We start from the raw sequence: 57,671 nt of genomic DNA, 5'->3' as shown, positions 1-57,671 counted from the left end.
GTGGTGCCGATGGTGCCGGTCTCGGTGCCGACCCAGCTGCGGCCGGTGTTCAGCACCGTGGTGCCGTCGGTGGACAGCTTGCGGCCGATCAGCGCGGTGTTCGGATGGGCGTAGCGGGTCTGCTCGCGGTTGGCGATCACCACGTAGTCGGCGCCGGTGGAGTGCTGGACGCTCACCGCGAGCGGCTGGAGCACCGTCTCGGGGTTCTTCAGGTCGAACGCGTCGCGCACCTGCGGGAGCGCGGCGACGGACTGGGCGATGGCCAGGGCCCGCTGTTCGTGCAGCGCGTCGAGCTGGTCGCGCGTGTGCTCCGCCCACACGCCGGCGGTGCCCCCGACGGCGAGCAGCACGATCACCATCTGGAGCACGAAGAGCTGCGTCCCGAGGGACGCGTCGCGTACTCGTCTCACCCCACTCATGGAAACATCCGCAGGTCACAGCGGGGTAGCGACCAAAAAGACCTAAAAGACTACTACCAGATAAAGCTCGACTCCTCGCGTGACGGACTTCACCATCCAGGTTTCATACCGTGAAATCCCCCCCTTGGAGTTCTCATGCGGATGCGTATACTCGCCGCCCTCGCGGCGATCTCCATCGCCGCGCTGACCGGCTGCGGCGAGAACGCCGGTGGCGGCGGCACTTCGGGCGCCGCCGGCACGCTGCGGATCATGGCGCCGGCCTCGCCCGGCGGCGGCTGGGACCAGACCTCGCGCGTGGCCGAGCAGGCGCTCAAGGCCGCCGACCCCAAGCGCAGGGTCGAGGTCTACAACGTCCCGGGCGCGGGCGGCACCATCGGCCTGTCCCAGCTCGCCGGCGAGAAGGGCAACGGCAACCTGCTGATGACCATGGGCCTGGTCATGCTCGGCGCGGTCGAGCAGAACAAGTCCAAGGTCACCCTCGCCGAGACCACGCCCATCGCCAAGCTGACCGAGGAGTACGAGATCGTCGTGGTCCCGGCCGACTCCCCGCTCAAGCAGCTCTCCGACCTGGTCGCGGCCTGGAAGGCGGACCCGGCCAAGGTGTCCGTCGCCGGCGGCTCGGCGGGCGGCACCGACCACATCGTGGCCGGCCTCATGGCCAAGGCCGCGGGCGTCGACCCCAAGAAGGTCAACTACATCGCCCACTCCGGCGGCGGTGAGGCGCTCAACGCGCTGCTCGGCGGCAAGGTCACGATCGGCATCTCGGGTGTCGGCGAGTTCGCCGAGCACGTCAAGTCCGGCAAGCTGCGCGCCCTGGGCATCACCTCGGCGCAGCGGATCTCCGGCCTCGACGCGCCCACCCTCAAGGAGGGCGGCCTGGACGTCGAGCTGGCCAACTGGCGCGGCTTCGTGGCGCCCGGCGGCGTCAGCGAGGGCGACAAGAAGGCCCTGACCGACCTGGTCACCAAGATGCACGACTCGCAGCCGTGGAAGGACGCCGTCGCCAAGAACGGCTGGATCGACTCCTTCCAGACCGGCCAGCAGTTCGCCGACTACCTCACCTCCGAGCAGGCCCGGGTCAAGGGCATCATCGCCGAGATGGGGCTCGTGTCCTGATGTCCACACCGGACACACCCGTGCGCGTCCCCTCGGGGGAGCCCTCGGCCGGGGAGGAGCCGCGCCGCCGGTGGCGGCCCGAGCTGGTGCTCGCCCTCGTGGTGCTGGCGCTGGGCGTGCTGGTCATCGTCGGCACGCTCGACGTGTCGGCGGCGGCCTCCCAGCTCGGCATCGGCCCGCGCTTCTTCCCCACCCTGGTCGGCGGCGCGATGATCGTCGTAGGCGTTTTCTACGTCATCGACGTGCTGCGCGGCGGCCAGGGCGACCCGGAGGAGAGCGAGGACGTCGACGCCGACGCCCCCGCCGACTGGCGCAGCGTCGCCCTGGTGAGCGGGATCTTCCTGGCGTTCGTCACCGTGCTCAACGTCGTCGGCTGGATCATCGGCTCGGCCCTGCTGTTCTTCGGGCTGTCCGTGGTCCTCGGCGCCGGGCACAAGGTGCGCGCGGCGGTCGTCGGGGTGGTCCTGGGGCTCGTGACGTACCTGCTGTTCGTCAAGGGGCTGGGCGTGACGCTGCCGGCCGGCTGGTTGAGGGGGGTGCTGTAGGTGGACTCGCTCCAGCTCCTGATCGACGGGTTCGGCGCCGCGCTGACCCCCGTCAACCTGCTGTACGCGCTGGTCGGCGTCACGCTCGGCACGCTCGTCGGCGTCCTGCCCGGCATCGGGCCGGCCATGACCGTGGCGCTGCTGCTGCCGATCACGTTCACGGTGCCGCCCGCGAGCGCGTTCATCATGTTCGCCGGCATCTACTACGGCGGCATGTACGGCGGCTCGACCACGTCGATCCTGCTCAACACGCCCGGCGAGTCGTCGTCGATGATCACCGCGCTGGAGGGCAACAAGATGGCCCGGCGCGGGCGGGCCGCCCAGGCCCTGGCCACGGCCGCCATCGGCTCGTTCGTGGCCGGCACGATCGCGACCGCGCTGCTCGTGGTCGCCGCCCCGGCGGTGGTGGCCTTCGCGATCGCGTTCGGGCCGGAGGACTACTTCGCGCTGGCGATCCTCGCCTTCACCGCGGTCTCGGCCGTGCTGTCGCGCTCGCTCGTGCGCGGCCTGGCCTCGCTCGGGCTCGGCCTGGTCATCGGGCTCATCGGCATCGACCAGCAGACCGGGCAGGCGCGCCTGACCATGGGCGTCCCGCAGCTCCTCGACGGCATCGACGTGGTGATCGTCGCGGTCGGGCTGTTCGCGCTCGGCGAGGCGCTGTACGTGGCCTCCCGGCTGCGCCACTCCACGCCCGAGGTGGTGCCCGTGGGCCGGGCCTGGATGGGCCGCTCCGACTGGGCCCGCTCGTGGAAGCCGTGGCTGCGCGGCACCGCGCTCGGCTTCCCGTTCGGCGCGCTGCCGGGCGGCGGCGCCGAGATCCCCACCTTCCTGTCGTACGCGGCCGAGAAGCGCCTGGCCCGCGGCACGGCCCGCGAGGAGTACGGCAAGGGCGCCATCGAGGGCGTGGCGGGGCCGGAGGCGGCCAACAACGCCTCCGCCGCGGGCACGCTCGTGCCGCTGCTGACGCTGGGCCTGCCCACGTCCGCGACGGCCGCGATCCTGCTGGCCGCCTTCCAGCAGTACGGCCTGCAGCCCGGACCGCAGCTGTTCGACCACAACCCGGCGCTGGTGTGGGGCATGATCGCGTCGCTGTTCATCGGCAACACGATGCTGCTGGTGCTGAACCTGCCGCTCGCCCCGCTGTGGGCGCGGGTGCTGCGCATCCCCCGGCCCTACCTGTACGCCGGGATCGTGGTGTTCGCCGCCCTGGGCGTCTACGCGCTGAACGGGACCGTGGTGGACCTGGTCGTGCTCTACGTGCTCGGCCTGCTCGGGTTCGCGATGCGCCGCTTCGGGCTGCCGGTGGCCCCGGCCGTCATCGGCATGATCCTCGGCCCGATGGCGGAGATCCAGCTCCGCCGGGCCCTGGCCATCGGCGCCGGCGACGTGACCGTGCTGGTCAAGAGCCCGGTCGCCGTGGTGCTGCTGCTGCTCGCCCTGGGGGCGCTGCTCACGCCGCTCGTGCGCAGGCTGGCCGTGCGCAGGGAGCTCGCCCCGACCGTGATCCACGAGGAGGACTGACACCGGCCGCAGAAGATCACGCGGTCGAGGATTGACGCGCCGTCTCTGGGGCACTGCGATCAGTGCTTCAAGGGAGCGTCCAGGGATGTGCCAAGGCCCCGCCGATCATCCGCCGGCGGGGCCTTTCGCACGTTCTGAGCTCTTGAGCCACTCGGACCGGGCTCTTGAGCCACTCGGACCGAGCTCTTGAGCCACTCGGACCGAGCTCTCGGGTTACTCGGAGACGCCCAGCTTCTCCAGGATCAGCACCCGCGCCCGGGCCGCGTCGGCCTTGCCGCGGCTGGCCTTCATCACGCCGCCGACCAGCGCGCCCACAGCGGCGATCTTGCCGGAGCGGACCTTCTCGGCCGCGTCGGCGTTGGCCGCGAGGACCTCGTCGATGATCGCGGACAGCTCGCCCTCGTCGTTGACGATCTTGAGGCCGCGCTTGTCGACCACCTCGTCCGGCGTGCCCTCGCCGTTCAGCACGCCCTCCAGCACCTCGCGGGCGAGCTTGTCGTTGAGCGCGCCGGAGGCCACCAGCTCGGTGACGCGGGCGATGTGGGCCGGCGTGATCGGCAGCTCGGCGAGCGCGGTGCCGCTCTCGTTGGCGCGGCGCGCCAGCTCGCCCATCCACCACTTGCGCGCGTCGGCCGCCGGGGCGCCCGCCGCGACCGTCGCCTCGACCAGGTCGATGGCGTCGGCGTTGTGCATGGCCTGCATGTCCAGGTCGGACAGCCCCCACTCGGCCTGCAGCCGCTTGCGCTTGACCGACGGCAGCTCGGGCAGCGCCGCCTTCAGCTCGGCCACCCACGCCGGGTCGGGCGCGATCGGCACCAGGTCGGGCTCGGGGAAGTAGCGGTAGTCCTGCGCCTCCTCCTTGGACCGGCCGGACGTGGTGGTGCCGGTGTCCTCGTGGAAGTGCCGGGTCTCCTGCACGATCCGGCCGCCGTCGGCCAGGACCGCGCCCTGCCGCTCGATCTCGCTGCGCACGGCGCGCTCGACGCTGCGCAGGGAGTTGACGTTCTTGGTCTCGGTGCGGGTGCCCCACTCCGACGAGCCGCGCGGCATGAGCGAGACGTTGACGTCGCAGCGCAGCGACCCCTCCTCCATGCGCACGTCGGAGACGCCGAGCGAACGCATGATCTCGCGCAGCTCGGTGACGTACGCGCGGGCCACCTCCGGCGCCAGCCGGTCGGCGCCCGGGATGGGCTTGGTCACGATCTCGACCAGCGGGATGCCGGCGCGGTTGTAGTCGACGATCGAGTAGTCGGCCCCGTGGATGCGGCCGGTCGCGCCGCCCACGTGGGTGGACTTGCCGGTGTCCTCCTCCAGGTGGACCCGCTCGATCTCGATGCGCACGGTCTCGCCGTCGACCTCGACGTCGATGTAGCCGTCGAAGCAGAGCGGCTCGTCGTACTGCGAGATCTGGTAGTTCTTCGGCATGTCCGGATAGAAGTAGTTCTTCCGGGCGAAGCGGCACCATTCGGCGATGGAGCAGTTCAGCGCCAGGCCGATGCGGATCGTCGACTCGATCGCCTGGGCGTTGGCCACCGGCAGCGAGCCGGGCAGCGCCAGGCAGGTCGGGCAGACCTGCGTGTTCGGCGGCGCGCCGAACATCGTGCGGCAGCCGCAGAACATCTTCGAGGCGGTGCCCAGCTCGACGTGCGTCTCCAGGCCCAGCACCGGCTCGAACCGGTCGAGCGCCTCGTCGTAGGACATCTTCGTGGTCGTCACAGGGCCGGAGCCTCCTTCAGCAGCGGGCCGCCCCAGCGGCTCTCCAGGGCCTTCTCGACCGCGGCGGCGACGCGGTAGCAGCGGTCGTCGCCCAGCACCGGCGCCATGATCTGCAGACCGACCGGCAGGCCGTCCTCGTCGGCCAGGCCGCACGGCACGGAGATCGCCGCGTTGCCCGCCAGGTTGGACGGGATCGTGCACAGGTCGGCGAGGTACATCGCCATCGGGTCGTCGGCCCGCTCGCCGATCGGGAACGCCGTCGTCGGCGTCGTCGGCGAGATCAGCACGTCCACCTGGTGGTAGGCGGCCTCGAACTCCCGCGCGATGACCGTGCGCACCTTCTGCGCCTGGCCGTAGTAGGCGTCGTAGTAGCCGCTCGACAGGGCGTACGTGCCGAGCATGATGCGCCGCTTGACCTCGGGGCCGAAGCCGGCGGCCCGGGTCAGCGCCATGACCTCCTCGGCGCTGCGGGTGCCGTCGTCGCCGACGCGCAGGCCGTAGCGCATGGCGTCGAAGCGCGCCAGGTTGGACGAGCACTCCGACGGCGCGATCAGGTAGTAGGCGGGCAGCGCCGTCGCGAACGACGGGCAGGAGATCTCGACGACCTTGGCGCCGAGCGACTCCAGCAGCGCCACCGCCTCGTTGAAGCGGGCCTGCACGCCCGGCTGGAAGCCCTCGCCGCCGAACTCCTTGACCACGCCGACCCGCAGGCCCGCCACGTCGCCCTGCCGGGCCGCCTCCACCACGGAGGGCACCGGCGCGTCGATGGAGGTCGAGTCGAGCGGGTCGTGCCCGGAGAACGCCTCGTGCAGCAGCGCCGCGTCGAGCACGTTGCGGGCGAACGGGCCCGGCGTGTCGAGCGAGCTGGCGAAGGCGATCAGGCCGTACCGGGACGAGCCGCCGTAGGTCGGCTTCATGCCGACGATGCCGGTGACGGCTGCGGGCTGCCGGATCGAGCCGCCCGTGTCGGTGCCGGTGGACAGCGGCGCCTGGTACGCGGCGACGGCCGCGCTCGAACCACCCGACGAGCCGCCGGGGATCTTGTCCAGGTCCCACGGGTTGCGGGTCGGGCCGTAGGCGGAGTTCTCCGTGGAGGAGCCCATCGCGAACTCGTCCAGGTTGGTCTTGCCCAGGATGACCAGCCCGGCCTCGCGCAGGCGGCGCGTCACGGTCGCGTCGTACGGCGGGCGCCAGCCTTCGAGGATCCTGGACGCGGCCGTGGTCGGCATGTCACGGGTGGTGAAGATGTCCTTGTGCGCGATCGGCACGCCGGCCAGCGGGCCGAGCCGCTCACCGGAGCGCAGCCGCTCGTCGACGGCGCGCGCCTGGCCGAGCGTCACCTCCCGGTCGACGTGCAGGAACGCGTTGATCTTGGGCTCGACCTCGGCGATGCGGTCGAGGTGCGCCTCGGCCACCTCGACGGCCGACACCTCACCGGCCGCGACCAGCGCGCCGAGCTCGGCGGCGCTCTTCTGGATCAAGCTCATGCCTCCTCCCCGAGGATGCGCGGCACCCGGAAGCGGTCGTCCTCGACGGCGGGGGCGCCGGAGAGCGCCTGCTCGGGCGTCAGGGACTGTCGCACCTCGTCGGCACGGAAGACATTGGTCAGCGGGAGCGCGTGCGACGACGGCGGCACGTCCTCGGCGGCGACCTCGGCGACCTTCGCGACCGACTCGATGATGGCATCGAGCTGCGTGGCGTAGTGGTCGAGCTCGTCGTCGGTGAGCGCCAGCCTGGACAACCGGGCCAGGTGCGCGACCTCGTCGCGGGTTATGGCGGACATGAGTCGTTGAACCCGTTTCGTGGATGGAGTTTGGACACTCACATCCTAGGGGCCGTGACGGAACGCCTCCGAACCATTGACACCCTGGCAACAGACCCGGACCGGGTGCATGATCCACGTAGCGGGTCTACATGTCCGGGAGCGCCGATGGATCGCAGGACTCGGAAGTGGTTCGTGCTCACCCTGCTCGGCATGGTGGCCCTGTTGGCGGCCGGCGTCCTGACGGCCTTCCTGACCGTCTCCACCATCTCCTTCGAGGCCCGCGCCGCCAGGAACGAGGGCGTCCCGGGGACATTCACCGCGAAGGAGCAGCATTGCCGGCACGGCTCCTGCTCCTGGCACGGAGCCTTCGCGTCGGCCGACGGCCGGGAGACCAGGGACTACACCATCATGCGCGACCTCAGCTTCTCGGTCGTCCCGGGAGACCGGGTGCCGGCGATCGACGTCGGCGATGGGGCGGAGGTGTACCACCCTGGCAGTTTCGACTACAGGTTCGCCGTCATGGTGGTGCTCACCACTCTCGGGTGGCCGGCGCTGGCCATCTGGCCGGCCCGGCGGGCGCTGGAGATCTGGCGCGCCCGCTCGCTCACGCCGTCTGGGTGACCTCGGGCCGGTATCCGTACTCGATGGCCGACGAGGGCTCGAAGCGGTCGCGCAGCCACGTCGTGGCGTCGGCCGGGGACATCGGCTTGCCGAACAGCCAGCCCTGACCCAGGTCGCACCCCATCTCGGCCAGCCGCAGCGCCGCCGCGTCCGTCTCGACGCCCTCGGCGACCGAGCGCAGCCCGAGCGAGCGGACCAGGTCGACGATGGAGCGGACGATCCGCGCGTCGTCCTCGGACTCGGCGATGCGCCGCACGAACGACGCGTCGATCTTGACCTCGGAGATGGCCAGCCGCTGGAGCCGGATGAGCGAGGAGTAGCCGGTGCCGAAGTCGTCGAGCGCGAGCGGCACTCCCAGCGCGGCCAGTGCCTTGATCGCCTCGTGCTGGTAGGCCTGGTCGCCCATGAGGATGCGCTCGGTGACCTCCAGCTGGATGGCCGCCGGCGGGAGCTGGTACTTGGCCAGCCCCAGCTCCAGTTGCTCCGGCAGCGCCGAGTCGAGCAGGTCGCGGGCGGAGATGTTGACCGAGACCCGTACCGGCAGGCCCGTGTGCCACCATCGGGCGGCCTGCTCCAGCGCGCTGTCGATGACGTACGCGGTGAGCTGGCGCATCAGGTACGACTGCTCGGCCAGCGGGATGAACTCCGACGGCGCGATCGGCCCGTGCACCGGGTGCCGCCAGCGCAGCAGCGCCTCGACCCCGTGGACCGCGCCGTCGGCCAGGCTGACCTTGGGCTGGTAGTGCAGCCGCAGCTCGCCGTTGTCGACGGCGCGGCGCAGGTCGCCGAGCAGGTTGAGGCGCTCGGGCGAGTTGCGGTCCTTGTTGGGCTGGTAGAGCTCCACGCCCGTACGGCCCTCCTTGGCGAGGTACATGGCCACGTCGGCGCGTTGCAGCAGCAGCTCGAAGTCGGGGGCGTGGTCGGGGTAGAGGGCGATGCCGACCGAGCCGTCGAGGTCGAACGTCATCCCCTCCAGGCGGACGGGCTCGGTCAGGGCCGCCCGCAGCCGGGACGCCACCTCGCGCGCCGCGTGGGCGTCTCGGATCGAGGGCAGGAGCACGGCGAACTCGTCGCCGCCCAGCCTGGCCACCACGTCGCCGGGCCGTACGGAGTGGGTCAGCCGGTGGGCCACCATCTGGAGCAGCCGGTCGCCCACCGGGTGCCCCATGGTGTCGTTGACCTCCTTGAACCGGTCGAGGTCCAGCAGGAACAGGCCGACCCGCTCGTCCTGGCGGGCCTCGGCCAGCGCCTCCTCGGTGCTGACGATGAGCATCTTGCGGTTGGGCAGCCCGGTCAGCTCGTCGTGCAGCGCCTGGTGGTCGCGCCGCATCGACAGCGTCGCGGTGAAGTAGACGGCGGCCAGCGGCGCCACGAACAGCGGCACCATCTCGGGCGCCTGGCTCATGACGACCACGACCAGCGGCGCGAGGCCGAGCAGCCCCGCGTACACCAGGCTCTGCGGGCCGATCGAGGCCCTGATCACGCGCACGATCGACCGGCGCTCGTGCAGGGCGACGGCGCCGCTGACCAGCGCGGCCCGCACGGCGAAGTAGGCGACGCCCGCGATGCCGATGGCGGGCAGGTCGGCCCCTTCCGGCACCCACGGCTGAGCCGGGCTCGGCACGATCCCGAACACGCCCAGCACCACGGCGGCGGCGGTCAGCGCGAGCGTCGACTGCGCGGTGTTGAACATCACCCGATGCCAGGCCCGGCGCGTCACCACCCCGTTGATCGCGACGGCCACGCACTGCGTGATCACCGCCACGGGCAGACCGAAGTGCAGCAGCACGGCGAAGGTGAACATCGTCGAGGGATACGTGCCGCCGACCAGGGCCGCCGAGGACACCATCACGGGCCGCAGCTCCCCCAGGATGACCAGCACGGCCAGCACCCAGAACAGGGACGTGCGGGCGAGCTCCACCATCGGCCCCACGTCCAGCCGGAGCAGGGACACGGCGAGGGCGGTGAAGCCGATCACGGTGACGCCCGCGAGGTACGCCCACAGGGGCGTGCCGACGCGTGGTCCTGTGTCGCGGGTGTCGGTTGGGTCAGTCATCGGTAAACAGAACCCCCATCAGGTCACTATGGGAGGGTACGACCTTTACCCCACTTCGCGAAACCAACCGCGTACGTTCCGTCACTTCTCCTATCGGACATATGCCCGGAAAGCACACTGTGTAGACAGCATATCGACGCTCTGTACCTGCGCGGCGACTTTCAGCCCTTTTGCTACCCCTAGATGTGATCTGTTCTTCCGCCGGGCGTGTCGCGCCCACCGCAACCCGGCACCGCGCGGGGTCGAGAGGCACGCGGGGAGGAACTCTGGGCGGCGGAGCCTGCGGGAGCGGTCCTGGCCCACGGAACTCCTGGGAGCGGTGATCCACGCGCGGAACGCGTGGGACGATGCCGGGGCGCGAAGCCGGGGGCCCGAACGGACCTCGGACCCGAACGCCCAGGCCAGACCCGCCGCCCCCAGTGGACCTCAAAGGCGGGTGTGGCGCCTATGCCTCCGGCTGGACCGCCACCTTGGCCGCCTCCTCCGGGCCGTCCTTGAGGAGGGTCTCGAAGCCCGCCTCGTCCAGGATCGGCACCCCCAGGCTGACCGCCTTGTCGTACTTCGACCCGGCGTTCTCCCCCACGACGACGAACGCGGTCTTCTTGGAGACCGAGCCCGCCACCTTGCCGCCCCGGCTGGTGATCGCCTCGGCCGCCGTGTCGCGGGTGTAGCCCTCCAGCGTGCCCGTCACCACGAACGTGAGCCCGTCGAGGATCTGCGGCCCCTTCTCCGGCGCCGGCTCGTCCTCCATGCGGACCCCCGCCGCGCGCCAGCGCTCGACGATCTCGCGGTGCCAGTCGACCTGGAACCACTCCCGGATCACCGCGGCCGTGCGCGGCCCGATGTCCTTGACCGCGGCCAGCTCCTCCTCCGAGGCGTTCATGATGGCGTCCATCGAGCGCATCTCGCGGGCGAGGAGCTGGGCGGTGGGCGGGCCGATGTGGCGGATCGACAGCGCCACGAGCACCCGCCACAGCGGCACCTGCTTGGCCTGCTCCAGCGACTCCATGAGCTTGACCGCGTTCTGGCTGGCCTCGCCGCTGAGGTTGGAGAAGAACGAGACGACCTTCTCCTCGCCCGTCTTCGGGTCGATCTTGGGCAGGCCGCTGTCCATGTCGCGGACCACGGAGCGGATCGGGATGAGCTGGTCGAGCGTCAGGTCGAACAGGTCGGCCTCGGTGCGCACCACCGGCTCCTGCGGCGGCAGCGGCTGGCTGAGCGCGGTGGCCGCGACGTAGCCGAGGCCGTCGATGTCGAGGGCGTTGCGCCCGGCCGCGAAGTAGAGGCGCTCGCGGATCTGCGCGGGACAGCTTCGCGCGTTGGGGCAGCGCAGGTCGGCGTCGCCCTCGCGCTCGTAGGCCAGCTCGGTGCCGCACTCGGGGCAGTGCGTGGGCATGACGAACTCCCGCTCGGAGCCGTCGCGCAGCGCCGTCACCGGCCCGACGATCTCGGGGATGACGTCGCCCGCCTTGCGCAGCACCACGGTGTCGCCGATGAGCACGCCCTTCTTGACCACGATCGCGGCGTTGTGCAGGGTGGCCCGCTCGACCGTGGACCCGGCCACGGACACCGGCTCCATCACCGCGAACGGCGTGACCCGGCCCGTGCGGCCGACGCCGACCTGGATGTCGAGGAGCTTGGTGTTGACCTCCTCCGGCGGGTACTTGTAGGCGATGGCCCAGCGCGGCGCCCGCGAGGTGGAGCCCAGCTCCCGCTGGAGCCGGAAGTCGTCGACCTTGACGACCACGCCGTCGATCTCGTACGCGGGGTCGTGCCGGTGCACGTGGTAGTGCTCGATGAACTCGTCGACCTCGGCCGGGCTGCCCACGACCCGGTACAGGTCGCTCACCGGCAGCCCCAGCTCGCGCAGCCGCTCGTACATCTCGGACTGCGTGCGCGGCGGGGTGGCGCCCTCCCAGACGCCGACCCCGTGGACGATCATGCGCAGCGGGCGCTGGGCGGTGATGCGCGGGTCCTTCTGCCGCAGGGTGCCGGCCGCCGAGTTGCGCGGGTTGGCGAACGGCGGCTTGCCCTGCTCGACGAGCTGCTCGTTGAGCGTCTTGAAGTCGGCGACCGGGATGTAGACCTCGCCGCGCACCTCGACCAGGCTGGGCACGTCGTCGCCCTTGAGCCGGTGGGGCACGCCCTTGATGGTGCGGACGTTGGCCGTCACGTCGTCGCCGGTGCGGCCGTCGCCGCGCGTCGCGCCGCGCTCCAGCTTGCCGTCACGGTAGATCAGCGCCACCGCGAGCCCGTCGATCTTGAGCTCCACGAGGTAGGGAGCGGGGTCGCGCTCGGCGAGCCGCTCGGCGCGCGCCTGCCAGGCCGCCATGTCCTCGGCGTCGAAGGCGTTGTCGAGGCTCTCCATGCGGGCGAGGTGCTGCACCTTGGCGAAGTCGCCCGAGACCGGCGCACCCACCTTCTGGGTCGGCGAGTCGGGCGTCTGGAGCGAGGGATGCGCCTCCTCCAGCGCCAGCAGCTCGTTGAACCAGGCGTCGAACTGGGCGTCGCTGACCGTGGGCTGGTCGAGCACGTAGTAGCGCCAGCGCGCCTCCTCCACCAGCTCCGACAGCTCCGCATGGCGCTTCAGCGCCTCCACCGGCACGCCCCCGGCTTCGGTGTTCGGCTCGCTCACGCCGGACTCCTTCCTCTTACGACCCCTGGGAGAACGCTATCGCCGGGCACCGACAAGATTGGCCAGGTGAGAGGTCATCCGGCGGCCCCCGCCTCCGGATCCTCGCTGAGCACGCGGGCCGCCTTGCGGCAGGCCGCCAGGGCCACCCTCGCGTACGCCGGGGAGGCGCCGGCCAGCCCGCACGACGGCGTCAGCACGACCTGCTCCGCCAGCCGCTCGGCCGCGAACCCGAGGCGGCGCCACAGCTCCAGCGCGGGCTTGGCGACGACGCCCACGTCCGGCAGCCGTGTGTCGGTGCCGGGCACCACGCCGAGGAACAGCAGCAGCCCCGCCTCCACGGCCTCGCCGACCGCGTCCTCGTCGCGCCGCCGGACGAGGGAGGCGTCCACGGAGACGCCGCGCACGCCCGCTCTGCGCAGCACGTCGTACGGCACGGACGGCGCGCAGCAGTGGACGATCGGCGACGGGAACGCGCGCAGCGACTCCTCCACCCGCCACTCCTCCACGGCGGGCAGCCGCCCGAAGCCCGAGGCGGTCGGCACGGTGCCGGCCAGCACCCCCGGCAGGCCCGGCTCGTCGAGCTGGAGCACCACCTCGGTGACGCCGGGCAGCCGCCGTCGCACCTCCGCGACGTGGTCGGCCACCCCCTGCGCGAGGGACTCGGCCAGGTCGCGCACCGCGCCGTGGTCGGACAGCACCTTGTCGCCGTGGCGCAGCTCCAGCGCCCCGGCCAGCGTCCACGGGCCGCACACCTGCACCTTCAGCGGCCCCTCGTAGGCGTGCCCGACCTCCTCCAGGCCGTCGAGGTCACGCCTGAGGTGGTCGACGGCCCGCTGGTGGTCGCGCCCCGGCCGCCCGGTCAGCCGCCATCCGGACGGCTGCACCTCCACCGGCAGGTCGATCAGCAGGCCCGCCGTACGGCCGATCATGTCGGCGCCCACGCCCCGCCCGGGCAGCTCCGGCAGGTACGGCAGCCCCGGCACTTCGCCGAACACGACCCGCGCCGCCTCAAGGTGATCCTGGCCGGGATGCGACCCGACCCCGGTGGCTTCCCACGTCAACATGGGACAAGCGTAGGCTCTCCAAGATGAGGCTCATCAAGTACGGCCACGCGTGCTGGCGGCTGGAGAAGGACGGCAAGGTCCTCGTCATCGACCCGGGGATCTTCAGCGAGGCCGAGGCTCTGGACGGCGCCGACGCGGTGCTCATCACGCACCAGCACGCCGACCACCTCGACCCCGACCGCTTGCGGTCCGCGCCCGCCGACCTGGAGGTCTGGACGTGCGAGGCGGTCGCCGGTGAGCTGGCGGAGGTGCCGGTCAAGGTGCAGACGGTGCGCCACGGCGACGCGTTCGAGGTGGCGGGGTTCGGGGTGCGGGCGTTCGGCGAGTGGCACGCGGCGAACCATCCCGACATGTCGGTCGTGGAGAACGTCGGGTTCCTGATCGACGACGAGGTGTTCTACCCGGGTGACGCGCTGACGGTGCCCGGGGTGGAGGTGCCGACGCTGCTGGTGCCCACCACGGCGCCGTGGCTGAGGCTGCCGGACATGGTCGAGTACCTGCGCACGATCCGGCCGGCGCGGGCGTACTCGACGCATGACGCGCTGTACAGCGAGGTGGGGCTGGGGCTGCTGGACACCTGGCTCAAGCTGGAGGCCGACAAGCAGGGCGCCGACATCCGGCGCGTCCCCGCCGGCGGGTCGGTCGACCTGGCCTGACGCGCCGCGCTCCTGACGCTTCTCCCAGCTCCTCCGGGCCGTCCGTCCGCGAAGGGCGGGCGGGTCCGGAGGAGAACGGAAGGGACCTGGGAGTGGTCAGGCCGCGTGGGTGATCGTGGCGCTGCCGACGACGGTCGCGCCCGAGTAGAGCACCGCGGCCTGCCCCGCGGCGACGCCCGTGGCCGGCCGGTCGAGCTCGATGCGCAGCCCCTCGCCGGTCTCCTCGAAGCGGCACCCGTACACCTCGCCGTGCGCGCGCAGCTGGACGGTCAGGTCGTCGAGGCTCGACGGGCCGTTCCAGACCGGACGGCCGCACGTGATCGTCGTGACCTCCAGCGCCGAGCGCGGCCCCACGGTGACGGTGTTGGACACCGGCTCGATGGACAGCACGTAACGCGGCCTGCCGTCGGCGGCCGGCCGGTCGATGCGCAGGCCCTTGCGCTGGCCCACCGTGAACCCGTGGGCCCCCTGGTGGCTGCCCACGACCTCGCCCGACTGGTCGACGATCGGCCCCTCGGCGGCGCCGAGCCGCTCGGCCAGGAAGCCCCGGGTGTCGCCGTCGGCGATGAAGCAGATGTCGTGGCTGTCGGGCTTGTCGGCGACGGTCAGGCCGCGCCGGGCCGCCTCCTCGCGCACCTCGGCCTTGGTGGAGTCGCCCAGCGGGAAGATCGCGTGGCTGAGCTGCTCGCGGGTGAGCACGCCCAGCACGTACGACTGGTCCTTGGCCTGGTCGACGCTGCGCGAGAGCACGCCGTCGACGAGCCTGGCGTGGTGGCCGGTCGCCACGGCGTCGAACCCGAGCGCCAGCGCCCGGTCGAGCACCGCCGCGAACTTGATCTTCTCGTTGCACCGTAGGCACGGGTTGGGCGTGCGGCCCGCGGCGTACTCGGCGACGAAGTCCTCGACCACGTCGCGCTGGAAGCGCTCGGCCATGTCCCAGATGTAGAACGGGATGCCGATCACGTCGGCGGCGCGGCGCGCGTCACGCGAGTCCTCGATCGTGCAGCAGCCCCGGGCGCCCGTGCGGTGGGATTGGGGGTTGGCCGACAGGGCGAGATGGACACCGGTGACATCGTGACCGGCCTCGGCGATCCGCGCGGCGGCCACGGCTGAGTCGACGCCGCCCGACATGGCGGCAAGCACACGCAATCCCATGACGTTCCAAGCGTACTGTCCGATGGAGAGTGGGCCTCGCGCCCGGTGCGGCCCGGAGGGCTCGGCGGCATGCCGCGGCACGGCCACATCCTGGGGCCCCGGGCCGGGGTGAGGGCGCGAGCACGCGCGCGGTCTGGAAGGATTCACGGCTATGCGACTGTTCGGGCGCCAGAACGGCGAGGACGGCACCGGCGGGCACGGGACGGGCGGGCCGGGTGACCGCGTGTCCGCGTTCTGGGCGTGGTGGCAGCAGGCGCGGCCCCGCGTCGACTCCCTGGTCGCCGCCGACGACATCCTCGGCTTCGGGCAACTGGTCGACGGCGCCGTGCTGGCGCTCCACCCCGACCTGAAGTGGGAGCTCGCCCCCGGCAAGGAGGCGGCGCACGCCCTGGTGGTGACCGCCGCGGGCGACGCCGAGCTGCGGCCGCTGGCCCACCGCTGGGCCGCGGCGGCGCCGGAGGGCGACCTGCTGTGGGAGTTCCACCCGTCGCGGCAGGCCGACCCGCGGGCGACGGAGCGCACGGTCAACGTGGACGGGGAAACGTTCAAGCTGGACAAGCTGACGCTCGGGCTGCGTGTGCCGCGCGACGGCTCGCGCGTCGACGTGTCGGCCTACCATCCCGCCTTCGCCGACCTCGACGAGGACGACCGGCTGGAGGGGACTCTGATCGCCCTCGACTGGCTGCTGGGCGAGGACGAGGTGGCCCGCTGGGTGGGTGAGATCACCCCGGTGACGTTCGAGCCGATCGACGCGGTGGCCGCCGCGCACCTGCCGGCCGTGGTGGCCGACCTGGCCGCGGACCTCGCGCCCGGCGCGGGCGAGGAGCAGTGGGCGCTGCTGGAGGGCCGGACGGGCCGCGGCGCGCCGCTGACGGCGACCGCCCGCCATCCGCTGCGGCCGGTGGACCATCCGCTGTTCGACCGGCACGTGGAGATCACGCTGCCGTACCGGCACCGCGACGAGGGCGGCCTGCCCGCGGGCGACTCGCTCGCCGCGCTGCGCGCCTTCGAGGAGCGGCTGTCGGCCGGGCTGCTCGACCGGCGGGAGACGGCCCTGCTGGCCGCCCACGTGAGCGCCGAGGGCCTACGGGTCTTCCACGTGTACGCCGACCCGGAAGGCGACGCCGCCGCCTGGGCCAAGGAGCTGGCCAAGGGGTGGAACGAGGGCAAGGCGCGGGTGGCGGTGACGGAGGACCCGGCCTGGACCGCGGTCGCCCCCTTCCTCACCTGACCGCCCAAAGCCCGGGAAGCGCAGGGAGGCGCCGGAGGGTCGGCGGTCAGCTCAAGCCGGCGCGGCGGGCACGTTCGACGGCCGCCGGCAGCACCTCGACGAGCCGGTCCACGTCGTCGCGCGTCGAGGTGTGTCCCAGCGAGAACCTGAGGGAGCCGCGCGCCGACACCGCGTCGGCGCCCATGGCCAGCAGCACGTGGGACGGCTGCGCCACACCCGCCGAGCAGGCCGAACCGGTCGAGCACTCCACGCCCTTGGCGTCGAGCAGCATGAGCAGCGCGTCGCCCTCGCAGCCGGGGAACGAGAAGTGGGCGTTGCCCGGCAGCCGTTCGGCGGGGTCGCCGTTGAGCACCACGTCGGGCACCGCCTGGCGGACCCGCCGGATGAGGTCGTCGCGCAGCTCCGCCAGCCGTAGCCGCTGGCTCTCCTGCTCCTTGACCGCGATCCGCACCGCGGCGGCGAAGCCCGCGATGGCGGGCGCGTCGAGCGTGCCGGAGCGCACGTCGCGCTCCTGCCCGCCGCCGTGCTGGACGGGAACCGGGGTCAGGCCGCGCGCCAGCAGCAGCGCGCCCACCCCGACGGGGCCGCCGGTCTTGTGGCCGCTGACGGTGACCGCGTCGGCCCCCGACGCGGCGAACGACACGGGGAGCTGGCCGACCGCCTGCACCGCGTCGGTGTGGAAGGGGATGCCGTGGTCGCGTGCCGCCGCGGCGAGCACGTGGATCGGCTGGACGGTGCCGACCTCGTTGTTGGCCCACATCACGCTGACCAGGGCGACGTCGTCCGGGTCGCGGTCGATCGCGGCGCGCAGCGCGTCGGGCCGGACGCGGCCGAGCTCGTCGACGGGCAGGAGCTCCACCTGGGCGCCCTGCGTGTCGGCCAGCCAGTGGGCCGGGTCGAGCACGCCGTGGTGCTCCACCGAGCTGACCAGGACGCGGCGGCGCGGGGCGCGCACCCAGTAGAGGCCCTTGACCGCGAGGTTGTCGGCCTCGGTGCCGCCGGAGGTGAAGACCACCTCGCTCGGCCGGGCGCCCAGCGCGTCGGCGATGCTCTCGCGCGCCTCCTCGACGACCCGGCGTGCCCGCCGGCCCGCCGCGTGCAGCGACGAGGCGTTGCCGACCTGACCGAGCTGCTCGGTCATGGCCTCGATCGCCTCGGGAAGCATCGGCGTGGTCGCAGCGTGATCAAGGTAGGCCGACGGTCTGCTCACCCGCCTAGGGTATCTCGTTTGCTACTGTACCGTCCGGACGGTACAGTAGAGGCATGAGACGGGACGAGTTGCTGGACGCCGCGGAGGATCTGCTCTGCGATCAGGGCTCGGCCGCGCTCACGCTCTCCGCCGTCGCCGACCGCGCGGGGGTGAGCAAAGGTGGCCTCCTCTACCACTTCGGCAGCAAGGAGGCCCTGATCAAGGGCATGGTCGAGCGTCTCATCGACGAGTTCGACCAGCTCATGGCCGCCCAGCCGGACGACACCTACACCGAGCGCTACATCGCCGCCACGCTGGCGGCCGTCCGCTCGGGCCGGCTGCGACGATGGGCCGTGGTCACCGGGGCGTCGGGCAACCTGTTCCTGCTGGCGCCGCTGCGCGAGGCCATGGCCCGCTGGCACCGCGAGGGGCTGGACGTAGAGCCCGACCCGCTCGCCTCCCAGGTGGTGCGCCTCGCGTGCGAGGGGCTCTGGGACGTGGCCAGCCACGACCCGGAGCTCAACACCGAGAGCGACCTGCGGGCCCTGGAGGCCCGCCTGCGCGCGCTGCTGAAACCTCCTCCGGCGCCGTAGATCCGCCCGAGGAGACCCGGCGGCGGCCCGAGGAATCGGGCGAGCCGTAAAGGCGGCGCCGGATGGAAATAAGGCGACCGACAGCGGTGTTGGAGGCTCTGGCCCGGGGATCAGCCCGGGCCGCGGCGGCCGGTGCGGGGACGCACGGCGCTCACCTCGCGTGGGCCCGTTTCCCCCGCGTTCCGGCCCATGGCCCCCTCACGGAGACAGGGCCCGCCGCGCCCACCAGGCGATCTCCGTGACCAGGCCGCGGCACCCCGCCGCGCCCCCCCCCCCCGGACGCCGGCCACGACCCGGCGGGCGTCCGCATGCCCCAGGACGCCGGCCCCCGCCGGCGCCCGTCCCCCTCCCCGAGGGCCGCGGCATCCCCGCCGCGCCCCACCGAGCCCCCAAGGGCGCCGGCCCCCGCCGCGCCCGACCCTCCCCCCAAGGGCGCCGGCCCCCGCCGGTGCCCGAACCCCCGAGAGGGTGCCGGCACCCCCGCCGGCGCCCCTCCCCCGACTTTTCGAATGACGTTCGTGACGCTCTGAGAGGTGCGCTGTGATGATGGCGAAGGACCTGCGGACGGCCCGGTACGGGGCCGTCCTGACGTTCGTGATGGCCGGCCTGATGGTGGGCACGATGACCGTGCGCATCCCGGCGTTGACCGACAAGCTGGGCCTGTCGGAGTCCGTCGTGGGCGCCATCCTGCTCGTCTGGGGCCTCGGCGCCCTGGTCACCATGCAGTCCATGCGCCGCGTCATGGCCCGCTTCGGGAGCAGGAGCGTCCTGCGCGTCGGCGGGCCGCTCACGGCGCTCGGCCTGGTGGGCGTGGCGTTCGCGCCGAACCTGCCGGTCCTCCTGGGCGCCGCCGCGTTCTTCGGCCTCGCGTTCGGCATGGTGGACATCGCGATGAACGCGCAGGGCTCCACCGTCGAGCGCGCCTACGGGCGTCCCCTGATGAACGGCATGCACGCGGGCTGGTGCGTCGGCGCCATCTCCGCGGGCGCGCTGGGCAGCCTGGCCATCGCGCTGGGCCTGTCCTTCACCGCGAACCTGGCGCTCGTCGGCCTGGTCTCCCTACCGGTGATGATCCTGGCCGGCCGCGCGTACCTCGCCGAGGCCCCCGCCCGCGAGGCCGGGACGGCCGCACGGCGCCGCATGCCGCCGATCGTCTACCTGCTGGGCGCGCTGATGTTCTTCGCGTTCATGGTCGAGGGCACGGTCGCCGACTGGAACGGCCTGTTCATGCGTGACACGCTGGGCGCGCCGGAGGCGGTGGCGGCGCTCGGCTATCCGGTGTTCGAGGTGGGCATGCTGATCGCCCGGCTGACCGGCGACCGGCTGCGGTCGCGGTTCGGAGTACGCGGCATGCTGACCGTGTCGGGGCTGGCAACGGCCGGGTTCTTCACGGTCGTGCTGGCGGCGCCCGCGCCGCTGATGGCGGTGCTCGCGATGTTCTTCGTCGGGCTCGGCGTGGCGACGATCTCGCCGATGACCCTGTCCCTCGCCGGCACCGCCACGGACAACCCCGGGCCGGCGATCGCCCAGGCCGGCGCCATGGGCTACGCGGGGCTGCTGCTCGGCCCGGTCGTGATCGGGTTCCTGTCGGACGCCACCTCGCTGCGTACCGCGCTCGGGCTCGCGGTGGTGCTCGGCCTGCTGATCACGCTGGCCGCACGCCTGCTGCCGCGCGAGGAGCCGGAGGCGGTCCGGGTACTGCCGGCGCGCGAGCGCGAGCGCGTCGAGGTCGCCGCCTGAGCCATCACGCCCTGGGCGTCACGCTCGGGGTGCCACGCGAACGGCGCCGCACGGATGACTCCGTGCGGCGCCGTTCCACGTCATCCGGGACGCCCTCGCGCCACTGGTGACGACTCCCCTGCCGACCGGCGGTCTTTCAGAGCGGACCGGACGCGACCGGCGACGATGACCGAATGACGTCCACCCCGACGACGCCATCAGCCGCTCTGGTCGAACAACTCCTTAAGAGACTGGACGGTCACCGCGCGAGTAGCCCAGCCCTCCAGCTGAGCGAGATCAGCACACGAAGAGATCCGTGCGCGCATGTCCTCCGGAACATGGAAGCCACGCGCGCCCAGCACAAGCATCAGCATCCTGGCCGCCTCTTCGGCTGCGCCCTCGGCTCGGCCTTCGTCGAGGCCACGGCCGTAGTGTTCGCGGGCGAAGGGGCTGTAGACGGGCCAGTCTGTGGACGTCATGATCTCCTCCAGGAGGTGCCGCACTTCGGGCGCCGACTTCTCACCCCGCCTGACACACGACCCGGCTGGCGTTCACCCTGACGACGCCGTCAGCCGCTCTGGTCGAACAACTCCTGAAGAGACTGGACGGTCACCGCGCGAGTAGCCCAGCCCTCCAGCTGAGCGAGATCAGCACACGAAGAGATCCGTGCGCGCATGTCCTCCGGAACCTCGAAGCCACGCGCTCCCAGCACAAGCATCAGCATCCTGGCCGCCTCTTCGGCTGCGCCCTCAGTCTTGCCCTCGGCTCGGCCTTCGTCGAGGCCACGGCCGTAGTGTTCGCGGGCGAAGGGGCTGTAGACGGGCCAGTCTGTGGACGTCATGATCTCCTCCAGGAGGTGCCGCACTTCGGGCGCCGACATGCTGTAGGCGTATTCATAGTACTTCGGAGCGTGTTCATCACGCAGCGTGCTCAACGCTGTGGTGAAAGCCTCCACCACCTTGCGGTCACGACCGTGGACCATGACCGCCATCGCCGACAACCCCAGGTTGGCAGCAGCCTCCTGAGGATCGATGATGGCCGGTATGCCGTCCGGCCCCAGCACCTGAGCCTGGAAGCGATAGCCGGCCAGCCCGGAATCGATCGGCAACGCATAGTGGGCGGCAACCCCACGATCGGGACAGACGATCAGGACCGTGACATCGCAGCCCAGCATCAACCACAACGCGGCGGCATAGCGTGCCAGTTGCTGGGGGTTCTTGGACTTGTCCTGCTGGATCTCGACGATGATGGCGTGCGCCGGCGTCCGCGGAGGCCCCAGGACGAGGACCAGGTCGGCCTCGATGTCGTCGGACGGCCGAGTGTTGAAGGTGGAATCCTCAAGCCGGATCAGCGGCGTGGCAGGCAGTTCCATACCCAGAAGATCACGCAGAACCTCGACCGCCAGTTGCGGACGGTTGCTGAACAGCCGAGTGAGGGCGTCATGGCGGGGGGACGGCATGACACTTATTGTCACATGACAAACACATGGAGTTATGGGAAACGGCCATCGAGACCCGCCGTTTCGGGGGTGCCTCCGGCCGGCCCGACGTGACTGGCCACCGAATCGGCGAAGCGGCTCTTGAGCAGGGGTTTGGGGGGCCGGGGCCCCCCAATGTCACAGCCTGAGCCCTGTGCGCGAAGCGCCGTCAAGCGAAGACCGTGCTCTCCCCCTGCCGCTACTTCCGCTTGGCGACCTCTTCGGTGAGCTGCGGAACGACCTGGTGCAGGTCGCCCACGACGCCGTAGTCGGCGAGCTCGAAGATCGGCGCCTCCGGGTCCTTGTTGATCGCCACGATCGTCTTCGCGGTCTGCATGCCGGCCCGGTGCTGGATGGCGCCGGAGATGCCGGCCGCGATGTAGAGCTGCGGCGAGACGGTCTTGCCGGTCTGGCCGACCTGGAACTGGTGCGGGTACCAGCCGGCGTCCGTGGCGGCGCGCGAGGCGCCCACGGCCGCGCCGAGCGCGTCGGCCAGGCCCTCGATGACCGAGAAGTTCTCGGCCGAGCCGACGCCGCGCCCACCGGAGACCACGATCGCGGCCTCGGTCAGCTCGGGACGGGCACCCTTCTCCTGCTTGACCCGCTCGACGATGCGGGCCGCCCTGGCGGCCTCGCTCAGGGTGAGCGACACCTCCTCCTCCGCGCCGGCGCCCGCGGCGGGCTCGGGAGCGGTGGAGTTGGGGCGTACGGCGACGATGGGCGTGCCCTTGCGCACCCGGGAGCGGACGTTGACCCCGCCACCGAAGATGGACTGGTCGGCGACGAAGCCCTCGCCGAGGCCCACGGCGTCGGTGATGACGCCCGAGTCGGTCTTGACCGCGAGGCGGCCGGCGACCTCCTTGCCCTCGGCCGTGGCCGCCACCAGCACGGCGGCGGGCGACTTGTCGGCCACGAGCTGGGCGAGCAGCTCGGCCTTGGGGGCCACCACGTGGTCGACCACGTCGGCGGAGGAGGCGACGTAGATCTTCTCGGCGCCGTACTCGGCCAGCTTGGCCTTGGCGCCGTCGGTGAGGCCGGGGCCGGCCCAGACGGCGGCCGGCGTGCCGAGGCCGCGCGCCAGGGTCAGCAGCTCCAGCGTGACCTTCTTGACCTCGCCGTCGAGCTGCTCGACGAGAACGAGAATCTCCGACATATCAGCAAAACCCCCGTTCTCAGATGAACTTCTTGGAGGCGAGGAACTCGGCGGCCTTCACGCCGCCGTCGCCCTCGTCCTTGACGATCGTGCCGGCCGCGCGCGGCGGGGCCGCGGCGAAGTCGACGACCTCGGACCAGGCGGCGTCGAGGCCCACCTGGTCGGCCGCGATCTCGGCGTCGGCGATGCCGAGCGTCTCGACCGGCTTCTTCTTGGCCGCCATGATGCCCTTGAAGGACGGGTAGCGCGGCTCGTTGATCTTCTCCACCACGGAGACGACGGCGGGCAGGGTGGCCTCGACCCGGTCGAACCCGTAGTCGGTCAGCCGCTGGATCGCGATGGACGACCCGTCGACCTCGACCTTGTTGGCGAGCGTGAGCTGCGGGGTGCCGAGCCGCTCGGCCAGCATCGCGGCGAGCACGCCGGTGCGGGCGTCGGTGGACTCGGAGCCGAGGATGACCAGGTCGAAACCGATCTTCTTCAGCGCCTGCGCCATCGCGTAGGAGGTCGACAGCGCGTCGGAGCCGTGCAGGGCGTCGTCGCTGAGGTGGACCGCCTTGTCGGCGCCCATGGCCAGGGCCTTGCGGATGGTCTCGGTGGCCTTGCCCGGGCCCATGGAGAGGACGGTGACCTCACCGCCATGGGCCTCCTTGAGCTTCAGTGCCTCCTCGACCGCGTACTCGTCCAGCTCGTTGACCACGCCGTCTACGGCGTCACGGTCGAGCGTCTTGTCATCGGACCGCAGCTTGCGCTCGGTCGCCGTGTCGGGGACCTGCTTCACGCAGACGACGATGTTCATGGCCGGTGGCCGACCTCCCGTGTTCGCGTGCGCCACCGCGTCGGTGCGGCGGGCGCTGGATGCATGCTGTCCAGACTGCCAGGTGTCCCGTGGGCTCCGTGACAGCGGGTGGCACGGGTCGCTCCCGTGCTTCCCGCCGCCATGTTACCCACGGGTAGCTTCGGCGCAAACACGACCTCCCGGGTCCGCGCCGCGGCGTCACCGTTCCCCACACTACCGAACTTTGTTCGGTACGCTGCGAGGTGACGCCGGTCAGGCGGACAGCAGGAACACGATCCCCGTCACCAGCGCCGTCCCCGCGAACAGCGCCAGCGTGAACGTGCTGAACGCCATGCTCAGCCCCAGGCTCAGCCCCACGGCGCCCACGATGCTCGCGAAGTCCACCACGATCCGGCTCGTCCGGTACGGCCGGTGCGCCAGCAGGGCCACGCCGGCGTCGGCCACCACCCCCAGCGTGTACCCGGCCAGCAGGAACAGGGTCACCTCCGGCAGCGGCTCCCGCGCCGCGGCCGCCAGCAGCGCCACGAACAGGGCCGATCCGATCACCCACCGCCTGCGCACCTTCTCCCGGTGCCGCTCCCTGGCCTCCTCGGGTGAGCGCCGGCGCCGGTCGTCGCCGGGCCGCCACTCGCGGGTCTCCAGGTCGTGCAGGCCCTCGTGCCGCCGCTCCGCCCGGGAGCGCCGCCGGTCCCGGCGCAGGTCGTGGCGCAGGTCCGGCTCGCGTCCGCCGGATATGTCAGGCATGTCGAGACGGGACGGGTCCACGCCCGGCAGCCCCGTCCAGGACCCCTGGGCGGCGGTCGCATCGGTGCCGGGCGACCCTGTCCAGGACGCCGGGGAGGGATTACCGGGCGCACCGGCCCGTCCCGTCCAGGGCCCCTGGGCGGGGGGCGCGGCCGCGTCGGGGGAGCCTGTCGAGGACGCCTGGGCGGCCGTCACGTCCGGCGGCCGGGCGGCGGCCCCACCAGGCGGGGTGCCGCCCAGCGGCGGGACATCCGCCGCCGGACCACCGGCCCCGCCACCGCCCGCCTCGACACGTCCCGGCCCGGCGCCCCGGGACGAAGCGCCGTCAGGCCCGGCGCCTCGGGACGAAGCGCCGTCCGGCCAGGCGCCCCGGGATGAAACACCGTTCGGCCCTGTGCCAGGGGCTGTCCCGCCATTGGCTGCGGGGGCATGAGGCGGCGGGCGATCCGGTGACCCGGGGACAGCGGACGGCCACGGTGTGCCGGGAGCCGGAGACATGGACGATCCCGGGGTGCCCGCCGGTTCGGACGGCGGGGGCCCGGCGAGGGCCCCCAGCTTCGCGTGCAGTTCGGCGGCCGTGGGCCGGGCGGCGGGGTCCGTGGACAGGCACCGCCGCAGCAGCGGCTCCAGCCACTCCGGGGCGCCCTCCAGGTCGGGCTCGTGGTGGACGACCCGGTAGGCCACCGCCGACGCGGGGCCCTGCCCGTACGGCTGGCGTCCCGTGGCCGCGTACGCGAGCGTGGCCCCGAAGGAGAACACGTCGGCCGCCATGCCCGCCTCGCGGCCTTCCAGCACCTCGGGGGCCAGGTAGCCGGGCGTGCCCACCACCGCGCCCGAGGCCGTCACCGACAGCGAGTCGAGCGCGCTGGCGATGCCGAAGTCGATGACCACGGCCCGCCCCTCGGCCATCATCACGTTGGCCGGCTTGAGGTCGCGGTGGATGACGCCCGCCTCGTGCATGGCCAGCAGCGCCGCCGCCAGCCCCGCCGCCAGGCGCGGCAGGTCGGCCACCGGCACGGTCACCGCGCTGAGCGGCCTGCCCTGCACGTAACGGGTGACCAGGTACGGCCGCGCCCCGTCACCCGACCGGCCGTCCAGCGAGGCGTCCAGCACCTCCGCCACGTACGGCCCGCCGACCCGGCGCATCGTCTCGACCTCGCGGGCCAGCCGCGCCAGCGCGACGGCGTCGGCCGCGACGTGCGGATGCAGCACCTTGACCGCGACCGTGCGCCCCTCGGGGTCGAGCGCGAGGTGCACCTCGCCGAAACCGCCGGAACCGAGCCGGGAGAGCAGGTGGTACGGACCGAGGTGCTCGCTCATACCCCTTCCTTCCCCTCAGGGGCGGATCAGGACACGCGGGACGCTCAGGACCAGGGTGACAGGAAGCCTAGCCCGACCTGACGCAGGAGGTCGTCGATGAGGCCCGTGATGAGACCCGTCGCGCTGTCCCGCGCGCTGCGGGTCAGCTCCCTGATCACGGTCTCGGGGGCGCGCCACGGGCTCCAGACCGTCTCCTGGCCCAGCGCGAACATCACCACGACCATCGTCACGGTGCCCACCGCCAGCAGCGCCACCGTGGCCGCGCCGGGGCTGCGCAGCATGCCGGTGATGGCCCGGGTGACCGTCCGGCGGGGCGGGCCGCCGCCCGGCAGCACGAACAGGCCGGCCGAGAACGCCCCCGCCGCCCACGCGGCGCCCTCGTTGACGCCCATGCCGCCGCCCCAGCGCAGCACGCCGTACACGCAGAGGCCGAACAGGATCGACAGCGGCACGTGGACCAGCGACACGAGCGCGGCCTTGACCAGCGCCCACGGGGTGCCGACGAGCACGAGCAGCGGGTCGGCGGCGCTGGAGCCGCGGATCTGGCGGCGCTTGACCATGTCGCCGAACAGGTAGTCGCCCACCCGCAGCACCACGGCGAGCGCGATGGCCACCGCGCCCACGGCCACGGGCATCATGACCGTCAGCGCGACCAGCATGACGAGCAGCAGACCGCCGACGAGCTGGCTGCCCACGAGGTAGCGCTTGCGCTCGGCGGGCGGCGTGTACGGGGGCGGGGCGGCCGGACGGCGGCTGTCCTGGGTCGCGGGCGGCGTGTACCGGGGCGGCTGGGTGGCCGGGCGGTAGCGGTCCTGCGTGGCGGGGTAGCCGGGGGCCGGAGCGCCGGCGACCCGCTGGTCGGGCCGGGGCGCGCGGGCCGGCATGGGCGCCGGCACGTAGGGCGGCGGGCGCTCCTCCTGCCGGGGGCGCTCCTGCCGGGGCTTCGGCTCGTGGCGGGGCGTCGGCTCGTGGCGGGGCTGCGGCGGGCCGTACTCGACGGGCGGCAGCAGGTCGGCGTAGGAGTCCTGGGCGTCGAGGACGCGGGTGCGGGTGGACAGCTTCTTCGTGCCGCCCGTCTGGGCCTGCGGCGCGGCCTCGTGGAACGTCGTCACCGACGGGTCGAGCGCCCTGGCCATGCGCAGGAGCTCTTGGGCGCTGGGCCGGGCGGACGGGTCCACGTCCAGGGCGCGCGAGAGCCAGCCGCGCAGCCACGCGGGCGCCTTGTCGAGTTGGGCGCGCCCCTCCATGATGTTGAAGCAGACCGCCTCGAACGTGCCCGTGCCGAACGGCGGCGCGCCCGTCGCGGCGAAGAACACCGTGGAGGCCAGCGCGTGGACGTCGGCCGCCTGGGTGATCTCGGAGTCACGGATGATCTCGGGCGCGAGGTAGCCGGGCGTGCCGACGAACATGCCCGTCTGGGTCAGCCGCGTGGCGTTGACCAGGTGGGCGATGCCGAAGTCGATGACCAGCGGCTCGCCGTCGACCAGCATGACGTTGGACGGCTTGAAGTCGCGGTGGATCACGTCGGCGGCGTGGATGGACACCAGCGCCTGGCACAGCCCCCGCGTCAGTTTGATCACCTCGCCGGCGGGCAGAGGGCCGTCGTTGAGTACGGTCTCCTCCAGCGTGCGGCCGGGCGCGAACCGGGTCACCACGTACGGCTGGCCGCCGACGAGCTCGGCGTCGAGCACCTCGGCCACGTGCGGGCTGCGCACCCGGCGCATGGTCTCGACCTCGCGGGTGAGCCGGTCGCGGGCCTTGAGGTCGGCGGCCACGTGCGGGTGGAGCACCTTGATGGCGACCTCGCGGCCCTCGGAGTCGACGCCGAGGTGGACAACCCCCATGCCGCCTTCGCCGATCTTCCGTACCACCCGGTAGGGGCCGAGCCGCTCTGGCGCCTGGGTGTTGCCCGTGCTCATCGCCGTCCTACCCCCGTCATCCCCCCGAGTCCCCCTTCAGTCCGTCGAGCTGCTCCACCACAGGTCCCACGTTCACCGGAGCCCATACGGCCCTCCTAGCGTCGTCCCTGAACGTGCCGTAGGCGAGGACCAGCGAGAGCGCCGCGGCCGCCCCGAGGACGCCCGCCAGCACCATCGCCGCTGTTCTCGAGGGTACGAGGGAAGCGAGCGTCCTGCGCATCTGGCGCCCCGGGCCCTCCACGCCCGGTCCCGCGCACAGGGTCCAGAGGGCGACCGCCGCTCCCCAGGCCAGCGCGTTGTACGGGTCCGTACCGAGTACCACGGTGAGGAGCAGCGTAACGGGTAGCCCGAGTATGAGAGCGTAAAGAACCAGAGCGAGCGTGATGCCCACGGACTTGGCCAGCGCCTGCGGGTGCGCGAACACCCTGACCACGTCCAGCGCCGCCGCGCCGGTCGAGCGGCGCGCGATCAGCTCCGGCTGGGCCAGGTCGGCGGCGCGCAGGAGCACCGCGACGGGCACGACCACCGCGGCCACCAGCACGGGCGCCATGACCGCCACCACGATCATGACGACGAGCAGCATCGCGCCCGCCACGCCGTAGGCCCGGGAACGCTGGAGCACCTGGCCCGGAACGGCGCCCGGGACGAACGGCTCCCGCTTGGTCCGCGGGTCGGGCGGGTACTGCGGCTGGGCCGGGATGTAGGGGGGCGGCGGCTGCTGGGTGGGACGTCCCTGCGGCGCCGGTCCGGACGGGCCGCCCATGCCGAACGCCGCGTGCCCGGACTGATGACCCGCCTGGTGCCCTGCCTGATGACCCGCCTGGTGCCCTTGAGGACCCGGGTGGCCGGCCTGCGGGCCCGACCCGGGCGTGGCGTGCGGTCCGGAGTACGCGGCCGGTCCGGAGAACGACGCGGGCCCGGCGTGCGGGCCCGATCCTGGGTGGGGGGCCGCGGCGTGCGGCCCCGATCCGGGATACGGCGCGGGACCCGCGTGGGGTCCGGTGCCCGGAGCGGCGCCGGGGCGGCCGTAGTCGACGTTCGGGCGGCCGTAGTCGGGGTGGTCGGGGCGTACGCGCCGCGTCGGCACGTCGCCCTCCTGCGACGGCAGCGGGCCGTGCTCCCCGGGCCACGGGGACGGGGCGCTGTCGCCCTGCCGGGAGAAGGCGTTGTCGCCGGGCCGCGGGTAGGCGGCGCCGTCACCCGGCCGCGGGGCGCCCTGCCACGGCTGGGCGCCGCTCTCCTGCTGCATGCGGCGCAGTTCCTCGGGCGTGACGCGGCGGGTCGGCCACGGGTCGCCCTCGTCGTCCGCCCACGGATCGGCCTGGTCGCCACCCGGCGTCGCACCGCCCTGCCCCGTGCCCGGAACGCCGGCCACAGGACCGCTCTGTCCGGTTCCGGGAACGCCCGGACCAGTTCCGGAAACGCCCGTCGCGAGCGGCGGGCCACCCTGGCCGAGCAGCGACACGTACGGCTGGTCCTGGCCCGGCGGCGGCTGGCCGGGAGCGGGCCCGCCCGGCTGGCCGAAGCGGACCTCCTGCCCGTCGAGGAGCCGGCGGGGCGTGACCGGCGGCGTGGAGATCTCCCAGGCCGGCCGCTCGGCGACGGGCCGCGGCGCCGGCAGGTCGAAGCGGTCGGGGCCCGGCACCGTCGAGATCTCGTCCGGCGACGCGCCCGGCGACCGGGGCAGCATGCGCGCGGTCTGCTCGGCCAGCTCGGCGGCCTTCGGCCGCTTGCCGGGGTTGCGCTGGAAGGCGGCCTTGAGCAGCGGCTGCAGCTCGGCCGGCGCGGCCCCGATCTCGGCCTTGCCCGCGGTGATGTTGTAGAAGATCATCTCCAGCGTGCCCTTGCCGAAGGGCGGCTGGCCGGTGGAGGCGTACAGCAGCGTGCCGGCCCAGGCGTGGACGTCGACCTCCGGCCCCGCCTCCTGCCCCTCGATGATCTCCGGGGCGAGGTAGCCGGGCGTGCCGATGAACATGCCGGTCTGGGTCAGCCGCGTGGCGTCGACCGCCTGGGCGATGCCGAAGTCGATGAGCACCGGCTCGCCGTCGAGGATGAGCACGTTGCCGGGCTTGAGGTCACGGTGGATCACGCCGACGGAGTGGACCGCGGCCAGCGCCGTCGCCACGCCGTGCGCGATGCGCACCAGCGCGGGCAGGTCCAGCGGGCCGTCGTCCTTGACGATCTCGTCCAGCGAGCGCCCGGGGACGTAGCGCGTGACGATGTACGGACGATGACCGGTGACGTCGGCGTCGACGACCTCGGCGATGTACCGGCTGCGCACCCGGCGCATGGTCTCGACCTCGCGCGACAGCCGTCGCCTGGCGACCTCGTCACCGGCGACCTCGCCGCGCAGGACCTTGACCGCCACGTGCCGCCCCTGGGGGTCGGCAGCGAGGTGGACAACGCCCATTCCGCCTTCACCGAGCCGCCTGAGCAGCCGGTAAGGGCCAAGTCGGTCATCGTTCATGGCATGAAGCACCATACCGGCTTAATCCCCGCCCACGAGATGAACCATGAGGCCACATTCCCACTCGTACAACGTCCGGATCGGGGCCATGGGTTTCCCATCCGTCGGTATCGAATCGGCCACGACATCGGAGATCGCGGCGCCCTGCTTCTTCGCCTGTTCTGTTATGCGTCGTTGGCCAGCGGGAGGACCTCCGCGCCCTTCAGCCCGGCCAGGGTGGACCCGGCGACCGCCAGCTTGCTCCTGCGCAGCCCGCTGCCGACGACCACCCTCGGGTGCTCGGCCACGCGCGCGTCCACCAGGATCGGCCAGTCGGCCGGCAGGCCCAGCGGCGTGATGCCGCCGTACTCCATGCCGGTCAGCTCCACCGCCTCGGCCATCGGCGCGAAGCTCGCCTTGCGGGCCTCCAGGTGCTTGCGCACCACGCCGTTGACGTCGACCCGGGTCGTGGCCAGCACCATGCAGGCCGCGTAGCGGGTCTCGCCGCCGCGCCTGGCCGCGACGACGACGCAGTTGGCCGACTCGTCCATGCGCACGCCGTAGCGTTCGCAGAAGGCCGCCGTGTCGGCCAGCTCGGGGTCGATCTCGGCCACCTCGGCGAGGCCGGGCAGCTCGCGCACGGCGCGGGCCACCGGGTCGGCCAGCAGGTCGGTCCGGTCGGTCGCGGGCACCCAGTGCAATGTCATCCCATCTCCTCGTTCGCTCCCCCAGGACCCTACGTGGTCCCGGCGACAGCGTGCCGTCACTGCGAGCTCAGCACCCGCTGGTGCAGCTGGGTGACGGCGGCGCGGGCCGACTCCATGGCCCCCGCCTGCCAGGCGATCAGGTGGGTGAGCCAGTCGCCCGCGAAGTAGACCCTTCCGCTGGGGCGTTGCAGAAGAGTGAACGACGAATCAAAGGCCGGCCAGCGCACCCAGCCGCCCTGGATGTGCTCCTGGCGCTCCCAGGCGATGGAGACGCTGGACAGCAGGCCCTTGCCGTACTTGTCGCCGTGGATCTTGCGGCCCTGGGTGACGGCGCGGCGGCGGCGGTCCTCGGGGGTGAGCGCGCCGTACAGCTCGGCCTCGGGCCCGGTGGTGTAGTAGCCGACGATCAGGCCGCGCTCGGAGTGGTAGCCGTACGAGGGGTACCAGATGTGGGTGATGTCGAGGTCGGTCTCGGTGATGCCGCCGTAGATGCGGTCCTCCAGCTCCCACCAGCGCCGGTCGTACTCCATGCCGATCTTGCCGGCGGCGACCGGGACGGGGGTCCTGAGCGCGGCGGTGACGTCGGCGCCCAGGTTGTGCGGGATCCGGGCGAGCACGTGGGGCGGCAGGGTGGCCACGCAGTAGTCGGCCTTGATCCGGCCGCCGTCCCAGACGACCTCGACGCCGTCGGCCTGGTTCGTGATCTTCGTGACCTTGGCACCGGTCCTGACGCGGTCGGCGCCCACGGCCTCGGTCAGCCGCGTGACGATGGCGTCCATGCCGCCGACCGGCTGGAACATGGGGGTGGCCTGGTCGTAGCCGAAGTCGTTGAGTATGGAGCGGCCGGTGCCGGCGGCGAGGACGTCGTGCAGGGCGCCGGGGCCGGGGACGGGGGTGCCGCCGTCGAGCGCCGGGTATCGCAGGTAACCGCGCCGCGGGGAGCCCGCGTAGTCGAGCTTGGGGCCGAGGTCGCCGAAGCGGCGCAGGAAGTCGAGCAGGCGCTCCCGGTCGTCACGGGTCAGCTCGCGGTCGAGCGCTCCGGCGTTCGTGGCCTTCGCCAGTAACTCCGCTACATACCCATACATGTCGGCTTTCGCGGTGCGGGCCCGCACCGTGCCGCCGCTCGTATGGACGTACGCCTGGGCGTTGCTGTTGATGAACGTCTCGATCGGCACGCCCAGCTCGCGGCAGTAGTCGAGCGTGACCATCCACTGCGCGATGCGGCCGGGCCCGGCGTTGAAGTAGACGCCCTCGCCGAAGCCCGCCTCCTGGGTGGCGCCGCCCGCCTCGGTCAGCCGGTCGCCGCCGCGCAGGGTGAGGTTGCGCCCGCCGGCCCGCTCGCGCGCCTCCAGCAGCGTGCAGTCGTAGCCGGCCTTGCCCAGCTCGTACGCCACGGTGAGCCCGGCCACGCCCGCGCCGAGGATCACCACCGTGCCCGCGGCCCGGCCGGTGAGCGAGAAGTCGCCGGAACGCGGGGCGGCGAACGCCTTGTCCTGCCCGGACGGCGCCAGGCCGAGGGCGCCCATGGCGGCGTACATGGCGCCCGCGCCGCCGACCGCCCCGATGCCGACGAGCAGCCCCCGCCGCGTCAGCGCCGCACCCTCCACGCCGCACCTCTCTCCAGGCATGTTCCCGGCCCGCCCGCGTCGGGGCGACGGCCGCTCCGCACCGTACACCCGCGCCCCGGCGCCCGCATGCCGGACACCCGGCGGCCGGGGAGGGCTCAGCCGTAGGGGCCGCTGCCGCAGGCGATCTGGCCGCCGATCGTGGCGAAGATGCCGAACAGCGCCATGATCTGCGTGAAGTCGTCGGTCGTGAACTCGGTGTGGCGCGTCCCCGCGGCCTTCACGCCCGGGATCAGCCCGACCGCGGCGGCGATGGCGGTGGAGTTCCACTCCACCCCCAGCGTGTACGGCGGAGCCGGCGTGTACGGCGTGAAGTCGGTCAACCGGTTCAGGGCGCGGGCCATGGCGTCACGGATGCGGGACTGGGCCACGCTCGGCGGCAGCAGCTCGGCCGAGAACTTGTCGATCCCCTTCTTGACCGCCACCGTCTCGACGTCGCCGAGCAGCTCCCGGGCCTCCTCGCCCACGGCCTCGTCCCCGCTGACCAGCACGACCGGCACGCCGTGGAACCCGGCGCACGCGGCCACCAGCCGGGTCTCGCCGCACACCTCGCCATTGAGGTAGACGTTCTGGATCTCCTTGCCCATCCACGTGTGGTTGAGCACGCCGTGCTGCACCCCGGCGCGGGCGTGGTAGCCGATGAACCCGGCCGCCTGGAACGAGCCGTCCAGGCCCTGCGCCATCCGCTGCGCCTTGCCGGGGCCGCGGATGAGGGTGGCGCGGGGGTCGAGCAGGTCGATGCGGAGGTTCTTGGTGGACCCGTGGGCGTCGTTGACCAGCACCGACGTGGCACCGGCCGCGTAGGCGCCCTCGACGGCGGCGTTGGCGTCGGCCGTCATCAGCTCGCACCCGCGCTCGTAGCCCCGCTTGCCGGCGTGCATCTCCTCCGGGTCGGTAAGCCCGGTGACGCCCTCCATGTCGACCGACAGGTACACCTTCATCCGCCGTGTCTCCCCTTCGTTCACGATCCCCAGCTCTCCACCCGGCGCACCTCGTCGTCGGTCATGAAGCCGACGTTGGCCGCCATGAACGCCGCCGCCCGCTCCCGCCACGGCTCCGGGATCTCCTCGATCGCCCTCGGGTAGCAGTGGTCGAGCCAGCTCGTCGACTCCTCGGTGACGTCGAAGTACGTCAGGGCCGTGGCGAACACCGTGTTCTCGATCCCGGGCACGCGGGCCAGGCCGTACTGGATCATCTCCTGGCCGCCGTAGGGCGGCGGGCGCATCCACTTGCGGGCCACGGGCCGGTCGGCGGTGATGGGCGTGTCGAGCGGACGCCGCTCGATCGCGGCCTGGATGAGCTCCTTGTACAGGCACTTGCCGCAGGTACGGCAGGGGCCGTCGGTGCCGCGCAGGCACCAGCGGACGGAGTCCTTGAGGTCGGAGCCGAGGGCGAGGCGCATGGTGACGGCCTCGCTGACCCCGCCGACGGGCAGCACGATGTGGACGCCCACCGCCGCGAACAGCCGGCCCCACTTGCCGTGGGGCGCCCACAGGTCGTTGTCCGGGGTGTAGCGCAGCAGGTAACGGCCGCCGCCGAGCCACCGGGAGCCCATCTCGTACCCGAAGCCGAGACCGCCGAGGCCGAGCCGGTCGGCCGACAGCAGCGCGCCCGCCGCGACGGCCTGGTGCTCCGGGTAGCCGGGACGGGGCTCGGCGAGCGTGTACTCCAGGTCGGACCGGATGATCGTGAGGTCGCGCCCGGTCCCCCGGGCCAGCTTGGCCAGCACGTCGGAGCGGTAGTGGGGCCACCGGTTGGGGACGCGGGCGTGCGGCACCCGCTGGAAGTGGACGAACGGCGCGTCCGGGTAGACGGTGGCCGCGGCCACGGAGTCCGCCCCGCCGCTGTAGGAGATCGCCAGCGTGCTCCCGGCGCGGCGCGGCTCGGCGCCGACGGGCCCGGCCTCGATCCCCCACCCGTCGTGCAGCGCGGCGGCGACCTCGGCCGACACCGCCCGGTCGAAGGTGACGCGCCTGCGCGTCCACGGGGCGACGACGGTCCACGCGGCCACGGCGAACAGGTCGGGGTGGGCGTCGTCCGGCACGTCCGACAGGGAGCACGAGTTGATCGCGAGCTTGACGGGGTGGCCGTCGGAGGCGTGCCCGGTGATCTCGTCCTCGGGGTCGAGGCGGAAGGTCAGGACGCCGCCCGACCAGGTCACCCTCACGACCGCTCCGCGACGCCGGCCGCGCGGTCCCTGAGCTCGTCGATGGCCTGCCAGACCAGGACCTCGTTCTGCAGCACGCCGTCCATCGCCTTGGCCGTCTCCTGGGCCAGGCGCTGGGTGTCCTGGGCGATGCGGCGGGTCTCGTCGAGCTTGGCACGGTCCGGCCCCGGCGCGGCGGGCGCGGCCTTGCGCAGGCGCTCCACCTCCGCCTGGAGCGTCGCCATCTCCCGGCGCAGCGTCTGGACCTCCCACAGGGCGTCCCTGATGTCCTGGCGGTGGTCGGCGATGGAGATGTAGCGGGCATCGAACCACGTGCGCACGGCCTGACGCAGCCGCGCGGGGACCAGGACGCGCATCATGAAACGTCACCATAGTGGGAAATCGCCACCCACCACGGCGCCGTGCCCGAATGGCAACACTCCGTCTTACTCGCCCGCGCACGCAGCCGCGCCCGGACGGGGGAACGCCGTCCCCGCGCCTCCTCCCGCCCTGACAGAGGTGTTGACGGATCCCCGGCCGGCGTTTACGTTTCCGGCACGCATGCGAAATATATCGTCGATGTGCCGAAACTTTCGGAGGGCGCCATGTGGCGAGGCGTTGTCGCGATCACGCTGCTCGGCCTGCCGGCCGTCCACACCCCACCCACCGGCCCCGACACCGCCGCCCCGAGCGTGATCACGGTACGTGAGCACGTCCGTCACCAGGAGATCGACGGCTTCGGCATCTCGCAGGCCTTCCGGCGCAACGAGCTGCTCCGCGCGCTGCCCGAGGCGCAGCAGCGCGAGATCCTCGACCTGTGGTTCGACCGCGCCAAGGGCGCCGGGTTCAGCATCCTGCGGCTCGGCATCGGCTCCTCCCCCGCCGGCAGCCCGTACGACCACATGGTCTCGATCCAGCCCGAGGACCCGGGCGGCCCCGACGCGCCGCCCCGCTACGTGTGGGACGGCGACGACAACAGCCAGGTCTGGGTGGCCAAGGCGGCCAAGGAGTACGGCGTGCGGCGCTTCTTCGCCGACGCCTGGAGCGCCCCCGGCTACATGAAGGACAACGGCGACGACAAGAACGGCGGCGTCCTCAAGCCCGAGTGGCGTGCCGCCTACGCCCGCTACCTGGCCCAGTACACCCGCTTCTACGCCCAGGAGGGCATCAGGATCACCGACCTCGGCTTCACCAACGAGCCGGACTTCACCGCCACCTACGCCTCCATGCGGTTCACCCCGACCGAGGCCGCCGCGTTCGCCAAGGTCCTCGGGCCCATCGCCAAGGGCGTGAACCTGGTGTGCTGCGACTCGTTCGGCTGGAAGGAGGCCAAGGCGTACTCGGCGGCCGTCGAGGCCGACCCGGAGGCGCGCCGCTGGGTCAGGACCCACACCGGCCACACCTACGCCAGCCCCGTGGACGGGCCGCTGCCCACGACCCGCAGGACGTGGATGTCGGAGTGGAACCCCAACGGCGACACGTGGGACGAGCGCTGGGACGACGGCGGCGGCTACGACGGCATGACGATCGCCTCGGCCGTGCACGACGCCCTCACGCTGGGCGACGTGAGCGGCTACGTCTACTGGCTCGGCGCCTCGCGCGGCGCCACCCGCGCGCTGCTCCAGATCGACGAGACGGCCAGGACGTACCACGTGTCCAAGCGCCTGTGGGCCCTGGCCGCCTACAGCCGGTTCATCCGCCCGGGAGCGATCCGCCTGGACGCCTCGGCGACCGACCCGTCACTGAAAGTCTCGGCGTTCCGGAACAAGGACGGCTCCCGGGTGGTGGAGATCCTCAACACGGGAACGGCGCCGGTCACGTGGAGCGGCGTACGGGGCCGGGCGACGGCCTACGTCACGGACGAGACCCACGACCTGACCCCGTCCGAGGTCACCGCCCGCACGGTGACGCTCGCGCCGCGATCGCTGACCACGGTGGTGGTCAAGGGCTGATCCTGGATCAGCGGCCGGAGAACTTCGGCCGGGACTTCTCGGTGAACGCCGTCATCCCCGTGCGCGCGTCCTCGGTGGCGAAGAGACCTGAGAACTGCAGGCGCTCGATCTCGAGCCCCGTGTCGAGGTCGACGTCGAAGCCCCGGTCGACCGCCTGCTTGGCGGCGCGCAGCGCCACCGTCGGCCCGCCGGCGAACGTGGCCGCCCACTCCAGCGCCGCCGTGTACACCTCCGCGTCCGGCACCACCCGGTCGACCAGCCCCATCGCGAGGGCCTCGGCCGCCGGGACGTGCCGGCCGCTGAAGATGAGGTCCTTGGCCCGGGCCGGCCCGATCAGGCGCGGCAGCCGCTGCGTGCCGCCCGCGCCCGGGATGATGCCGAGCTGGATCTCCGGCTGGCCGAGCTTGGCCGACTCGCCCGCGACCCGGAAGTCGGCGCACAGCGCGAGCTCGCACCCGCCGCCGAGCGCGTAGCCGGTGACGGCGGCGATGACCGGCTTGCCGATGTGCGCGACCGCCGTGAAGCAGTCCTGCAGGGTGCGGGAGTGCAGGGCCATGTCGGCGTACGACATGGTGACCATCTCCTTGACGTCGACGCCGGCGGCGAAGACGCGCTCGCCGCCGTAGAGCACGACCGCGTGGATGTCGGGGTCGGCGTCGACGGCGCGGGCCGCCTCGGCGATCTCGTGCTGGGCCTGGCGGTTGAGGGCGTTCATCTTGGGGCGGTCGAGCCTGATGGTGGCGGTCTGCCCGGCGACCTCTACGCGTACGAACTCAGCCATGCCCCGACCCTACAAGAGCGTCCCCGCGAAGATCCGCCGGCGTCCATGCGTGAAAAAATCCTTCGCAAAGCTCTCGCCGCAGAAAGAAAATATTGAGACGCTGTGCGTTGCAGCACCCCCAGCAGTCTAGGAGCGCCCATGCGCAGAGCGCTGGCGATCGCCGCGGTCGCCTTCCTCCCCTTAGCGAGCATCCCCACGGCGGCGCAGGCCGCCGCCGAGCCGGACGACCGGCAGCAGGCGTTCACCGCCGCCGCCGCGGAGTTCAAGGTCCCCGAAAGCGTCCTGCTGGGCGTCTCCTACCTGGAGTCGCGCTGGGACGCCCACGCCGGCCAGCCCAGCAACAACGCCGGGTTCGGCCCCATGCACCTGACCGACGCCGCCTCCTTCACCGCCTCCAACCACCACGGCGAGAGCGAGGAGGACGCGCGCGGCGACGAGAGCCGCCCGCTGGCCGCCCCCGCCGAGACCCCCGCCCCCGCCGAGATCCCCGCCTCGCTGCGCACCATCGAGAAGGCCGCCGAGCTCACCGGCGAGAGCCGCGAGAAGCTGCGCGCCGACGACGCCGCCAACATCCGGGGCGGCGCCGCGCTGCTCGCCGACTACCAGAAGTCGCTCGGCGCGCCGCTGAGCGACGATCCGGCCGAGTGGTACGGCGCGGTCGCGAAGTACTCCGGCGCCGAGGAGTCGCAGGCCGCCAAGGTCTTCGCCGACGAGGTGTACTCGACCATCAAGGAGGGCGCCGACCGGGTCACCGACGACGGCGGCCGCGTCGTCCTCAAGCCGGTGCCCGGCCTGGAGGCCGTGGAGAAGTGGCTGGAGAAGCTCGGCCTGCGCCCGCCGCGCCGCGACGGCGTCGAGTGCCCGCCCACGATCTCCTGCGAGTGGATCCCGGCGGCCTACGCCCAGCTCCCGAACGACGACTACGGCCACTACGACCTGGCGGACCGGCCCGTCAGCCAGAAGGTCGACTACATCATCATCCACGACATGGAGGGCTACTGGGCGCCCTCGGTCAAGCTCAACCAGGACCCGAAGTGGCCCGGGAGCTGGCACTACTCCGTCCGCTCCAGCGACGGCCACATCGCCCAGCAGATCAAGACCAAGGACGTCGGCTGGCAGGCCGGCAACTGGTACATCAACGCCAAGTCCATCGGCATCGAGCACGAGGGCTTCCTGGCCGAGGGCAGCACCTGGTACACCGAGGCGATGTACCGGTCGTCGGCCAAGCTGGTGCGCTACCTGGCGCTGCGCCACGGCGTGCCGCTCGACCGCGCGCACATCCTCGGTCACGACAACGTGCCCGGCACCCTGCCGACCACGGTCAAGGGCATGCACGAGGACCCGGGACCGTTCTGGGACTGGGCGCACTACTTCGAGCTGATCGGCGCCCCGCTGCACCAGTTCGGCGGCCCCAGGTCCGGATCCATCATGATCAAGCCGGACTTCGCGACCAACAAGCCGTACTTCTACGGCTGTGACCGCAAGAACCCGGAGAACGCCTGCCCGCCGCTGCCCGCCTCCACGGTCTGGCTGCGCACGGAGCCGCGCGCCGACGCCCCGCTGATCAAGGACATCGGCAAGCACCCCACGGGCGACTCCCTCTACAGCGTGTACGACCACAGCGCCCGCGCCACCACCGGCCAGCGCTTCGCCGTGGCCGACCGGCAGGGTGACTGGACCGCGATCTGGTACCTCGGCCAGAAGGCGTGGTTCCACAACCCGGCCTCCGCGCCGACCGCCGTGCCCTCCATGGGCCTCGTGGTGACGCCCAAGCCGGGCCTGGCCACGGTCCCGGTGTACGGCAGGGCCTACCCGGAGAAGGAGGCCTACCCGGCCGGGATCCCGTACCAGGCGGTCACCCCGCTGCAGTACACGTTCTCGGCCGGCGAGAAGTACACGCTGGCCGGCCCGGCGGCGACCGAGTACTACCGCGCGGTCACCTTCGAGCCGGAGCCGCACACCGTGGTCAAGGGCAAGACGAAGTACCTGGAGATCCAGTTCGGGCACCGCGTCATGTTCGTCAAGGCTGACGACGTGCGTGTGACGTTCTCCGGGTGAACTCCTGAACGGCGCGCCTGGTGCTGTTCCACGCCTCCTGGGAGGAGTCGAACGTGCGCTGGGCGACGCCGACGAACACGCAGTCGATGACGAGGAGCTGGCTGATGCGGCTGGCCAGCGCGCCGGGACGGAACTCCGTCTCGCGCCCGGCCGAGATGAGCACGTGCTCGGCCAGCTCCGCGATCGTCGAGCGCGGGTTGTTGGTGATCGCCACGGTGGTGGCGCCGGCCTCCTTGGCCCGGCCCAGCGGCTCCAGCACGTCCGGCGTCTCGCCGGACGTGCTGATGCCGATGGCGACGTCGCCGGGCTTGAGGAGGACGGAGCTGGTCAGCGCGAGGTGGGCGTCCTGGAAGGCGTGGCTGGACACGCCGATGCGCAGCAGCTTCTGCGCGACGTCCGCCGCGACCAGGCCCGAGGCGCCCACGCCGTACGCGTCGACCCGCCGCGCCCCCACGATGGCGTCGATGACCAGGCCCAGCCGCTCGGAGGTGAGCTGGGCGACCGTGTCGTTGATCGCCTCGGACTCGGCCCTGGCCACCTTGACGATGACCTCCGACAGCGGGTCGTCGGGGGCGAGGTCGCCGGGCACCAGCCGGTCGGGCTGCGCGGCGGCCGCGGCCAGGGCCAGCCGGAGCTGCGGGTAGCCCGCGAAGCCCAGCAGCCTGGCCGTGCGCACGATCGTGGCCTCGCTGGTGCCCGAGGCGGCGGACAGCTCGGTGATGGTGCTCCGGGCCACCGTCGCGGGATCCTCCAGGATGAGGCGGGCGACGGTCTGCGCGGCGGGCGTCAGTGAGGGCAGCACTCCGCGGACCGTGGCGACCAGAGTGTCGGCGCGCACGCCGTTCCCGGTGTTGTCCACATCCCGATTATCCAGCGGCGTCAAGGCCCGCCGTCCCCGTCCGCACGTGTCCGCGCGCTCACCGCAGGGTGCCGTTGGTCATCCCGACCGGCTCCTCGGGCACGGTGAGCAGCCCGAGCTCGGCCGGCGAGGCCGCCAGCGGGTGGTGCGGCACGACCCGGACCGTGTAGCCGAACGCGCCCGTGCGGTCCAGCGGCACCACGCCCGCGTAGTGGGCGCGGCCGTCGTCGTCGCTGTCGACGGGCGTCAGCGCCAGGTAGCCCGGGTGGAGCAGCTCGTCGTGCGGCCCGACCCGGCCGTAGGCGGCCTGGACGAGCACGTCGTCGGGGCTCAGGTCGCCGAGGGCGATCGTGGCCCGCAGCTCCATCACGTTGCCCACCTCGGGGGTGTCGCCGACGCCGGACGCCTCCACGTGCTCGACCCGAACCCCCGGCCACGCCTTGGACACGCGCAGCCGCCAGGCGGCGAACGAGCGGGCCCCGGAGTAGGACTCGGCCGCGAGCGCGCGGCCCGCCTTGGCCGCCGGCGTGTACAGGCTCAGCACGTAGTCGCGCAGCATCCGGCCGGCCAGCACCTTGGGACCGAGCGAGGTCAGCGTGTGCTTGACCATCTCCATCCAGCGGCGCGGCAGCCCGTCGGCCGCCCGGTCGTAGAACCGGTCCGACACCTCGTGCTCGATCAGGTCGTACAGGGCGGCGGCCTCCAGCTCGTCACGCCTGTCGGGGTCGGCGACGCCGTCGGCCGTGGGGATCGCCCAGCCGTTGGTGCCGTCGTACCACTCGTCCCACCACCCGTCGCGGATGGACAGGTTGAGCCCGCCGTTCAGGGCCGACTTCATTCCGGACGTGCCGGACGCCTCCAGGGGGCGCAGCGGGTTGTTCAGCCACACGTCGCTGCCCTGCGTCATGAGCTGGCCGAGCGCCATGTCGTAGTCGGGCAGGAACACGATGCGGTGGCGCACGTCGGGCTGGTCGGCGAACTTGACGATCTGCTGGATGAGCTTCTTGCCGCCCTCGTCGGCGGGGTGGGCCTTGCCGGCGATCACGATCTGCACCGGCTTGTCCGGGTCGAGCAGCAGGCTCCTGAGCCGATCGGGGTCGCGCAGCATGAGCGTGAGCCGCTTGTACGACGGCACGCGGCGGGCGAAGCCGATCGTCAGCACGTCGGGGTCGAGGGCGTCGTCGATCCAGCCGAGCTCGGCGTCGGAGGCGCCGCGGTCGCGCCAGGAGCGGCGCAGCCGGGCCCGGGCCCCCTCGACCAGGCGGCGGCGCAGGGTGCGCCGGATCTGCCAGATCTCGGCGTCGGAGATCTTCTGGATGCCGTCCCAGCCGCGCGCCCGCTCGATGAGCAGCGGCAGCTCGCGCCCGGCCAGCTCCATCATCTCGCGGCCCACCCAGGTCGGGGCGTGGACGCCGTTGGTGATGGAGCCGATCGGCACCTCGTCCACGTCGAAGCCGGGCCAGAGGTTCTTGAACATCTCCCGGCTGACCTCGCCGTGCAGCTCCGAGACGCCGTTGACGCGCTGGGCCAGCCGCATGCCCATGACCGCCATGTTGAAGCGGCCGGGGTCGGCCTCGGCGCCCAGGGCGAGGATGCGCTCCACGGGCACGGTCGGCCAGGCGTTGTCGCCGCCGAAGTGCCGCTCGATCATCTCGATGGGGAAGCGGTCGATGCCCGCGGGCACCGGCGTGTGCGTGGTGAAGACCGTGCCGGCCCGCACGGCCTCCAGCGCCTCGTCGAACGACAGCCGCGCCTCGGTCAGCTCGCGGATGCGCTCCAGGCCGAGGAACCCGGCGTGGCCCTCGTTGGTGTGGAAGACCTCGGGTTCGGGGTGGCCGGTGATGCGGCAGTAGGCGCGGATGGCGCGCACGCCGCCCACGCCGAGCAGCAGCTCCTGCATGAGCCGGTGGTCGGTGCCGCCGCCGTAGAGGCGGTCGGTGACGTCGCGGGCCGCGCTGTCGTTGTCGGCCACGTCGGAGTCGAGCAGCAGCAGCGGCACGCGGCCGACCTGGGCCACCCAGAGCTGGGCGTGCAGGGCGCGCCTCTCGGGCAGGCCGACGCGGATCTTGACGGGGGTGCCGTCCTCCTCCTTCAGGAGGGTCAGCGGCAGGCCGCCCGCGTCGAGCGACGGGTAGTGCTCCAGCTGCCAGCCCTCGGGCGACAGCGACTGGGTGAAGTAGCCGTGCCGGTAGAGCAGGCCCACGGCGAGGATGGGGACGCCGAGGTCGCTGGCGGCCTTGAGGTGGTCTCCGGCCAGGATCCCGAGCCCGCCGGAGTACTGCGGCAGGGCGGCGGCGATGCCGTACTCGGGGGAGAAGTAGGCGATGGCGCGCGCGGCGTCGGGCAGCGTCTGGTACCACCGCGGGGCGGTCATGTACTCGCGCAGGTCGTCGGCGGCGTCGGCGAGACGGCGCAGGAAACGGCGGTCGGCGGCCAGCTCGGACAGCCTGGCCGGGTCGACGGCGCCGAGGAGGGCCACCGGGTCGTGGCCCACCTGTTCCCACAGGCGCGGGTCGACCTCGGCGAACAGGTCTGTGGTCTCGGGGTGCCACGACCAGCGCAGGTTGTGGACCAGCTCGCCGAGTGCGGCCAGCTCCCGGGGCAGGACTGTGCGTACGGTAAACCGGCGGATAGCTCTCACGTTTGTGCACCCTATGGGCTAGGAGGGACCTCTCAGTCCCTCACCCTCAGCAAGGACGTTCAAACCCCTTCCGGGAAGAAGCATGAAGCGCGACGATTGGGGCAACTTCCACCATTGTCAGTTCTCCCGGGGACACGGGAGGTCTATCCGCTGCTGCCCACAAATTACATGCAAGGATCGTTCTTGCCACGGAAGCCTCCGGCGGTACCGAGTGTGCCGTCGCAACCTCGAAATGCGCGATGATCGGAAGAATTCCCATCACGGACATCCACCCCGTCGTCGACTGCGGGCAGTGGCCCGCCAAGGCGGTCGCCGGTGAGACCTTCCAGGTCTCGGCGACCGTGTTCCGAGAAGGCCACGACGCCGTGGCCGCGGGCGTGGTGCTCACCGCGCCCGACGGGCAGCGTGATCGGCTGAGACCGATGCGCGAGCTCTCGCCGGGCACCGACCGGTGGGGCGTCGAGGTCTGCCTGCCCACGGAGGGTGAGTGGCTGTTCCGCGTGGAGGCGTGGAGCGACCCCATCGCGACGTGGCTGCACGACGCCGAGATCAAGATCCCGCGTGGCATGGACGTCGACCTGATGTGCGAGGAGGGCGCCCGGCTGTTCGAGCGGGCCGCCCGCGGCGTGCGGCAGGCCGACTGCCCCGCCCCTGGCGGGCGCACGACGCCGCAGGCCAGGAACGGGCACATCCCGGCCGACCCGGCCAGGGCCGCCGCGCGCGCGGCGGCGAAGCAGGGCGCCGACAAGCAGGGAGCGGACAAGCAGGGAGCGCCGAAGGAGGCGAACGGCGAGAGCGCGTGCGGGCACCGCGCGGCGCTGCTGGCGATCGCGTCCGCGCTGCGTGACGAGGAGCTGGACCCGCGGGCGCGGCTGTCGATCGTCCAGCTGCCCGAGACGGCGGCGCTGCTGCAGGCGCATCCGCTGCGCGACCTGGTCACCAGGTCGCGGCCGAGGAAGATCGTGGTCGATCGGCGCCGGGCGCTGTACGGCTCGTGGTACGAGTTCTTCCCGCGGTCGGAAGGCGCCCTGGTCGACGACCACGGCATCACCAAGTCCGGAAATTTCCAGACAGCGGCCAAGCGTCTGCCCGCCATCGCCAAGATGGGCTTCGACGTCGTCTACCTGCCGCCGATCCACCCGATCGGCCACACGTTCCGCAAGGGGCGCAACAACACGCTCAGCCCCGAGCCCGACGAGCCGGGCTCGCCGTGGGCGATCGGCTCGGAGGAGGGCGGGCACGACGCCGTCCATCCGGACCTCGGCACGATCGAGGACTTCGACGCGTTCGTGGCCCGTGCCCGCGAGCTGGGCATGGAGATCGCGCTGGACCTGGCGCTCCAGTGCTCCCCCGACCACCCGTGGGTCAAGGAGCATCCCGAGTGGTTCACGATCAGGGCCGACGGCACGATCGCGTACGCCGAGAACCCGCCCAAGAAGTACCAGGACATCTACCCGATCAACTTCGACAAGGACCCTGAGGGGATCTTCGCCGAGGTCCGCCGGGTGGTCCGGCACTGGATGGACCACGGCGTGCGGATCTTCCGGGTGGACAACCCGCACACCAAGCCGGTGGGCTTCTGGGAGCGGCTGCTGGCCGACATCCGGCAGACCGACCCGGACGTGCTGTTCCTGGCCGAGGCGTTCACCCGGCCGGCGATGCTGCAGACGCTGGCCAAGGTCGGCTTCCACCAGTCGTACACGTACTTCACGTGGAAGAACTCCAAGCAGGACGTGGAGTCCTACCTGTCGGAGCTGGCCCGGGACACGTCGTTCTTCCTGCGGCCCAACCTGTTCGTCAACACGCCGGACATCCTGCACGAGTACCTCCAGCAGGGAGGGATCCCGGCGTTCAAGATCCGTGCCGTGCTGGCCGCGCTGGTCTCGCCGACGTGGGGCGTGTATTCCGGGTACGAACTCGGGGAAAACATTCCTGTCCGCCCCGGAAGTGAAGAATATCTCGATAGCGAGAAATATCAGTACAGACCTCGCGATTGGGACGCAGCGGAGCGAGAAGGCCGCACACTCGCCCCGTTCATCACGCACCTTAATTTGTTCCGAAGAGCCCATCCGGCCCTCCAGGAATTGCGTAATCTACGGTTCCACCGCGTCGACCAACCGGATATGGTCTGCTTCTCCAAGCGACTTCCGGGCGCCTACGACCCGGCCACACGACGGCACGGGCTGGGCGACGTCGTCCTCGCCGTCGTCAACCTCGATCCACACCACACCCACGAGGCGACGGTCGATCTCGACATGCCCGCGCTCGGCCTGGACTGGAACGCGGAGTTCGTGGTCGACGACGAACTGTCCGGCGAGTCGTATCGTTGGCGACAGGGGAATTATGTCCGCCTCGATCCCCATATCCATCCTGCCCACATCTTCACCGTTCGAGCCGCGCCACGGTAGACCAGAATTCAGCGGGGAGTCTTCAACGTGTGTGTTAGCGCCTCCCTCATGAGCCCCGCGAAGGAGGGCTCATGAGCTCCACACCCATACCCAACCCCTTTGACGAGGAGAAGCCTCGCGACCCGTACTGGTACAAGCGCGCGGTCTTCTACGAGGTCCTGATCAGGGGTTTCTCCGATTCCAACGGAGACGGGACCGGCGACATCAAGGGCCTGATCGGCAAGCTGGACTACCTCCAGTGGCTCGGCGTCGACTGCCTGTGGCTGCTGCCGCTCTACGAGTCGCCGCTGCGTGACGGCGGCTACGACATCGCCGACTTCATGAAGATCCTCCCCGAGTTCGGAGACCTGGGGGACTTCGTGAAGCTGGTCGACGAGGCCCACAAGCGGGGCATGCGCGTCATCGCCGACCTCGTCATGAACCACACCAGCGACGCCCACCCGTGGTTCCAGGCGTCCCGGCACGACCCGGAGGGTCCGTTCGGCGACTTCTACGTCTGGTCCGACACCGACACCGCCTACGCCGACGCGCGGATCATCTTCATCGACACCGAGACGTCCAACTGGACCTACGACCCGGTGCGCGGCCAGTACTACTGGCACCGGTTCTTCCACCACCAGCCCGACCTCAACTACGAGAACCCGGCCGTGCAGGACGCCATGCTGGAGGTCCTGCGCTTCTGGCTCGACCTCGGCATCGACGGGTTCCGGCTGGACGCGGTGCCCTACCTGTTCGAGGAGGAGGGCACCAACTGCGAGAACCTGCCGAAGACCCACCAGTACCTCAAGCGCGTGCGCGCCGAGGTGGACCGGCTCTACCCCGACAGCGTCCTGCTGGCCGAGGCCAACCAGTGGCCCTCGGACGTGGTGGACTACTTCGGCGACCCGGTCGGCGGCGGCGACGAGTGCCACATGGCGTTCCACTTCCCGCTGATGCCGCGCATCTTCATGGCCGTGCGCCGGGAGTCGCGCTACCCCATCTCCGAGATCCTGGCCCAGACCCCCAAGATCCCCGAGAACTGCCAGTGGGGCATCTTCCTCCGCAACCACGACGAGCTGACGCTCGAGATGGTGACGGACGAGGAACGCGACTACATGTACGCCGAGTACGCCAAGGACCCGCGCATGCGCGCCAACGTCGGCATCCGCCGGCGCCTGGCGCCGCTGCTGGAGAACGACCGCAACCAGATCGAGCTGTTCACCGCGCTGCTCCTGTCGCTGCCCGGCTCACCGGTGCTCTACTACGGCGACGAGATCGGCATGGGCGACAACATCTGGCTGGGCGACCGCGACGGCGTGCGCACCCCCATGCAGTGGGACCCCGACCGCAACGCCGGGTTCTCCGACTGCGACCCCGGCCGGCTCTACCTGCCGGTGATCATGGACCCGATCTACGGCTACCAGGGCCTCAACGTCGAGGCGCAGCAGAAGAACGCCGGTTCGCTGCTGCACTGGACCCGGCGCATGATCGAGATCCGCAAGCGTCACCCGGTCTTCGGGCTCGGCGAGTTCATCGAGCTCAACTCCTCCAACCCGAGCGTCCTCGCGTTCGTCCGCGAGCTGGGCGACGACCGGATGCTGTGCGTCAACAACCTGTCCCGCTTCCCCCAGCCGGTGGAGCTGGACCTGCGGAGGTTCGTCGGGGTGTCCCCGGTGGAGACGATGGGCGGAGTCCCGTTCCCACCAATTGGCGAGCTTCCGTATCTTTTGACGCTTCCGGGGCATGGGTTCTATTGGTTCACCCTCCCGCCGGCAGCCACCCAGGAGGAATGAGACGTGCTTGAGGAGCTCCTTGCCGCATGGATCGGACGTCAACGATGGTTCGGCGGCAAGGGGCGCCCGATCGACCGAGTGTCGATCGACTCCGACGCCACGATCGAGGCCGGCGACCCCGGCCTGCGCCACCTCGTGGTGTCGGTGTGGCAGGACGGCACACGTGACCGCTACCAGGTGCTCCTCGGCCTGCGCTCCGACCTGCCCGACCGGCTCAAGCACGCGCTGATCGGCGTGCACGGCCCGTACTCCTTCACGGACGGGCCCTCCCTCGACGAGTGGTACGCCTACGACGCCGTCCACGACGTCGAGCTGACCCCGTGGCTGCTCGAATGCATGGGCCGCGACTGCGACTGGGGGACGGTGCGCTTCCGCCACCTCCCGGGCGTCGAGATCGACACCTCCCTGCGCAGCCTCGTGCTCGGCGCCGAGCAGTCCAACACCTCGCTCGTGTACGGCGACGCGTACATCTGCAAGCTGTTCCGGCGGCTCGTGCCCGGCGTCAACCCCGAGCTGGAGATCATCACGGCGCTGGCCGAGCGGCACGCCCCGCACATCGCCCAGCCGTACGGATGGGTCGAGACCGACCTCGACGGCACGCCGACCACGCTGGCGATCACGCAGGAGTTCCTGTCCAACTCCAACGACGGCTGGGACCTCGCGCTCGCCAGCGTCCGCGACCTGTACGCCATGCCGTTCGAGGACGGCTACGGCGAGCCCGCTGCCGTCAGCGCGGCGGACGCGGGCGGCGACTTCGCCGGCGAGTCGTTCCGGCTCGGCTGCGCCACCGCGCGCGTCCACCAGGAGCTGGCCGCGGCGTTCCCCACCGACGTGATCGAGGTCCCCGAGGTCAAGCGGATGGCCGAGGGCTTCAGGCGGCGGCTCGCCCGGGCCGTCGCGGAGGTGCCCGAGCTGCGCGAGCACGTCGGCGCCATCGAGGCCGCCTACCACCGGGTCGAGGAGCTGACCACCGAGGTGCCCGTGCAGCGGGTCCACGGCGACTACCACCTCGGCCAGGTGATGCGCACCAACACCGACTGGGTGGTGCTGGACTTCGAGGGCGAGCCGGGGCAGCCGCTGGCCGAGCGGCGGGCGCTGTCGTCGCCGCTGCGCGACGTGGCCGGCATGCTGCGCTCGTTCGACTACGCCGCCAGGCACCTGCTGGCCGACCGGCCCGACGCCGCGTCCCTGGAGCCGCGCGCCGAGGACTGGGCGGCGCGCAACCGCGCCGCGTTCCTCGACGGCTACGCCGACGGCGGCGGGGCCGTCTCGCCGGCCGACGCGGCCCTGCTCAAGGCGTTCGAGACGGCCAAGGCGGTGTACGAGGTGGTCTACGAGGCGCGCAACCGGCCCACCTGGGTCGGCATCCCGCTGGCCGCCTTCCGCCGCACCGGACTCTGAGGGTCAGCGCAGCTCCTCGATCAGGCCGGACAGGCCCTCGGCGCCGTGCCCGCGGGCCACCCGGCGCTCCAGGATCTCCTTCATCGGCAGCAGCAGGTCCGGCTTGACCCCCTGCTCCTCGAAGGCGGTCACCAGATTGGCCATGCCCACCCGGTTGACCTCCAGGTTGGAGACCTCCGTGGCGTAGTCGCCCTGCTCGATCTCCTCGGCCCAGCGCGGCTTGAGCGCGGCCATCGCGTGCATCCACGGCACGAGCAGCGTCTCGGTGAACTCGCGCACCGGCCGCCCCTCCGAGGCGACCAGCGCCGCCGCCTCCAGGAACCCGGCGATCTGGCCGTACATGCCGGTGAGCATGGCCAGGTCGTACAGCGGGGCCAGGCCCGGGTCCTCGCCCAGGTGGCGCGGCTCGGCCAGGAGCTTGAGCGTCGCCTCGTGGCGGTCGAAGGCGGCCCGCGAGCCGCTGTAGAGGATCAGCGCGCCGGGCTGCCCGATCATCTGCGGGACGGCCATGATGCCGCCGTCCAGGTAGTCACCGCCGCGCCCGGTCACCCACGCGCCGGTCTCGCGTGCCTCGGCCGGGCGGCCGTTGGTGAGGTTCAGCACCGTACGGCCCGCCAGGGCGGCGCCGTCCAGGACCGCGCGGGCGGCCTCGTAGTCGAGCACGCAGACGATCGCCAGCGGGGCGGCCGCGACGGCCTCGGCGGCGGTGGCCGCACGGGCGGCGCCCTTGGCGGCCAGGGCGTCGGCCTTGGCGGCCGAGCGGTTCCACACGGTGACCCGGTGACCGGCGGCCAGGAGGGTCTCGGCCAGGGCCGTGCCCATGAGGCCGAGCCCGAGCACCGCGATGTTCTCCGACATCTCGTCGTTCCTTAGGTTGTGGGGCGTGACGGGAATCCACGGTGCCCGGCCCGGGTTATGGTCGCGTTCGGCAAGCGTTATGGGGGGCTGATGCGGTTCGGGGTGCTGGGGCCCCTGGCGGTGTGGACGCCCGGCGGCGAGCCCGTCCAGGTGCCGGAGGCGAAGGTCCGGGGGCTCCTCGCCGACCTGCTGGCCCACCGCGGCACGTCCGTCTCCGCCGACCGGCTGATCCTCGACCTGTGGGGCGAGCGGCCGCCCGCCGGGGCGCCCGCGGCGCTGCGGGTCAAGGTGTCGCAGCTGCGCCGCGTCCTCGGCGACCGCGAGGTGATCGTCCACCAGGCGGGCGGGTACGCGCTGCGGACCGGCGCGGCGCGCGAGGTGGACGCCGACCGGTTCGAGGAGCTGCTGGGCCGCGCCCGCCGGGACGGCGAACCGCGGGGCCGGCGGACGCTGCTGGAGGAGGCGCTGAGCCTGTGGCGGGGCCTCGCCTACGCCGGGTACCGCGACGAGCCGTTCACCCGGGCCGAGACCGTCCGGCTGGACGAGCTGCGGCTGGTGGCCCTGGAGGAGCTGGCGGCGGCGCGGCTCGCGCTGGGCGAGCACGGTCCCGTGGCGGCCGACCTCGCGGGCGTCGTCGCCGAGCACCCGCTGCGCGAGCGGCTGCGGGCCCTCCACCTGCGCGCCCTGTACGGGGCGGGACGGCAGGGCGAGGCGCTGGCGAGCTACACCGACCTGCGCACGCGGCTGGCGGACGAGCTGGGCGTCGACCCGGGGCCCGAAGTGGTGGCCCTGCACCAGGCGATCCTGCGCCACGACCCGTCCCTGGGCATCGCGCCCGCCCCGCGGACCCGCTCGTCCCCCGGTTTGGAGGCCTCGGCCTCCCGCAGCGCCACCTCCCGCCCTGGATCTCCGCTCTCCGGCGGCACCCCCGACGGGACCTCCGCGGCGGCTTCGCCGCTCTCCCCCGCGCCGGGGCTGCCCGCGCCGCTGTCCTCGCTGGTGGGCAGGGCCGAGGCGGTGGACGAGGTGCGCGCCCTGCTGCGCGCGAACCGGCTGGTCACGCTCACCGGGCCGGGCGGCGTCGGCAAGACGCGGCTGGCGCTGGAGGTGGCGGCCGAGCCGGGGCAGCCGTTCCCGGGCGGCGTGTGGATGGTCGAGCTGGCCGCGTCCGCACCCGCCGAGGTGGCCGAGTCCGTGGCGGGCGCGCTGGGGCTGCGGGACGACGTCCCGGGGTCGCTGACGGATCGGCTGGCCGCGGCCCTGCGCTCCGGGGCCGGGGCCGGGGCCGGGGCCGGTGAGCGGCTGCTCGTGCTGGACAACTGCGAGCACGTGGTGGACGAGGTCGCCGCGCTCGCCGGCCTGCTGTTGCGGGCCGCCCCCGGACTGCGGATCCTCGCCACCAGCCGGGAGTCCCTGCGCGTGCCGGGCGAGGCCCTGTGGAGCGTCCCTCCCCTGAGCGTGGACGCGGCGGTCGAACTGCTGACGTCCCGGGCGGGCCTGTCCGCCGCGAGCGCGGACGGCGAGCGGAGCGCGCTCGTGGAGATCTGCGTGCGGCTCGACGGCATCCCGCTGGCCCTGGAGCTGGCCGCCACCCGGCTGCGCGCCCTCACGTCCCGGGGCCTGGCCGACCGCCTCGACGACCGGTTCCGCGTGCTGGCCCCCGGGCTGCGCGGCGCCCCGGCCCGCCAGCGGACCCTCCGCGCCGTGATCGACTGGAGCTGGGAGCTGCTCGGCGAGGAGGAGCGGCTGGTGCTGCGGCGGCTCGCGGTCCACGCCGGCGGCTGCACGCTGGAGGCGGCCGAGGCGGTCTGCGGGGAGCCGGGCCTGGACGTGCTCGGCCCGCTGTCCCGGCTGGTGGACCGGTCGCTCGTGGTGCGGTCGGCGGACGGCCGGTACCGGCTGCTGGAGTCGGTGGCGGCGTACTGCCTGGAACGGCTGGCCGAGGCGGGCGAGCTGGACGCCGTCCGGCTGCGGCACGTGCGCCACCACGCCGGCCTCGCCGAGCGCGCCGAGCCGTCCCTGTACGGGCACGACCAGCGCCGCGTCCTCACGCTGCTCGACGCCGAGAGCGCCAACGTGCGCGCGGCCATCGACCACGCCGTACGGCTCGGCGCGGCCGGCGAGGCGGTGCGGCTGGTGAACGCGCTCGCCTGGTACTGGGTGCTGCGCGGAAGGCTGGGCGAGGGCCGCCGCGCGCTGGAGGCCGCGCTGTCGGTCGCGACGCCGCTGACCCCCGGGGCCGCCCGGGCGCGGCTGTGGCTGCACGGGCTGGAGGGGCTGGCCGGGCGGCCCGTCCCGCTGGACACCGCCCTGTTCGAGGCGGTCGAGGACCCGGCGGAGCGGGCCCGGGCGCGCTGGTTCGCCGGTCTCGCGCTGTTCGGCTACGACGACCTGGAGCCTGGCATGGAGCTGGTCGAGTCGGCGCTGGCCGCCTTCGAGGCCCTGGACGACCGGTGGGGCACGGCCGCCGCCCTGAGCGTACGCGCCAGAGGGGCGGGCATGCGCGGCGACCTCGCGGCGCTGCGGCGCGACGGCGAGCGGGCGCTGGCGCTCTTCCAGGAGTGCGGCGACAGGTGGGGCGAGATGCGGGCCGACGAGAGCCTCGGCACCCTCGCCGAGATCACCGGCGACTACGGGCGGGCCGCGGCGCTGCGGCGCGACGGGCTGCGGATGGCCGAGGAGCTGGGTTTGTGGGGCGCCGCCTGCGACGCGCTGTCGCGGCTGGGCCGGATCGCCATGCTGACCGGCGACCACGCGCGGGCGGAGGACTACCACGAGCGGGCCAGGGCGCTGGCCGTGTCGCAGTCCAACCGGCCCGCGGAGCAGTTCGCCGAGATGGGCCTGGCGCTCGGGGCCCGCAGGCAGGGCCGGCTGGACGAGGCGGACCGGCTGCTGCGCAAGTGGATCGGCTGGGTGCGCGAGGTGTCCGGGGCGCCCGGGGAGGCGCTGATCCTGGCCGAGCTGGGCTTCGTCGCGGAGCTGCGCGGAGACGCGGCCGCCGCCCGGGAGCTCCATCTCGGGGCGCTCGCGATGGCGCGCCACGTCGGCGACCCGCGCGCCGTCGCGCTCGCCCTGGAGGGACTGGCGGGCGCCCGCGCGCTCGCCGGGGAGCATGCGCAGGCGGCCCGGCTGCTCGGCAAGGCCGCCGCGCTGCGCGAGTCGGCGGGGGCGCCGCTGCCGCCCGCCGAGCGCGGGGACGTGGACCGCGTCACGGCCTCGGCCCGCGCCGCCCTCGGCGACACCGCCTTCACCGCCGCTCTCGCGCTGGGCGCCGCCTCCCCTCTCGGCGGCCTCGTCCCCGAACACGGGTGAGCCGCACCGCCCGACGTCCTCCGCCCTCCGGCACCCGCCGGTCCGATCGGAGAGACGAATATCGTCGTTCCCCCGCGCGGCATGTCCGGGGCGACTACTCTTCGCAGGTGCTCGTAAACGAAGAGTAAAGGAGCCCGGCATGCGGGGCGTGATGATGCTCGCGGTCTCGGCGGGGGTGGTCGCGACGATCACCGCCGCCGTCCTGCTGCTGCCCGACGACGGCGCGCCGCCCTCCGCGCGGGCCGAGCTGCCCGCCGCGGCCTCCCCGGCGCCCGGCGACCCGCTCACCCCGGAGGAGATCCGGCGGGCGAGCGACATCGCCACCTCCGCGGGCCCGCGGGCGCACTTCGCCGCCGGCCGGGCCGAGCTGCTGTACGTCGAGCGCGACGACGGCAAGGGCGGCGAGGGCGAGCGGCGGGCCGACGCGTACGTCTACGACTACGGCAGCGACACGCTGACCGTCCGCACCGTGGACCTCGCCCAGGGCAAGGTGGTGCGCGAGGTCTCCGGCACGGGCACCCAGCCCCCTCCGTCCAAGCGCGAGGAGACCCGCGCGGCCGAGCTGATCCTCGCGCACCCGCGGCTCGGCGAGGGCATGCGGGCCGCCTACCGGCGCGCCGCCGGCAAGCCGCTGCGCTCCACGGCCGACCTGTGGCTGCGGGGGCTGATCTACACGGCCCGGCGCGGGGACTGCGCCGAGCACCGGTGCGTCAGGCTGTTCGTCCGGCTGCCCGACGGCACGTTCCTGGACACGAGCCGTGTCGTCGCCGACCTGTCCGCCAAGAAGGTTCACATCCTGGAGTGGTGAGGTGTTCCTCCGTATCGCCCTCGCGGCCTTCGTCATCGCCGCCGCCCACGCCACCCCGGCCCCCCGCGCCGCGCTCGCCGCGGCGTCCGGCGCCCGCCCCGCCGCACCGGCCGGGAAGGCCGTCGCCGCCGCACCGGCCCGGAGCGTGCTCGCCGCGCCGTCCGGGGCCGCGTGCGGCTCGCCGTACCTCGTGGACCAGGCGCTGCCGAACGGCGCGCGCTGGCGGATGTGCTGGGAGATGCGCACCATCGAGGGCCTGACGCTGAGCCACGTCGTCTACACCCCCAGGGGTGGCGCCCCGCAGAACGTGCTGCGCAGCGCGGCGCTCGCGCAGATCCACGTGCCGTACGACAGCGGCGAGCCGCGCTACCACGACCTCGGCTCGCTCGGCGAGTCGGCCATCGCGCTGACCGCGGCCGACTGCCCCGGCGGCGAGCGGCGCGGCACGTACGTGTGCGTCACCACCAGGGCGCGCGGCCACGCCCACCTCAAGGACGGCTTCGGCGACGAGCAGGCCCGCAAGTCGCGGCAGGGCGAGGAGCTGGTCGTGCTGTCGGGCTACCAGGTCGGCTGGTACGCCTACGTCGCGGAGTGGGTGTTCGGCGACGACGGCTCCATCACGCCGCGCCTCGGCGCCACGGGCTCGCTGGCCGGCACGGTGACCACGCCGGGCCACGGCTGGCCGATCGGCGTCGGGCGGCGGCACTTCGAGGAGTCGCACAGTCACAACGTCTTCTGGCGGCTCGACTTCGACGTCGACGCCGCCACCCGCGACGCCGTGGAGCAGTACGACTTCGCGGGCACCGGCACGAAGCGCCGCTCCATGGTCCGCACCCGCTTCGCCACCGAGACCAAGGCGGTCAACCGGCGCATGCGCTGGTGGCGGGTGCTCGACCCCAGGGCGCTCAACGCCGACCGGCACCCGGTCTCCTGGGAGATCGACAACTCCGACAGCGCCGAGTACCGCGGCCCGGCCGACGAGGCGTTCACCCGGGCCGACCTGTACGTCACGCAGTACCACGCGTGCGAGCGGCTGGCCACGCAGAACCCGCTGCCGCACTGTCGTAACTCGGTCGACCGCTACGTGAGCGGCGAGCGGCTGACCGACCCGGTGGTCTGGGTCAACGTGGACTTCCACCACGTGGCCCGCGACGAGGACGCCGACCCGATGCCGGTGCACTGGCAGGGCTTCCGTGTCCTGCCGCGCGACGTCACGGCGAAGAACCCCAGCCCCTGAGGCCCCCACCGTGCCCTGACATACACCAGGTATTCCCAACTTTCGGTGATTGTCTCCGTGAAAGCGGGCAGTGGCTGGGTTGGACGGTCGTCGTAGGGCAGGGTTGGGAGCATGCCGATGAGGACAGAGCTCGACCGCCTCGCGGGCGGTGCGCACCACGATCCCCATTCGATCCTGGGGGCGCACCCCGCCGAGGGCGGTGTGACGTTCCGTACCCTGCGCCCGCTGGCCGAGCGGGTGCGGGTGGTGCTGGAGGACGGGACGGCTCACGAGCTGAGACATCAGGCGCACGGGGTGTTCGAGGTGACGGTGCCGGGCCTGGACAAGGTGCCCGCGTACACGCTGAGCGTCCAGTACTCCGGCGGGGAGCCGCAGGAGGTGCGCGACCCGTACCGGCACTGGCCCACGCTCGGCGAGATCGACCTGCACCTGATCGGCGAGGGACGGCACGAGCGGCTGTGGGAGGCCCTCGGGGCGCGCGTCATGCGGCACCAGGACGTGGACGGCACCGCGTTCGCCGTCTGGGCGCCGAACGCGCGCGGCATCCGGGTCGTCGGCGACTTCAACCACTGGGACGGCACCGCCTACCCGATGCGCTCCCTGGGCCGCTCCGGGGTGTGGGAGCTGTTCGTGCCCGGCCTGGGGGCGGGCGAGCGGTACAAGTACCAGATCCTCGGCGCCGACGGCGTGTGGCGCGACAAGGCCGACCCGATGGCCCGCCGCACCGAGGTGCCGCCGCAGACCGCCTCGGTGGTCGACCACTCCTCCTACTCCTGGGGCGACGCCGAGTGGATGGCGCGGCGGCGTGAGCACCAGCCGCAGCGCGGCCCGATGAGCGTCTACGAGGTGCACCTCGGCTCGTGGCGGCCCGGCCTGTCGTACGTGGAGCTGGCCGACCAGCTCGTCGCGTACGTGCGGGAGATGGGCTTCACGCACGTGGAGATGATGCCGGTGGCCGAGCACCCGTTCGGCGGGTCGTGGGGCTACCAGGTGACCTCCTACTACGCGCCGACGGCGCGGTTCGGCAAGCCCGACGAGTTCCGCCACCTGGTGGACCGCCTGCACCAGGCCGGCATCGGCGTGCTGCTCGACTGGGTGCCCGCGCACTTCCCGATGGACGACTGGGCCCTGGCCCGCTTCGACGGCACCCCGCTGTACGAGCACGCCGACCCCCGGCGCGGCCAGCATCCCGACTGGGGCACGTACGTCTTCGACTTCGGCCGCAGGGAGGTGCGCAACTTCCTGGTGGCCAACGCCCTGTACTGGCTGAAGGAGTTCCACATCGACGGGCTGCGGGTGGACGCCGTGGCCTCGATGCTGTACCTCGACTACTCGCGCCGCGAGGGCGAGTGGACGCCGAACATCTACGGCGGGCGCGAGAACCTCGACGCCGTCGAGTTCCTCAAGGAGATGAACGCCGTCGCCTACCGGGACGAGCCGGGCATCTCCACCGTGGCCGAGGAGTCGACGGCCTGGCCGGGCGTCTCGCGGCCGGTGCACCTGGGCGGCCTGGGGTTCGGCTTCAAGTGGAACATGGGCTGGATGCACGACACGCTGGCCTACCTCCGGCACGAGCCGATCTTCCGGCAGTACCACCACCACCAGATGACGTTCTCGCTGATCTACGCCTACTCCGAGAACTACGTGCTGCCGCTGTCGCACGACGAGGTCGTCCACGGCAAGGGCTCGCTCCTGGGCAAGATGCCGGGCGACGAGTGGCAGCGCTTCGCCCAGCTCAGGGCCCTGCTGGCGTACATGTGGGCGCATCCGGGCAAGCAGCTGCTGTTCATGGGCGGCGAGTTCGGCCAGGGCTCGGAGTGGTCGGAGGAGCGCGGGCTCGACTGGTGGGTGCTGGAGTTCGACGGGCACAAGGGCGTGCAGCGGCTGGTCCGCGACCTGAACGCGCTCTACCGTGACACGCCCGCGCTGTGGGAGCTCGACACGGACCCGGCGGGGTTCCGGTGGATCGACGCCGACGACGCCCCGGGCAACACGTTCTCGTTCGTCCGCTTCGCGGAGGACGGGTCCGCGGTGGCGTGCGTGGCCAACTTCAGCGGCTCGCCGCACGAGGACTACCGGCTCGGCCTGCCGTACGGCGGGCAGTGGACCGAGGTGCTCAACACGGACGCCTACGACTACTGGGGCAGCGGGGTCGGCAACCTGGGCACGGTGGAGGCGACCGAGGAGTCGTGGCACGGGCTGCCGTACTCCGCCCGGCTGCGGGTGCCGCCGCTCGGCGCGTTGTGGCTGCGCAGGGAGGCGCCGGAGGCCGAGGAGCCGTCACTGACCGGTGAGACGGCCACGACCGCCGGGGAGGGCGCGGTCCCGTCGGTGGCCGGGGAGAGCACCGCGGCCCCGGCGGTGGCCGGAGAGAGCACCGCGGCCCCGGCGGTGGCCGGGGAGGCGGAGCCGCTGCTCGCCGAGGAGCCGCCCGCGTCCTGAGGCGTCGACAGGGGGCCGGACGTCGCTGAGAGGTCGCCCAGAGTTCGCTGAGAAACCCCGCGCGTCTCTGGGCTTGCCGGATAAATGACCTTAAACTCCGAGATCATCCCCCTCTCGGAGGACGCGTGCGACTTCGCCCCCTGGTCACCTGGGTGACCACGTTCGCCCTGCTCACAGCGGCCCCCGTCATCCCGGCCCACGCCGACGACCCCGCCCCCTCCGCCGAGACGTCCGCGCGGCCCACTCCTCCCGAGGAGAAGCTGCCCGAGGAGAAGCTGGAGGACGGCCTCGCGCTCGACCGGGGTCCGGTGCGGGCGATCGTCGAGCTGACCGACGCGTCCCAGCGCGAGCCGATCGCCGCCAAGGCGGCCGAGGAGAGCGTGGACGTGGTCCTGCGCTCGCGGACGCAGCCCTTCATGGTCGTGGAGGGCACGGCCGAGGAGCTGGCCGCGCTGGCGGCGGACCCGCGCGTGAGCTCGGTCCACCGCGATCGCGCCTATCCCCCGGCCGAGGTGTCCAACCTCCAGCTCATCGGCGCCGACCAGGCGCACGCGCAGGGCTTCAAGGGCGGCGGGCAGGCGGTGGCCGTCCTGGACACCGGCATCGACCTGGACCATCCGTCGTTCGGCGGCCGGGTCGTGGAGGAGGCGTGCTTCTCCGCCGTGGAGGACGGCGTCACGTCGCTCTGCCCGAACGGCGAGACCAGCATGGTCGGGCCCGGCGCGGCGAACGCCGTCACCGACAGGTGCCTGGCCGGCGGCGTGAACCTGTGCGAGCACGGCACCCACGTGGCCGGCATCGCCGC

43 protein-coding genes (2 of these 43 only partly in view) are annotated in these 57,671 nt (G+C 72.5%); 18 read left to right on the top strand and 25 right to left on the bottom strand.

Annotated elements, in window-relative coordinates:
* Positions 1-410 carry the start of an ATP-binding protein gene (locus HT134_RS34830; RefSeq protein ID WP_376768141.1) on the bottom strand. It extends 1,183 nt beyond the left edge of the window, so 410 of the gene's 1,593 nt are visible here — the first part of the coding sequence; its start codon is at positions 408-410; its stop codon lies beyond the left edge, outside the window.
* Positions 411-554: 144 nt separating this feature from the next.
* Between HT134_RS34830 and HT134_RS34825 the strand changes: the two genes are divergently transcribed.
* The 3 genes from HT134_RS34825 to HT134_RS34815 are packed head-to-tail and all read left to right on the top strand — an operon-like array spanning position 555 to position 3,601.
* Complete coding sequence (locus HT134_RS34825) at positions 555-1,535, top strand: tripartite tricarboxylate transporter substrate binding protein (protein WP_175604725.1); 981 nt, start codon at positions 555-557, stop codon at positions 1,533-1,535.
* Entirely contained in the window at positions 1,535-2,080 is a 546-nt protein-coding gene (locus HT134_RS34820) for a tripartite tricarboxylate transporter TctB family protein (RefSeq protein WP_175604724.1), read from the top strand. The genes HT134_RS34825 and HT134_RS34820 overlap by 1 nt, the downstream gene beginning before the upstream one ends.
* Entirely contained in the window at positions 2,081-3,601 is a 1,521-nt protein-coding gene (locus HT134_RS34815; protein ID WP_175604723.1) for a tripartite tricarboxylate transporter permease, read from the top strand. It abuts the gene before it with no gap.
* Between the two features lie 213 nt (positions 3,602-3,814).
* On the opposite strand, the gene gatB is transcribed toward HT134_RS34815, so the two are convergent.
* From gatB to gatC, 3 genes are read right to left on the bottom strand one after another with little or no spacing between them, the layout of a single operon-like run.
* Positions 3,815-5,302 (bottom strand): Asp-tRNA(Asn)/Glu-tRNA(Gln) amidotransferase subunit GatB, encoded by a 1,488-nt coding sequence (gene gatB, locus HT134_RS34810; protein WP_246366163.1) that lies wholly within the window; start codon positions 5,300-5,302, stop codon positions 3,815-3,817.
* Between the two features lie 11 nt (positions 5,303-5,313).
* The gene (gatA, locus tag HT134_RS34805; protein ID WP_175604722.1) at positions 5,314-6,804 is read right to left on the bottom strand and encodes an Asp-tRNA(Asn)/Glu-tRNA(Gln) amidotransferase subunit GatA; all 1,491 of its coding nucleotides are present in this window, start codon (positions 6,802-6,804) and stop codon (positions 5,314-5,316) included.
* Positions 6,801-7,100: an Asp-tRNA(Asn)/Glu-tRNA(Gln) amidotransferase subunit GatC gene (gene gatC, locus HT134_RS34800; protein WP_101787882.1), complete on the bottom strand. Its 300-nt coding sequence runs from the start codon at positions 7,098-7,100 to the stop codon at positions 6,801-6,803. The genes gatA and gatC overlap by 4 nt, the downstream gene beginning before the upstream one ends.
* 147 nt (positions 7,101-7,247) lie before the next feature.
* On the opposite strand from gatC, the gene HT134_RS34795 reads away from it, so the two are divergent.
* On the top strand, positions 7,248-7,703 hold the full coding sequence (locus HT134_RS34795; RefSeq protein WP_175604721.1) for a hypothetical protein: 456 nt from the start codon (positions 7,248-7,250) through the stop codon (positions 7,701-7,703).
* Here HT134_RS34795 and HT134_RS34790 read toward each other — a convergent pair.
* From HT134_RS34790 to HT134_RS34780, 3 genes are all read right to left on the bottom strand, one after another.
* Complete coding sequence (locus HT134_RS34790) at positions 7,687-9,759, bottom strand: putative bifunctional diguanylate cyclase/phosphodiesterase (RefSeq protein ID WP_175604720.1); 2,073 nt, start codon at positions 9,757-9,759, stop codon at positions 7,687-7,689. The two genes, HT134_RS34795 and HT134_RS34790, sit on opposite strands and share 17 nt — an antisense overlap.
* A gap of 445 nt (positions 9,760-10,204) precedes the next feature.
* Positions 10,205-12,394, bottom strand: coding sequence for an NAD-dependent DNA ligase LigA (gene ligA / locus HT134_RS34785; protein ID WP_175604719.1), 2,190 nt, complete (start codon positions 12,392-12,394; stop codon positions 10,205-10,207).
* Between the two features lie 74 nt (positions 12,395-12,468).
* On the bottom strand, positions 12,469-13,458 hold the full coding sequence (locus HT134_RS34780; protein ID WP_175604718.1) for a methionine synthase: 990 nt from the start codon (positions 13,456-13,458) through the stop codon (positions 12,469-12,471).
* Between the two features lie 23 nt (positions 13,459-13,481).
* Here HT134_RS34780 and HT134_RS34775 point away from each other — a divergent pair, with 23 nt between their 5' ends.
* A complete protein-coding gene (locus HT134_RS34775; RefSeq protein WP_175604717.1) occupies positions 13,482-14,114 on the top strand; it encodes an MBL fold metallo-hydrolase in 633 nt (210 codons plus the stop codon).
* A gap of 96 nt (positions 14,115-14,210) precedes the next feature.
* Here the strand turns inward: HT134_RS34775 and mnmA are convergent, their stop codons facing one another.
* Positions 14,211-15,269 (bottom strand): tRNA 2-thiouridine(34) synthase MnmA, encoded by a 1,059-nt coding sequence (gene mnmA / locus HT134_RS34770; RefSeq protein WP_175604716.1) that lies wholly within the window; start codon positions 15,267-15,269, stop codon positions 14,211-14,213.
* Between the two features lie 151 nt (positions 15,270-15,420).
* Between mnmA and HT134_RS34765 the strand changes: the two genes are divergently transcribed.
* Positions 15,421-16,500: a DUF695 domain-containing protein gene (locus tag HT134_RS34765; RefSeq protein WP_175604715.1), complete on the top strand. Its 1,080-nt coding sequence runs from the start codon at positions 15,421-15,423 to the stop codon at positions 16,498-16,500.
* Positions 16,501-16,546: 46 nt separating this feature from the next.
* Here the strand turns inward: HT134_RS34765 and HT134_RS34760 are convergent, their stop codons facing one another.
* The gene (locus HT134_RS34760) at positions 16,547-17,710 is read right to left on the bottom strand and encodes a cysteine desulfurase family protein (RefSeq protein WP_312888668.1); all 1,164 of its coding nucleotides are present in this window, start codon (positions 17,708-17,710) and stop codon (positions 16,547-16,549) included.
* A 53-nt stretch (positions 17,711-17,763) separates the two neighbouring features.
* Between HT134_RS34760 and HT134_RS34755 the strand changes: the two genes are divergently transcribed.
* Both HT134_RS34755 and HT134_RS34750 read left to right on the top strand, forming a co-directional pair.
* The gene (locus HT134_RS34755) at positions 17,764-18,282 is read left to right on the top strand and encodes a TetR/AcrR family transcriptional regulator (RefSeq protein ID WP_175604714.1); all 519 of its coding nucleotides are present in this window, start codon (positions 17,764-17,766) and stop codon (positions 18,280-18,282) included.
* 543 nt (positions 18,283-18,825) lie between these two features.
* Positions 18,826-20,022, top strand: a complete 1,197-nt coding sequence (locus tag HT134_RS34750) for an MFS transporter (RefSeq protein WP_246366121.1) — start codon at positions 18,826-18,828, stop codon at positions 20,020-20,022.
* 197 nt (positions 20,023-20,219) lie between these two features.
* On the opposite strand, the gene HT134_RS34745 is transcribed toward HT134_RS34750, so the two are convergent.
* The 12 genes from HT134_RS34745 to HT134_RS34690 form a co-directional block, all read right to left on the bottom strand.
* Entirely contained in the window at positions 20,220-20,480 is a 261-nt protein-coding gene (locus HT134_RS34745; RefSeq protein ID WP_175604713.1) for a hypothetical protein, read from the bottom strand.
* A gap of 89 nt (positions 20,481-20,569) precedes the next feature.
* Complete coding sequence (locus HT134_RS34740) at positions 20,570-21,460, bottom strand: RpnC/YadD family protein (protein WP_246366120.1); 891 nt, start codon at positions 21,458-21,460, stop codon at positions 20,570-20,572.
* A gap of 217 nt (positions 21,461-21,677) precedes the next feature.
* The gene (locus tag HT134_RS34735) at positions 21,678-22,631 is read right to left on the bottom strand and encodes an electron transfer flavoprotein subunit alpha/FixB family protein (protein WP_175604712.1); all 954 of its coding nucleotides are present in this window, start codon (positions 22,629-22,631) and stop codon (positions 21,678-21,680) included.
* 19 nt (positions 22,632-22,650) lie between these two features.
* On the bottom strand, positions 22,651-23,430 hold the full coding sequence (locus HT134_RS34730; RefSeq protein ID WP_175604711.1) for an electron transfer flavoprotein subunit beta/FixA family protein: 780 nt from the start codon (positions 23,428-23,430) through the stop codon (positions 22,651-22,653).
* 252 nt (positions 23,431-23,682) lie between these two features.
* Positions 23,683-25,494 (bottom strand): serine/threonine-protein kinase, encoded by a 1,812-nt coding sequence (locus tag HT134_RS44930; protein WP_217708725.1) that lies wholly within the window; start codon positions 25,492-25,494, stop codon positions 23,683-23,685.
* A 44-nt stretch (positions 25,495-25,538) separates the two neighbouring features.
* Positions 25,539-27,413 (bottom strand): serine/threonine-protein kinase, encoded by a 1,875-nt coding sequence (locus HT134_RS34720; RefSeq protein WP_175604710.1) that lies wholly within the window; start codon positions 27,411-27,413, stop codon positions 25,539-25,541.
* A gap of 16 nt (positions 27,414-27,429) precedes the next feature.
* The gene (locus HT134_RS44925) at positions 27,430-29,880 is read right to left on the bottom strand and encodes a protein kinase domain-containing protein (protein WP_281387817.1); all 2,451 of its coding nucleotides are present in this window, start codon (positions 29,878-29,880) and stop codon (positions 27,430-27,432) included.
* Between the two features lie 164 nt (positions 29,881-30,044).
* A complete protein-coding gene (locus HT134_RS34710; protein ID WP_175604709.1) occupies positions 30,045-30,566 on the bottom strand; it encodes a YbaK/EbsC family protein in 522 nt (173 codons plus the stop codon).
* A gap of 56 nt (positions 30,567-30,622) precedes the next feature.
* Positions 30,623-32,173, bottom strand: a complete 1,551-nt coding sequence (locus tag HT134_RS34705; RefSeq protein ID WP_312888667.1) for a flavin monoamine oxidase family protein — start codon at positions 32,171-32,173, stop codon at positions 30,623-30,625.
* Between the two features lie 116 nt (positions 32,174-32,289).
* The gene (locus HT134_RS34700; RefSeq protein WP_175604708.1) at positions 32,290-33,132 is read right to left on the bottom strand and encodes a M55 family metallopeptidase; all 843 of its coding nucleotides are present in this window, start codon (positions 33,130-33,132) and stop codon (positions 32,290-32,292) included.
* A 20-nt stretch (positions 33,133-33,152) separates the two neighbouring features.
* The gene (locus HT134_RS34695) at positions 33,153-34,358 is read right to left on the bottom strand and encodes a DUF6395 domain-containing protein (RefSeq protein WP_175604707.1); all 1,206 of its coding nucleotides are present in this window, start codon (positions 34,356-34,358) and stop codon (positions 33,153-33,155) included.
* The gene (locus HT134_RS34690) at positions 34,355-34,717 is read right to left on the bottom strand and encodes a hypothetical protein (protein ID WP_175604706.1); all 363 of its coding nucleotides are present in this window, start codon (positions 34,715-34,717) and stop codon (positions 34,355-34,357) included. Before HT134_RS34690 ends, HT134_RS34695 begins: the two co-directional genes overlap by 4 nt.
* A gap of 225 nt (positions 34,718-34,942) precedes the next feature.
* Between HT134_RS34690 and HT134_RS34685 the strand changes: the two genes are divergently transcribed.
* Positions 34,943-36,289, top strand: coding sequence for a glycoside hydrolase family 30 protein (locus tag HT134_RS34685; protein WP_175604705.1), 1,347 nt, complete (start codon positions 34,943-34,945; stop codon positions 36,287-36,289).
* Between the two features lie 7 nt (positions 36,290-36,296).
* Here HT134_RS34685 and HT134_RS34680 read toward each other — a convergent pair whose 3' ends face one another.
* Complete coding sequence (locus HT134_RS34680; RefSeq protein ID WP_175604704.1) at positions 36,297-37,070, bottom strand: enoyl-CoA hydratase/isomerase family protein; 774 nt, start codon at positions 37,068-37,070, stop codon at positions 36,297-36,299.
* A gap of 138 nt (positions 37,071-37,208) precedes the next feature.
* Here HT134_RS34680 and HT134_RS34675 point away from each other — a divergent pair, with 138 nt between their 5' ends.
* A complete protein-coding gene (locus HT134_RS34675) occupies positions 37,209-39,128 on the top strand; it encodes an N-acetylmuramoyl-L-alanine amidase (RefSeq protein WP_175604703.1) in 1,920 nt (639 codons plus the stop codon).
* Here HT134_RS34675 and HT134_RS34670 read toward each other — a convergent pair.
* Together HT134_RS34670 and glgP are read right to left on the bottom strand one after the other, a co-directional pair.
* Positions 39,091-39,987, bottom strand: a complete 897-nt coding sequence (locus HT134_RS34670) for a MurR/RpiR family transcriptional regulator (protein ID WP_175604702.1) — start codon at positions 39,985-39,987, stop codon at positions 39,091-39,093. The two genes, HT134_RS34675 and HT134_RS34670, sit on opposite strands and share 38 nt — an antisense overlap.
* 58 nt (positions 39,988-40,045) lie before the next feature.
* Complete coding sequence (gene glgP, locus HT134_RS34665) at positions 40,046-42,628, bottom strand: alpha-glucan family phosphorylase (RefSeq protein ID WP_175604701.1); 2,583 nt, start codon at positions 42,626-42,628, stop codon at positions 40,046-40,048.
* Positions 42,629-42,867: 239 nt separating this feature from the next.
* Here glgP and HT134_RS34660 point away from each other — a divergent pair, with 239 nt between their 5' ends.
* The 3 genes from HT134_RS34660 to HT134_RS34650 all read left to right on the top strand — a co-directional run bounded on the left by HT134_RS34660 (position 42,868) and on the right by HT134_RS34650 (position 48,209).
* Positions 42,868-45,036 (top strand): alpha-1,4-glucan--maltose-1-phosphate maltosyltransferase, encoded by a 2,169-nt coding sequence (locus HT134_RS34660; protein WP_175604700.1) that lies wholly within the window; start codon positions 42,868-42,870, stop codon positions 45,034-45,036.
* A gap of 71 nt (positions 45,037-45,107) precedes the next feature.
* Complete coding sequence (gene treS / locus HT134_RS34655; protein WP_175604699.1) at positions 45,108-46,808, top strand: maltose alpha-D-glucosyltransferase; 1,701 nt, start codon at positions 45,108-45,110, stop codon at positions 46,806-46,808.
* Positions 46,809-46,811: 3 nt separating this feature from the next.
* Positions 46,812-48,209 carry a maltokinase N-terminal cap-like domain-containing protein gene (locus HT134_RS34650; protein WP_175604698.1) on the top strand — a complete coding sequence of 466 codons (1,398 nt, stop codon included), beginning with the start codon at positions 46,812-46,814 and terminating at the stop codon, positions 48,207-48,209.
* 3 nt (positions 48,210-48,212) lie between these two features.
* Here the strand turns inward: HT134_RS34650 and HT134_RS34645 are convergent, their stop codons facing one another.
* Positions 48,213-49,067, bottom strand: coding sequence for an NAD(P)-dependent oxidoreductase (locus tag HT134_RS34645; RefSeq protein ID WP_175604697.1), 855 nt, complete (start codon positions 49,065-49,067; stop codon positions 48,213-48,215).
* A 90-nt stretch (positions 49,068-49,157) separates the two neighbouring features.
* Here HT134_RS34645 and HT134_RS34640 point away from each other — a divergent pair, with 90 nt between their 5' ends.
* The 5 genes from HT134_RS34640 to HT134_RS47285 all read left to right on the top strand — a co-directional run.
* Positions 49,158-52,379 (top strand): AfsR/SARP family transcriptional regulator, encoded by a 3,222-nt coding sequence (locus HT134_RS34640; protein ID WP_175604696.1) that lies wholly within the window; start codon positions 49,158-49,160, stop codon positions 52,377-52,379.
* Positions 52,380-52,518: 139 nt separating this feature from the next.
* Positions 52,519-53,187: a hypothetical protein gene (locus HT134_RS34635; protein WP_175604695.1), complete on the top strand. Its 669-nt coding sequence runs from the start codon at positions 52,519-52,521 to the stop codon at positions 53,185-53,187.
* Between the two features lies 1 nt (position 53,188).
* Positions 53,189-54,424 (top strand): copper amine oxidase, encoded by a 1,236-nt coding sequence (locus HT134_RS34630; RefSeq protein ID WP_312888666.1) that lies wholly within the window; start codon positions 53,189-53,191, stop codon positions 54,422-54,424.
* Between the two features lie 117 nt (positions 54,425-54,541).
* Positions 54,542-56,866 carry a 1,4-alpha-glucan branching protein GlgB gene (gene glgB / locus HT134_RS34625; protein ID WP_175604842.1) on the top strand — a complete coding sequence of 775 codons (2,325 nt, stop codon included), beginning with the start codon at positions 54,542-54,544 and terminating at the stop codon, positions 56,864-56,866.
* A 125-nt stretch (positions 56,867-56,991) separates the two neighbouring features.
* Positions 56,992-57,671: the start of a S8 family peptidase gene (locus HT134_RS47285; protein WP_175604694.1), read on the top strand. It continues 1,261 nt past the right edge of the window; 680 of the gene's 1,941 nt are visible here — the first part of the coding sequence; its start codon is at positions 56,992-56,994; its stop codon lies off the right edge, out of view.

Origin of the sequence: Nonomuraea rhodomycinica, assembly GCF_013363995.1 — a bacterium.
Classification (GTDB): domain Bacteria; phylum Actinomycetota; class Actinomycetes; order Streptosporangiales; family Streptosporangiaceae; genus Nonomuraea; species Nonomuraea rhodomycinica.
The sequence above is the reverse complement of the archived record's forward strand: the minus strand, read 5'-3'. Positions and strand labels throughout refer to the sequence as shown.

Excerpts from the sequence above, each read along its gene's own strand:
- HT134_RS34825 (WP_175604725.1), top strand. The coding sequence starts at position 555 with ATGCGGATGCGTATACTCGCCGCCCTCGCGGCGATCTCCATCGCCGCG.
- HT134_RS34820 (WP_175604724.1), top strand. The coding sequence starts at position 1,535 with ATGTCCACACCGGACACACCCGTGCGCGTCCCCTCGGGGGAGCCCTCG.
- gatB (WP_246366163.1), bottom strand. The coding sequence starts at position 5,302 with ATGTCCTACGACGAGGCGCTCGACCGGTTCGAGCCGGTGCTGGGCCTG.
- gatA (WP_175604722.1), bottom strand. The coding sequence starts at position 6,804 with ATGAGCTTGATCCAGAAGAGCGCCGCCGAGCTCGGCGCGCTGGTCGCG.
- gatC (WP_101787882.1), bottom strand. The coding sequence starts at position 7,100 with ATGTCCGCCATAACCCGCGACGAGGTCGCGCACCTGGCCCGGTTGTCC.
- HT134_RS34795 (WP_175604721.1), top strand. The coding sequence starts at position 7,248 with ATGGATCGCAGGACTCGGAAGTGGTTCGTGCTCACCCTGCTCGGCATG.
- HT134_RS34790 (WP_175604720.1), bottom strand. The coding sequence starts at position 9,759 with ATGACTGACCCAACCGACACCCGCGACACAGGACCACGCGTCGGCACG.
- HT134_RS34780 (WP_175604718.1), bottom strand. The coding sequence starts at position 13,458 with ATGTTGACGTGGGAAGCCACCGGGGTCGGGTCGCATCCCGGCCAGGAT.
- HT134_RS34775 (WP_175604717.1), top strand. The coding sequence starts at position 13,482 with ATGAGGCTCATCAAGTACGGCCACGCGTGCTGGCGGCTGGAGAAGGAC.
- mnmA (WP_175604716.1), bottom strand. The coding sequence starts at position 15,269 with ATGGGATTGCGTGTGCTTGCCGCCATGTCGGGCGGCGTCGACTCAGCC.
- HT134_RS34765 (WP_175604715.1), top strand. The coding sequence starts at position 15,421 with ATGCGACTGTTCGGGCGCCAGAACGGCGAGGACGGCACCGGCGGGCAC.
- HT134_RS34755 (WP_175604714.1), top strand. The coding sequence starts at position 17,764 with ATGAGACGGGACGAGTTGCTGGACGCCGCGGAGGATCTGCTCTGCGAT.
- HT134_RS34750 (WP_246366121.1), top strand. The coding sequence starts at position 18,826 with ATGATGGCGAAGGACCTGCGGACGGCCCGGTACGGGGCCGTCCTGACG.
- HT134_RS34745 (WP_175604713.1), bottom strand. The coding sequence starts at position 20,480 with ATGACGTCCACAGACTGGCCCGTCTACAGCCCCTTCGCCCGCGAACAC.
- HT134_RS34740 (WP_246366120.1), bottom strand. The coding sequence starts at position 21,460 with ATGCCGTCCCCCCGCCATGACGCCCTCACTCGGCTGTTCAGCAACCGT.
- HT134_RS34735 (WP_175604712.1), bottom strand. The coding sequence starts at position 22,631 with ATGTCGGAGATTCTCGTTCTCGTCGAGCAGCTCGACGGCGAGGTCAAG.
- HT134_RS34730 (WP_175604711.1), bottom strand. The coding sequence starts at position 23,430 with ATGAACATCGTCGTCTGCGTGAAGCAGGTCCCCGACACGGCGACCGAG.
- HT134_RS44930 (WP_217708725.1), bottom strand. The coding sequence starts at position 25,494 with ATGAGCGAGCACCTCGGTCCGTACCACCTGCTCTCCCGGCTCGGTTCC.
- HT134_RS34720 (WP_175604710.1), bottom strand. The coding sequence starts at position 27,413 with ATGAGCACGGGCAACACCCAGGCGCCAGAGCGGCTCGGCCCCTACCGG.
- HT134_RS44925 (WP_281387817.1), bottom strand. The coding sequence starts at position 29,880 with ATGAACGATGACCGACTTGGCCCTTACCGGCTGCTCAGGCGGCTCGGT.
- HT134_RS34710 (WP_175604709.1), bottom strand. The coding sequence starts at position 30,566 with ATGACATTGCACTGGGTGCCCGCGACCGACCGGACCGACCTGCTGGCC.
- HT134_RS34700 (WP_175604708.1), bottom strand. The coding sequence starts at position 33,132 with ATGAAGGTGTACCTGTCGGTCGACATGGAGGGCGTCACCGGGCTTACC.
- HT134_RS34690 (WP_175604706.1), bottom strand. The coding sequence starts at position 34,717 with ATGATGCGCGTCCTGGTCCCCGCGCGGCTGCGTCAGGCCGTGCGCACG.
- HT134_RS34685 (WP_175604705.1), top strand. The coding sequence starts at position 34,943 with ATGTGGCGAGGCGTTGTCGCGATCACGCTGCTCGGCCTGCCGGCCGTC.
- HT134_RS34680 (WP_175604704.1), bottom strand. The coding sequence starts at position 37,070 with ATGGCTGAGTTCGTACGCGTAGAGGTCGCCGGGCAGACCGCCACCATC.
- HT134_RS34675 (WP_175604703.1), top strand. The coding sequence starts at position 37,209 with ATGCGCAGAGCGCTGGCGATCGCCGCGGTCGCCTTCCTCCCCTTAGCG.
- HT134_RS34660 (WP_175604700.1), top strand. The coding sequence starts at position 42,868 with ATGATCGGAAGAATTCCCATCACGGACATCCACCCCGTCGTCGACTGC.
- treS (WP_175604699.1), top strand. The coding sequence starts at position 45,108 with ATGAGCTCCACACCCATACCCAACCCCTTTGACGAGGAGAAGCCTCGC.
- HT134_RS34645 (WP_175604697.1), bottom strand. The coding sequence starts at position 49,067 with ATGTCGGAGAACATCGCGGTGCTCGGGCTCGGCCTCATGGGCACGGCC.
- HT134_RS34640 (WP_175604696.1), top strand. The coding sequence starts at position 49,158 with ATGCGGTTCGGGGTGCTGGGGCCCCTGGCGGTGTGGACGCCCGGCGGC.
- HT134_RS34635 (WP_175604695.1), top strand. The coding sequence starts at position 52,519 with ATGCGGGGCGTGATGATGCTCGCGGTCTCGGCGGGGGTGGTCGCGACG.
- glgB (WP_175604842.1), top strand. The coding sequence starts at position 54,542 with ATGAGGACAGAGCTCGACCGCCTCGCGGGCGGTGCGCACCACGATCCC.